Consider the following 57,671-nt stretch of genomic DNA (forward strand, 5'->3'; position numbering starts at 1 on the left):
CCTACGGGCAAAACACGGAATGAGAGGAAGAATCTCAAAAGAATCGCCAATGAAGCAATAGATCTTTATAAAAAAACATTTAATGCCGAGGCGGATATACATCAGCTTGTCGATATGCATAAAAGCGGTAAGGATCTCGGCAAGGAGCTTACAGACCTCGTTTTGGACTATGAAACATACTCGGCTCTGCACGGTCAGCACCTATGCGTAATAGCCAATGACGGTATAGACCTTGTTATATACGAAGGAGAAACCGTAGGCCTTGTAGGCGAATCAGGCTGCGGAAAATCAACCCTAGGACGAACAATCCTCAAGCTATATAAGCCTACTGCCGGCGAAATCTTTTTTGAGGGTGAAAACATTACAAATTACAGCGTAACTCAAATGATGCCCTTACGAAAAAAGATGCAGATTATCTTCCAAGACCCCTACTCCTCTCTTAACCCTAAGATGACTGTAGGTCAGATCATAGGTGAAGCCCTGCTTGAACATGGAATGTTCAAAAAGAAGGATCCCGAGTATGAAAAGTATGTAAAGAAGATAATGAATACCTGCGGTTTGGCAGACTACATGATTTACAGATATCCTCACGAATTTTCAGGCGGTCAAAGACAGCGTATCGGTATAGCCAGAGCCTTGGCCTTGAAACCTAAATTCATAGTATGCGATGAGGCTGTTTCGGCCTTGGACGTTTCGATCCAATCCCAGATCATCAACCTTCTCAATGACTTGCAAAAGGAATTCCACCTATCCTATTTGTTTATTTCGCATGACCTTTCGGTTGTAAAGCACATAAGCGACAGAATAGGTGTTATGTATTTGGGGAATATGGTCGAATTTACCGATAAGAAAGAATTATACGCTAATCCTCTTCATCCTTATACAAAGGTTCTTCTTTCGGCAATTCCCGAAACTGACTTGCAGAAGATGAGGACAAAGAGGCGAATTCTATTGGAAGGAGATATCCCGTCCAACATTATTACGCCCACAGGCTGTAAATTCCATACACGGTGCCCTATTGCAAAGGATATATGCAAACGCGAAATTCCTCAATTTAAGGAAGAAAAACCGGGCCATTTTGTAGCCTGTCACTTTAGCGGAGCCGAACTGTAATGTTTTTTAGAAATAATGAACATAGCTTAAAATCCGGCAAACGGCAAGCTATAGAAGAAATGGAAGAGCTAAATGAGCTTAGAGAAAATCATCCTCTCGAAAAAGGAGATTTTCTTGCAATAATAATTGCAGCTTTTACTACCTTAGTGCCTATTGTTGCAATTTGCCTTTTAGCCTACTACTTTATATCGATGTTTTTATTCGGTTAAAGACTAAAAAAAGGGATGCTTTCCGAGAGGAGCATCCCTTTTCTATTTATAACCGGCCTAGCCTGCTTCGCCGTTTTTTACCTTTTCAAGCTTCATTTCTTTTCCTGCAGCCAAAAGTTTTTTACCCTCAATTTTAGGAATATAATCTTCTATCAATATGGGAGCGGCAAAAAAGGTGTCGGCATCTATTGCAGCAGGCTTTTGTGCATAAAAGGCGTTTACTGCCTCAGGGTCTGAAGTGTCGGCATCACCTTCAAGGATTACGGGAGTGCCCGGAGCCGCCCAAGGGGCTTGGAGAAGTTCGACATGTTCTTTTTCTTCTTCATCATACCAGCTTGCCGCCAAAAGCATACCCTTCGATTCGATGCCGCGCATTTTTCGAGGCTTTAGGTTGTCGGCAATTATGACCGTCTTACCTAAGATTTCTTCCTCTTTTAAAAAGGGAACCAGACCTGAAAGGATGGTTCTCTCTTCACCTGAGCCGTCATCAAGCTTTTCGATGTAGAGCTTGTCGGCATCGGGGTGCCTTTCGACGGATACAACCTTGGCCGTTTTTAAGGCAATCTTTTTTGAAAAAAGCTCTGCAGGGGAGAGCATTTCTTTTTTTTCGGATGAGGAAACTGCATCAGATTTTGCAGAACCAGCTTTTTCGGTATTATTTTCCATTTCTTTTCTGTCCTTTTGACTTCCGGAATAACGCTCCCTATAGGCATCGATGGCCTTATTTTCAAGGGTTTTAAAAATTATTACGGGGTTTTCTATTGTTTTAAGTCCTTCCCTTTCGCCCAAATTTTTCCATGTAAGGAAAGCTCCGTCAGGCTTATTGAATTGCGGGGCTTTGCCGTCAAATATGTTGCCGGACCAAATCTTTTGACCGAAAAAGCCTGCGGCCTGATCGGCGTATTGGGGCATATATGGATGGATTAAGATTAAAATATCTTTTATGAGGTAGCAAAGTTCAGCCATAAGAGCTTCGGCATATTCGGGATCGGTTTCACGCCTCTTCCAAGGCTCTCCATCCTGAAAGGCCTTGTTTGCAACGGAAGAAAGAGCAAAGACCTCATGGAAGGAATCTCTAAGTTCCGCCCAGTCGGAAAGGCAGGTTATCTTTTTGAAGCTTGCAGAAGCAGCATCTCTTAAAGATTGCACCATATTTCTTATGTCGTCCCTAGCCGATTTTGTTCCGTCAACTTGAGGTATTTTACCCTCATAGTAACGGTGAACGAAGGTAGCTGTCCTGTTTACAAGATTGCAGAGGTTTCCGATAAGCTCGCTGTTTACGCTTTCTTGAAAATCCTTCCATGTAAACCGGGTGTCGTTCTTTTCGGGGCGGTTATAAAAGATGTAGAACCTCCACATATCGGCAGGGATGCCGGATTCTTTGGCATCGTTTCCGAAAACGCCCACGCCCTTAGATTTTGAGAACTTACCGTTCTCGTAATTGAGGTATTCGGTTCCCGACATATGAAAGAGTTTTGTCCAGTCTTTGCCTGAGCCCAGAAGAGAACAGGGGAAGATTACCGTGTGGAAGGGGATATTGTCCTTTCCGATAAACTGAAAAAGTTCAACGTCTTTTTGATCAAGCCACCACGCCTTCCAATCCTTGCCTGCAAGGTCGGCCCAGCACTTTGTAATGGAAATATAGCCTATGGGTGCGTCAAACCATACATAAAAGACCTTGTCTTCAAAGCCTTTTTTGGGTACGGGGATTCCCCATTTAAGATCCCTTGTGATAGCCCTTTCCTGAAGCCCGTCGCGCAGCCAGCTTTTTGACATTTGAAGGGCGTTGTTTGACCATTTGCCCTCCTCTGCCGTCTTAGGCATCCATTTTTCGTATTCGGGTACGATTTTAGGAAGGTTTATATAAAGATGGGTTGTAGAGCGCAGTTCAGGCGAAGCCCCGCAGGAAGAACAACGCGGCTCTTTTAAATCGGTAGGATCTAAGAGCTTTCCGCAATGCTCGCACTGATCGCCCCTTGCTCCGTCATAGGAACAGGAGGGGCAGGTACCCAGCACATAGCGGTCGGCCAAAAAACGCTTACATGAGGGGCAGTAAAGCTGCTCTATTGTGTGTTCGGTAATATAGCCGTTTTTATCGAGGTCATTAAAAATTCCCTGAGTTATTTCTGTTTGCTGGGGGGTTGAAGTTCTTCCAAAGTAGTCGAAAGCAATATTGAACCAGTTGTAGATATCCGCATGGATAGCGTGATAGAATGAACAGAGCTCTTCGGGGCTCTTATTTTCTTCTGCAGCCTTTGTTTCGGTTGCAGTTCCATATTCATCGGTGCCGCAAATATACAGGGTTTCATATTCTTTTAGGCGGCAAAAGCGTGCAAATACATCAGCGGATAATACTTGAATTAAATTTCCCAGATGGGGAAAATTGTTTACATAAGGCAAAGCCGAGGTTACTAATTTTCTTTTCATATAGAGGATTATGAATTATTATGGAAAAAAAATCAACTACCTTGATAAAAATTAGTTTTAGCCGGTAGAAAGGACGGAAGAGGCAGGAATCGAACCTGCCATTGCGAATTATGCAACCTACGGTTTTGAAGACCGCGGGAGCCACCAGACCCCATCTGCTTCCGCAATGAATATACACAAAATCAAAGCCTTTGTCAAGATTTGTCTTGATAATATTGGGCTTGGGCGTTCCATAATTTATTGTAAAGGCCTTGTTCAGCTAAGAGCTTTTCGTGGCTGCCTTCTTGGGCTATTCGGCCCTCATCAAAGACCAAGATATGGGAGCAAAACTTACACGAGGAAAGGCGGTGCGAAATATAAAGGGAGGTTTTGTTTTTTACAAGGCCGTCGAATTTGGAGTATATTTCGGCTTCGGCAATGGGGTCAAGGGCGGCTGTAGGTTCGTCCAAGATTATAAAAGGAGCGTCCTTATAAAGGGCACGGGCTATTGCAATTTTCTGTCCCTCTCCGCCCGAAATATTTACGCCCTCATCATCAAAGTTTTTATAAAGATAAGTTTCTTCCTCTTTTTTAAACTTAGAAAGATCAAGGTCGGCCTTCTTTAAAACATCTAAAACCTTATTTTTATCGTAAGCTTCTCCGCCGGAAAGATTTTGAGCAAGAGGGAGAGCAAGGAGTTTAAAGTCTTGAAAGACGACTGAAAAAAGGTTTAGGTATTCTTTATAGTCGTATTCTTTTATGTTCTTTCCGTTAAAAAGAATTTCACCTTCCGTAGGGTCATAGAGGCGGCATAGAAGTTTTACAAAGGTGGTCTTGCCGCTTCCGTTTTTACCGACTACGGCAAGCCTCTCATTCTTCTTTAAGGTGAGGTTCAAATTTTTTAAAACTCTTTTTTCCGAATCGGGATATGAAAAAGAAACGTTTTTAAACTCGATTGTGTTTTCGGCGTTGCCGGAATAATCGAGGGGAGTATTGTTCATGCACATTCCGTTTTTGATATCCAAGAAGTCGAATAAATCCTTTAAAAAAGCCCTATTGTTTTTTGCCTCGCCTGCGACCGTGAAGATTTCGGTGAGGGCGGAAGAAAGAGCCGTTATACTTGCAGCATATTGCATGAGGTTACCTGCCGGGAAGGCTCCTCCCAGAGCCTTTAGGCCCACAAAGCCGTAAATGACTATTAAAAGGGAAGTCGAAACAAAGGCAGATAAAAAGGCAAAAAAGCCCATTTCTTTTTTAGCGCATTTTGCAAGTCTCCCTCCGGGCAGAAAAATATTAGTGGAAAATCTTATTATGTTACCCTCTCCTTGCTGGCCGTACATACGCACATCCATTGCACGATTTTTTTCGTTAAAGAGTCTAAAGAAAAAACTAAACACCCTGTTTCCTTCTGTGGCTTCCTCCGAAACAAGGGCCCAGTAGGAGTCCGACATTGTTTGAAGTTTTGCAGGAATGATAATTAAAAGCACAATGCTAAAAAGAATTACAAAGATAAAAAGGGGATTGTTTAAAAAAAGCAATTCCGCAGTCTGAACCTTAAAGCTAAAAAGGCTTATACTCAAGGCTGCCGACGTGATTACGGAAGTAAGATGGGTGGAACACTTTGTATAAATCCAAAGAATTTTGTACAATCCCCAGCCTCCGTAATTTGAATTTTGCCATATCCTTGTATAAATCTCATTTGTTTTTGCGGATTCCGCATCTTGAAAATCCATACTTAAAAATTTTTGAACATAGATGTCTTCTACCTTGTAGTCTATACTCCGTCCTTCATAGTTTGCCCATCTTTTAAATAAGGAAGAAACAAGCATACAAAGAGCCGTTAAAATAAGGGAGAGCAGTACCAAGCTTTTGATTTTCGATAAATCGCCTTGTCCCAAATAAATTAAAACAAGCTCGTTTACAATCCTTGCCGAAAAGAAAATACCTATAAAGGGCAAGAGACTCGTAAAAACTTTTTCTCCAAGCACGGAAATAAAAAACAAAGGAGCCTTTTTAAATAGGAGAAAAAAAGCCCGCCGATTCAAGCCCTTGTTATGTCTTTTTTTATTATCTTTTTTTTCGGTTTTCATAAATTTCCTCCGTCTTCTTTTAAATCATCATGCAATTCTTTATCCTGTTCTTCTTTATAATACTTGCTTTGTACCTCAAAAAGATGAGCATACTCCCTGCCCTTTTTTAAAAGAGCATCATGGGTGCCTTCTTCGATTATTTTTCCGTCCTTTATAAAAATAATCCTGTCGCAAAAGCGGGTGGAAGCAAGCCTATGCGAAATAAAGATAGAGGTTTTATCCTTCGATAAATCGTTATACTTGGTGTAAAGCTCATGTTCAGCGATGGGGTCTAAGGCAGCGGTAGGTTCATCCAAGATTAAAAAGGGACTGTCCCGATAAAGAGCCCTTGCGAGTAAGAGCTTTTGAGTTTCGCCGCCTGAAAGTTCTACGGCATCAAAGAAGACATCCTTGCAAAGACGGGTTTCTTCTTTTTGCGGAAGACTTTGAACCTTATCGTAAAGCCCCGAAAGTTTTAAGACCTCTTCAATCCTCTCCTTGTTAATGCCTTCTCTTGTTTGCGTAATGTTCACCGCAATACTTGTAGGCAATATCGAAAACTCCTGAAAGACTGCACTAAAACACTTATAGTATTCGTCCCGGTTAAAGTCTTTTATGTTTCTTCCGTTAAACAAGACCTCTCCCTCGGTGGGGTCATAAAGGCCGGTAATCAGCTTTACGAGGCTTGTTTTTCCTGCTCCGTTTAAGCCGACAATGGCAAGTTTTTCTTTAGGCTTCAAGGTCAAATTAAACTTATCCAAAACGGGAGTTCCGCCTTCAGAATATAAGAGGCTCACGTTTTTTAGCTCGATGACGTTTTCATTTTTTAGAGGAATTGCTTCGCCTTTTTCAAAGCGATAATCTTCTTTAAATTCAAAAAATTCTCTGAGGCGGGAAATATCAAGACTTTGCTTATGCAGAACCGAAACCTTATTTAAGATACCGCTCACCCATTGGGTAAAGGTTCCCGCTGCGGCAAAGTAAAGGATAAATTGGGGAACGCTTATATTTTTTTGCAGGACAAGACTTATCAGCCAAAAGTAAATGAGTCCGTTTCGCAAAAAGGTTAAAAGAAGATCTGCAAGGTCGGCAAAAAAATAACGCTTTTCTCCTTCGAGGTGAAAATTGCTGTAAAGCCTTAAATGCTTTTCGTATAATTCTTTAAGCCAAGATTCCATTCCGAAAAGACGGATATCCTTTGCTAGGTTTTTATTTTTCCCGATTTGGGTTATATAACGCAAATGATTTACATGCTTATTTTCCTCATCACGCTTTTTATACATCCAAGAGCTTACACTGTTGGTAATAAAAAAACTCACACAAGCCGTCAAAAGGGTAATTAAAATGATATTAAGGTTTAAGGAAGCAAGGATGATAAGATAGATGATAAAGCAAAGAAGGTATTGAAGAAGTTCCTGCAAGGTAGTCCAAACCGCTTCGGTTGCTTCCGAATTACCGTCTGTAACATCCATCGCCTTATTTTTCTTTGCTTCAAAATCCTTATTATCAAGGTTATTATAGGAGGTGGTCATCGCCTTATCGCCTATCATAAAAATAAGCTCACTCCTTACGCCGATGCGCCCAAAAAGATGGTTTGTCTGCAAATAAGAAAGGAGACCGCGGAGGAGCATCAAAGAAAAAGCAAAGCCGAAAATAACCATTAAAAGATTTTTAATAGCCGCATTATTTTGAATGAGGGTTAAAACGGCAGGCGCAAAAAATATCGAAATTAAATTATCGCCCGCATATAAAAGGGCTTCCAGTAAAATCAAAACAGGCACAGACTTATAAGTTCTAAAAGATGTTTTAAGCATAAACAAAACATTGCTTAAAATCCCGTATTTTATAGGTTCTTCTTTTTTATTTTCCTCTTTTTCCATAGGCTAAAGATGATAACACAAAGAGGGGGAAGTGTCAAAGGCGGATTTACAAAAATCTTTTTCAGGTTTTACTATTTTTTTCAAATAATAAGTATAAATATAATGAGAGGGGAAATATGAAAAAATTAATTGGAGAAAGAAATAGTAAAAAGATTTGAAGATTTGACATTACAAGACGATTTTATGTTTTGTAAGGTTATGCAAAATCCGAAGCTATGTAAAAAACTTATCGAAATAATACTATCTGATACGATAGGTAAAATTGCGTATGTTTCGGTACAGCATAATATTAGCACCTATGAACAGGCAAAGTCTATCCGATTTGATGTCCTTGTTCAAACAGAAGACGGAAAATTTTACGATGTAGAAATGCAGGTCAGCAACGAAAGAAATATCCCCAAAAGAATGAGGTTTTATCAAGCTGCTATGGATATTTCTTTTTTGGATAAGGGCAATTCTTATAATGCTTTAAACGACAGCTTTATAATTTTTATCTGCACCTTTGATGCTATAGGGAAGAAAAGGCCGGTTTACACCTTTGAAAATCTCTGTATTGAAGATAAAAACGTATCTTTACAAGACGGCACAAAAAAGATTATAATAAATGCAACAGCTTTTGAAAATACTGAAGACAAAGAATTAAAGGACTTTTTAGAATATCTTAAAACAGGTAAAACAACAAATGAATTTACAAGGAGGATAGAAGAAATGATACAAACAATAAAAAACAATGAACAAGCAAGGCAAGAATATAGATTGATGTCTACTTTTGAGATGGATGCCAGAGATAAAGGGGCTCATGATAAAGCTATAGAAACAGCTAAACTTATGAAAAAAAGAGGGTATCCGATGTCTGAAATTTTGATAATGACAGGTCTTTCCGAAGCAGAAATAGAAAAACTGTAAATTAAGGATATAGTGAGTTATTTAACCGCAAGGGGTGCAAAAATCGCAAAAATTTCGAAGCCGCTAAAGCGGCTAAAATGCAGTTTATCTCCTTTTTCAAAGATTTTACTACACCAACCAAAACATTTTGCCTGTTCGGTTTCACCGCTTCGGGCGGCTTACGCTGCTTAACCGCCACGGATGGCGGTGGTTCCATACTTACGAGTTTTTTGCGAAGCAAAAACACTCGAAGCTCAAAAATGTACAAGGATGTACATTTTTGAGCAAGTCCCCGGCAAAATGTGTACCCCTTCTGGGGTACCCTAGGGCCGGCAAGCCAACCGCAATCCAATATAGTCGTTCCTTTCGTCAGGATAGCCGTTGTTCCGTGCGCCTACAGTGCAGTAGTCAGCGTTGTTGTCCCAACCGCCTCCGCGCACCACGCGGGTACTACCGTCAACAGCTCCTTGCGGATCCGTCACAAATCCATCTCCATCAGGTTCATCCCCTGCTTTAGGATCATTATTCCACCAATCAAAACACCACTCCCACACATTTCCTGACATATTGTATAGGCCCAAGTAATTAGCTCTTTTTTCTCCCACAGAATGCGTTTTTCCTCCGGAATTGTTATGATACCATGCAACTTTACCCGTTTCGTCCGTATCCCACTTGTCCTTTGCCCCGCTTGCGCTCCATAGCTTTGTCAAATATAAGTCTCCGTACTTTTCGGCATTTGTGCTGTCGCTTCCCTGCCAGCGGGCTGCATATTCCCATTCCACTTCGATCGGAAGTCTGTAGCCTTTTTTGTTCATATCGGCATAGGCATTATCACATGCAGATGTATCATTTGCACTTTTTAACACGGCAGTATCGACTTTGCTTTTTCGGTATACACATTCGGCATCTGAGCCTTTTACCATCTCAGTATAGGCATTGCACCATACTATACAGTCCCTCCAAGAAATATTGGTTACAGGATGATTTTTGTTTCCCGTAGGAGGCTTACCGATATTTGCATAATTAGGCCAAGAACCACCGCCTGTGCCGTCCCAGCCTTCAAGCCCTTTGTTGGCAAAGGTGTAGCCATTTCCTTCTGCCCATACTCTTACCTCATACCACTTCTCATAGGTTACCTCCGTCTTGCCCAGCATGTAGGGACTCAATTTTACCTTCCTATCTTTGATAAACACGCCCTTCCAATAATCTTCAGTTCCTGGCAGGGTGCTCTCATCGGGAGCTACTCCTATAATACCGTTGGCAGAAGGGGTTATTTTTACATAGTCGCCGGCGTCTTCAAAAGAGCCGAAATCAGATGGTGTAACCGATCCTCCACTCGGAGTACTTTCTCCTCCTAAACCGCCTGCAGTATTCGGGCAGGCAGTCAATAAGACAATAAAAACTCCCGCAGCCAACAACAATGAAGTAAAACTTACTGCCCGATTTAAGACCTTAGTCTTAAGTTTGAAATTAGTGTTTTCCATAACTAATTTTCTCCTTGTTAAATATTTAAATTTATACAAAAAAACCGCAAGACAGAATAAATCCGGTCCTGAGGTTTTTAGATTAAGGAAAAATTTTATTTATAACCTTTGCACAGCTCAAGCGGCTTTGCGTCCGTTGCGGTTTATTTTCAAAAAAGAAACAAAATATATGAGAAAAATATGTATTAAAAATTTTAATTGGAGATATTTTATTTAATAGATAAATTGGGGGGGGGGGGTAAGCCATAGCTAATATTTTTGTTTTATCACAAGCCCTTAAAAGGGAAAGAGAAAAAATTAATGTTAAGCAAAAAAGAGCGTTTACCATAAAGGTGAGTATACTCTACAAACTGCAAAATGTCAAGATAAAAAATTTGCGAGCCCTTTTCTAAACTTCCTCGGCAACCCATGTATCGGCGGTTTCTTCGTCGATGCCGTCGGCGAAGACCGCACCTATGAGGACTATCTTTTTCCCGCTCATCTTGTGGGGTTCGGCATAACCCTTGTCTTTTATCTGTTGGACAGCTTGGGCAGGTGTTCCCGAATTCATAAGCTTAAACTCAAAGATGTAAATAGTATCATCGGTGTGAACTACGCAGTCGGCCCTGCCCTTGGAGCTCACAACTTCAGTTTGGACAAACTGCCCCATGAGGCTAAAGAGTATATAAAAGGCTATCTGATAGTCTCTTTCCCTCATCTGCACATTTTCCTTTGAAGCCATACTGTAAGGAAGACCTGCACAGGCCGTGTACATCCTTTTCATAAAAGATTCGATATTGCCCTTTTCTATATCCCTGATAAAATTTCCTATAAATAAGCCGCTGGCATCCTTTGAAATTGAGGTATAGTCCGGCACAAGGTTATCTAAAAAGCCGTATTTTACCTCGTCATTGGGGAAGCCTAGCTTGTACAAGCCCAACCTTTCATCATAATCTTTTATAGTCAAATATCCCGACTGGAATAAAATGGGTACAGGGTTATTCATATCGGGACGATAGTCCTGTAGAGAGTTTTCACTCATTTCGGCATTTTCCAAAATATCGCGGATACAGATTTCTTTTTGTTCTTTTAGGGTTCTTACCAAGAAGGTCGGGGTTCCTGTTGAAAACCAATAAAAACCCGTTTCTTTTTTTGCAAAGGCATTAATCAAACTAAAGGGATTGTACAAACTCTCTCCTTCAGGATGAAAAAGGTAGCCGTCATAACGTTTTTTCAGCAGAGCAAGGGCATCTTCATAGCTTAGCTTTCGGTCTTCTGCCAGTGCTTCAATTTCGGGTTTAAAAGCATCCTTCATTTCGGTTTCGGTAATACCGCAGATACCTGCATATTTTTTTTCAAGGGAAATATCCCGCAAATTGTTTAAGTCGCTAAAGATGCTGACCTTACTGAATTTTGTAACTCCCGTTAAAAAGGCAAAGCGGATATACTCGTCGCAGGATTTAATAACCCCGTAAAAGCCCTTTAAGATACGCCTATACTCTTCATTTAAGGCTTCATTTATAATCATGGTTTCAAGGAGAGGCTTATCGTACTCGTCTACAAGGATTACAACCTGTTTACCGGTTTTTTCATAAGCTCGGCGGATAAGACCAAAAAAGCGCTCAGACAAGGATCTTTCAGACTCGTTACGGCAATATAAATCTTCCCATCTGCAAAGATAATTATGTAAAAGCCCTTCTAAATCTTCCCTTGTTTCATATTTTGCAGGATTAAAATCCAGATGAAAAACGGGATATTGCACCCATGCTTCGCGCCCTTCGATTTCAGCATATTTTTGCTCTGCATCTTCTATATAAAGCCCTTTAAAAAGTTCTTTTTTACCTAAAAAGTAGGCCTTTAATGTAGAAAGAAAAAGACTCTTCCCGAATCGGCGTGGACGGCTTAAAAAATGAACTCGGCTTTCAGCTGCAAGATTAAAAATATATTCCGTTTTATCTACATAAATAAAGCCATCCTTACGCAAAACTTCAAAACTTTGAACACCTATAGGCAGCTTTCTATTGGTCATTTTCTACCCCCTTGCGAATTAATTATAGCATATTTTTTAACTTTTTATAAGAGGAAGGTTTTATCCAATATTGACAAGCCTCAATTTTATCTCTATTATACAGACTACACATTGAGCAATAGTAAACCTCAAAACGGAAAAAAGCTATGAACAAAAAAAACTTGGATCTTACCGAAGGCGTAATTTGGAAAACGTTGATAATTTTTACACTCCCCATCCTGGCAGGAAACTTTTTTCAGCACTTATACACGGCGGCCGATGCCGTTATTGTCGGAAAGTTTACAGGTAAGGAGGGCCTTGCTGCTATCGACTCCGTTTTCAGTTTATTAAAATTACCCATAAACCTTTTCGGAGGACTATCGGCAGGTGCGGCAATTATTATCTCCCAATTATTCGGTGCAAAAAAAACTAATGAACTTTTTGATGCAATTCACACTTCGATAGGCTTAACTCTTATTCTCGGCATAAGTCTTTCAATAATAGGAGTTCTTATTTCGCCCCTGCTTCTTTTTATGATGGGAGTTCCTCAAGATATTTTCGATATGACATTAAGCTATGTCAGAATTTATTTTGCCGGAATGGGAGTTTCTCTTTTTTATAATATCGGTTCGGGAATTTTGCGTGCAATGGGAAATTCCAAAACTCCGTTTTATGCTTTGATAATTTCTTCGGCATTAAACGTAATTTTAGACTTGATTTTTATAGGAATTTTTAATTGGGGAATAGGAGGAGCTGCACTTGCAACTGTAGTTTCGCAGCTTATAAGTGCCGTAATAATTCTTTTTGCTCTCACCAAAAAAAACGGTCACTGTCCTCTAATCCTTAAAAAGATAAAAATTGACAGATTTTCTTCCATCAATATTGCAAGACTGGGACTTCCTATCGGCATACAGTCCGCCTTTTTCCCCATCGCCAATATGATAATTCAAGCAACGGTAAATGGAACGGGAACATCCAATATTGCGGCTTGGGCTCTTTGCGGCAAACTGGATTTTTTAGTTTGGATTTTACTTGAAGCTATGACATCATCGGTTGCAACCTTTGTTGCGCAAAATTACGGAGCCAAAAAATATGATCGCATCAAAGAGGTTGTACGATTGGGTCTTATTATGTCAAGTATTATAATAGGAAGCGTTTGTGTAATTCTTTATTTTTGGAATTTGCCATTGGGAAAACTTTTTATCAACTCAAAGGACTATGAAGTTCTTATAATCACCGAAAGGCTCATGCACATTCTCGCTCCTTTTTATACGGTATTTGTATTTGCAGAAATTCTTTCGGTTGCTATTCACGGAACAGGAGAAACTTTTAAGCCCATGGTCATAACCCTCCTTGGTGTTTGTGCTTCCCGCATTGCTTGGATATTTTTATTTGTCCCTATAAATCCTGTCGTCGAAATGATTGTCCTTGCATTTCCTATCTCATGGACTTTGACAAGCATTATATTTACGGTTTATTATTTTTTTTACAGAAAAAAGATTTGTTAAGAGAAGAAAGAATTTTAAATTGTTTGAAATATCTAACTTGACCAAAATAATAAAAACATATAAACTACTCACGGTAAATTAACTTTATAATCAAGGTTATACGGAGTTTTTATGTTTATAAACAAACAACTCATTTTTCTTTCAAAGGGAGGAAGAAAACTTTTACTTCTTTCTTCCGTTTTAAATTTTCTTCTACTTTCGTCAAAGGTGTTGATTACCTTATGCACGGCGTTGATGGTGCAGTTAATATTCGGAAAAGAAAAAATTTTATGTTTTACCTCCTTAAATCAAATATTTATTTGTCTGGGAATTTTAGCGGTTTTTTCCATCATATTACAGCGTACAACAAGCTTAAAAGGACAAGAATGCAGTATTAAAATTAAAGATATCTTGCGCGAAAAAGTTTTTAAAAAACTTTTTGCTCTAGGCCCAGCCTATACTATCAACAGACGTTCAGGAGAACTTGCCTCCATGGTTTTTGCAAAAACAGAATGGTTAAGTCCATACTTTTACCAATACCTTCCCTTTGTAAGCGGTACCATATTACTAGACATAGTATTAATTTCGATTTTATTTTACCTTGATTATGTAGTAGGTATAATCTGCCTTTTAGGAGCTGCAGGTATGTTGGGGTTTCCAATGTTCTTTTTTAAAATTATGCAAGAAAGAGGAAAGGAAGAACATGCAGCCCATTCAAAATACTATTCTGATTGTCTGGATGCATTACAAGGCCTTACTTCTTTAAAAGCCTTAAATGCCGATGAGTACCAAAAAGAGAAACTTAAAAAGCAGGGCGAAATCTTGCGTGTTACAATTATGAATCACTTAAAGGTTACTATGATCGACAGCGGAGTTTTACAGCTTTGTGCGGCAATCGGAGGAACCTTATCGGCGGCAGTTGCAGCATTAAGAGCTTACCTATATTCTTCGCCCGACAACCTTATCTACATTTTATTTTTAACCGCAGCTTGTTTCTCACCCATGTATATTCTCATAAATATTTGGCACTTGGGTTATCGAGGTGTTACGGCCTCTTATGAAATCTATAATTTTTTAAAAACACCGGTAAAACTTTCTCTTTCGGCAAATCTTTTAAACGTAAGCAAAAAAGATAATCTAAAGGAAGGAAGCGAACTTAAATCAAAACAGGCAACAGATAATTTTACCGGAGATATTTCTTTTACAAATGTAAACTTTGCCTATGAGGAAACTGACGTAATAAAAGATATCTCTTTTACAATTCCGAACGGTACTTCAACGGCCCTTGTCGGTTCTTCAGGCAGCGGAAAGTCCACAATAGCACATCTCCTTGCAGGTTTTTATCCTATTAAAAACGGAACAATAAGGGTGGGAGAAAAAATTCTATCCGAAAAAACAGTGGATGAAATTCAAAATTTGATTTCTGCCGTTTGGCAGGACAGTCATATTTTTTTCGGGACAGCCTACCAAAATATTTTAATAGGCAAGCCGGATGCAACAAAAGAAGAAGTAATAGAGGCTGCAAAAAAAGCACGCATTCACGATTTTATCTCAAGTCTCCCTGACGGGTATAACACAGTCCTAGGTGAACGAGGTGCAAAATTTTCAGGAGGAGAAAGACAGCGCATTGCCATAGCAAGGGCCTTTTTAAGAAACTCTCCTATTCTAATTTTTGATGAAGCCACCTCCTCTCTTGACAGGCAAAGCGAAATGGAAATCCAAAAAAGCTTTTCGGAACTATGTAAGGGTAAAACCGTTTTGATAATTGCCCACAGGCTTGCAACTATTCAAAAAGCGGAACAAATTTGCATAATCGATAACGGAAAAATAGAAGATGCAGGAACACATGAAGAGCTCTCCTCAAAGTCGGAATCTTACCGTAAGCTCATGGGAGAGCAAATCTTAAAACAAAAAATTAAAAAGGAAGCCTATGATTAAAGTAAACGACACTATCTTTGCCCTGACCAAATATATTAAAGGTTTTAAACTTTACTTATTTATTTCGATATTGTGCAATGCAATATTTAAACTCATTCCAATAGCACTTTCACTTTTAACCTCCTATACCATAAGCGCAATACTTTTAGGCCGGACTGAAAGAATAAAACTACTGTTCATTTTGATTTGTATTTTTATTGCCCTGCAAGCAGTCTTTGCCTATCTTGATATTTATGTTGGCCATGACATGGCTTATAGAATTTTGACAAAGCTAAGAATGTTAGCCTACGAAAAAATAGATGAGATAGCTCCTGCAGGACTTGAAAACGAAAGAAGCGGCAATTTAACTTCAATAGTTTTAAACGATGTAGAAATTCTGGAATGGTTTTATGCTCACACCATTGCTCAGATTTTTGTTGCAATTTTTATTCCCCTTGCAGTTTTAATATTTTTGGGAAGCCTTTCAATTTATCTTTCTCTGGTTCTCCTACCCACACTTATCTTACTCATGCTATTTCCTAAATTTAAAAAAAGAGAGGCAGACAAACACGGCTTCGATTACATGAAGGCTGCGGGCGGCCTAAATGCCGAATCTGTTGACTGCATTCAAGGCTTAAAGGATATTATTTCTTTTAGATACCAAGAACACTATCTAAAAAAAATGTTTAACTCCGTGACAGGTTTTAATAAAGCTGTGTTTACGGATGCCAAACGGAGAACAGACCAAAATTTAATCTTATCGATTCTAATGCTGACGGCTTCTTTTTCTGTAATGATTACCGCAGCCTTTTTAGTAAAAAACGGTTCCTTAGCCCCTCTTTGGTTTTTGCCCGTCTTGGTAATTTCTTCGGCATTTTTAAATCCCATAGCCGATGCCCTGCAAATGAGTACCCAATACGGTCTCATCGCTGCAGCCTCAAAAAGAGTATTTAATCTTCTTTTTATGGAGCCCGAAGTTTACGATATGGGAACAAAAACGGCTGAAGAAATAATCGCCAAAGGAGAACACAATGTAAAAGAAATTTGCGTAGAATTCGACAATGTAGAATTTACCTATCCTCAAAAAAATGAGGAGAAGCAGAATCCTAAAATATTAGACGGACTTTCGTTCAAATTTAAAACAGGCGAAACCCTTGCCCTTGTAGGACATTCCGGTTCCGGAAAAACTACCGCAGCCCGTCTTTTGCAAAGATTTAGAGAACCCGATGCAGGTTCAATAAAAATCAGCGGTACCGATATAAGAGAATTAAGGTTGAGGTCTTTAAGGGATCTTATTACCGTAGTTCCTCAAGATGTATACTTATTTAATATAAGTATAGAAGAAAATTTGCGGCTTGCAAAAAGAGAGGCAAGTACGGAAGAAATCCAAAATGCAATAAATGAAGCCGAAGCAGATAAGTTTATCGAAAAGCTTCCCTTAGGTAAAAATACCGTAATAGGAGAGCGAGCCTTAAAACTTTCAGGCGGAGAAAAACAGCGGCTTTCGATAGCCCAAGCCTTCTTAAAAAATTCTCCCGTTTTGGTATTAGATGAAGCGTCGGCAAATCTCGATTCAGAAAATGAAAGACTTATAAATTTAGCCTTAAAAAAATTGAAGGAAGGAAGAGCCTGCCTCGTTATTGCTCATAGAATTTCGACAATAAAAAGCGCCGATAAAATTGTGGTGTTAAAGGAGGGGAAGGCCCTTGCACAAGGCAGCTTTGATGAACTTTTAGAAAGTTGCCCCTACTTTGTAAATTTAATAGGAGCAAAAGAAGAATAAAATTATTGTCAACCTACACCTTAAACTTTGCAATCTCGGAAGCAACCCCTATAGCCGTTTCTTTATTTAGGCTTGCAATATCGGTTACATCTTGAACCGTTTTGTTGACCTGCCCTACACCAACCGACATTTCGGTCATACTTTGAGTTATATTTTCAGAAAGAGAAGAAAGGGTTTTAAGCTCTTGTGAAATTTTTTCTATTTTTGCAAGCATTTCATCTGAACCTCTTTTGACGGCTTTGCTTACCTCTTCCATTCCATGTATTTCATGTAGGACAGCCTCTGCATCTTTGAGCTGCTCATTCATGGTTCTGATCATTCCGTCTTCTTGGCGGTAGATAAAATCCATCATAGAGCTTATCTTTTCAAATTGTTCTGAAACGCGGGGCCCTGCGCCGTTTAGGTTTTCGATCTTGCTTTTTAACTCTTCCAAAACCTTTGTAATATTTTTACCCTGCTCTCCGGATTCTTCGGCAAGTTTTCTGATTTCATCGGCAACAACGGCAAAGCCCTTTCCGGATTCTCCTGCATGAGCGGCCTCGATTGCTGCATTCATTGCAAGGAGGTTTGTCTGACTTGCCGTATTTTGGATAACCGAAATTGCATCCAAAAGTCCTTCTGATTGTTCCGTTACGATTCCGGTAATATCCACCACCGATTTTACAGTTTCTTTTCCTTGATGGGTAGCCTGCTCGAGCTCCTTAATGGCCTTTAAATTGTCTTGAGCCTTACTTCTCACTCCTTCTATATTCGAAACTATTTCTCCGACGGACTTTGTAGAAGATGTAAAACTTTCGGCCTGATTGTCGATATGAACATCAAGGTCCGAAATATTTTTTGATATTTCATCTACCTTGCTGACAGCGTTTTCGACACTGGAGTTTTGAGTGAGCACCTGTCCCCTCACCCCTTCAATATTTGCAGTAATCTCATTTAAGGCAGCGGCAGATTCAACCATATTTGCGGATAAATTTTCACATATTCCCTGCATCCTATCAGTATGTTTACCTATACTTGCAAGGGCAGCACTTACTTTTTCGATTGCATTATTTAAAACTGAGGTTATGCTTCCCACCTCATCATTTGAAACATCAGCCCTTATACTAAAATCTCCTTCGGCTATCTTATTAAATACCGAATTCATTTTAGCAAAACGGCCGAAAAAGATCCGTAATAAGAATGAACTGATTACCAGCATAATCAGCAAAATAGCAAATGACCATATAAAAGGCAAACGTAAAATTAAAAAGATTGGCGGGATAAATTCTTCCATGGGAGCTGCAAGCATAATTGAATAAGGAAAATTTTTTAATTGTTTTTTTGCAATAAGCACCTTACCCAGATTCTTATCGGTATAATAATTAAGTCCGGAAAAGCCCTCAACAGGCAGCAGACTTCCCGTAATAAGATCTATATTTTTTCCGATTAATTCAGTCTTTGAGGAGATTAAAACTTGATCTCCTTTTCCAATAAAGCCCAGCCATGAATTAGTGCTGGGTATGGATTTTTTCATTTTTTCTATGGCGCTATCCAAATTCACTGACAAGCCTGCAAAGCCCAAGGTTTCCCCCCTATTATTAAAAACTTTACAGTCAAACCAAATATTTGTAGTTCCTAATGTTTTATTGTAATCAATGTCATAAAATATATTTTCTTTTTCTTTTAACAGAGCATAAAACCATGAGTCATCAGGATTATCTTTAGATAATTGATCCCGCACAATATTTTTATCTTTATCAACTACGTAATAAGAACCGGTCAAGCCGGAAGCTGCAAAACATGTACTGAATTTTTCCTCACCTGCCAGCTTTAGCATCATTGATTTGATATCTTCCCCGTCTTTTCCATCCTCTTCGTAAGACTCGAACCATCTTATTAAATTGTCCTGCCTCGCAAAATTTTTTGAAATGGTTAAACCGCTTTCAAGATCTCTTTGCAGTTCCGAAAAAGAAGAATCTAAGATATACTGAATATTTTTATAAAAAATACCCTCGATAAATGATCTTGTATAATAAAGGGTTGAAGTTAAAGCGCCGAATACAACAATAACCAAGGTAAGGGTTAAAAACAAATTTACTGATGTTCTAATTTTCATTATAGCCTCGATTCAAATATTTATTCATTATTTTAATACATTTTATCAAAAATATCTAGTAATAAAAGAAAAAAAGTCCCGTCCTCAGAGAATGTAAACTCTAAAAACGGGACAGTTTTCTAGGAAACCTTATTTTTTAACTTAATCAGATAGCAGCCTTTTCTTCCTTGGTTCTTAAAAGACCTAATTGAATAGTTATAACGGCAGCCGCTATCAATCCGAAGATATAATATGAGTGTGCAAGAACTGCCGTAGGAGCAACACCTGACAGACCTGTTACAATCAGCATACCTCCGTCATGCGGGCAAAGGGCCAAGAAGGCACAAGCAAAGATATCAAGTAAACTTGCTAAGCGTTTCGGTGAAATCTTGTATTGAAAGCCGATTTCCTTTGCAATAGGAGCAGATATAATGATGGCTATTGTATTGTTTACCAAGGAAATGGACAGAAGTCCCGATAACAAACCGATTCCGTATTCTGCACCTTTTCTGCTCTTGATTCTTGAAGTAATCTTATTGATAAGCCAATCAATACCGCCGTAGTATTTTATCAAACCGATTAGACCGGAGATTAAGATGGCAACTATAGTAATGCTCATCATATCTTCCATACCTTCTCCTAAGGATTGAACAAAGGTCATAAATGTCAAGGTGCCCTGCAAAATGCCTATCAAACCGGCCATAACAATTCCGACAAAGAGAACAGCAACAACATTCATTCCTGTCAGAGCTGTAATTAAAACTACAATATAAGGAATAATTCTTATCAAATGGAATTCCAAGTCTCCTGTAATTGTACCTTTACCGCCCATAATCGCATACAAGATAAAGGCAAAAACTGCAGCCGGTATGGCAATTAAAAGGTTCATTCTAAACTTATCCTTCATTTCACAGCCTACACCCTTCGTTGCAGAAATAGTCGTATCCGATATGATTGAAAGGTTGTCGCCGAAATAGGCTCCGCCGATTACTGCACTGCAAGCTACAGCCAAATTTAGATCAGACTTTGTTGCTACACCGATAGCAATAGGGGCCATAGCAGCAATCGTTCCCATGGAAGTTCCAATTGCCGTAGAAATAAAACAGCTCATTAAAAATACTCCGGGAATCAACAATGCACTCGGAATATAGGTTAAGCCTAAATTGACAATGCTGTCTACACCGCCCATCGCCTTTGCAGCACCTTGAAAACCTCCGGCCAAGAGATAGATAAGGCCTATGAGCATTACGCCTTCATTTCCGGCATTTTTAGAAAACACATCAACCTTTGTACCGAATTTTTCCTTGCGGTTCATAAGAACAGCAATGAAGATACCGATTAAAAGAGCAACATGCCTTGGAAATTGTTTAAAAGCCTTAGGAACTCCCTGAGCCGTAAAAAACAAACCGAATCCGATGTACAAGGCTAAAAAAACCAGTAACGGAACAAAGGCTATAAAGCCGTACCTTTTTGAACTTCTACTTTCATCCATAAATTTTCTCCTATATTTTTTTTATTGCAGCTTCCAACTGCATAAGAGCCCTTTCAATTACCCGGCGAGAAGTTGCTGCATTAAATCTCACAAAACCGCTTCCGCCTTCACCGAATTCTATTCCGCTTCCCAAAGCAAGTCCTGCTTTTTCTACAAGAAATTTTTTAAGCTCATCGTCATTCATTTTTAGATCTCTTGCATCTATCCAGCAAAGATAGGTTGCTTCAGGTTTGTTCGGTTTTAAAACCGGAATATTTTTTTTGCAATATTCATAGATGAATTCCATATTGCCGTGAATATAATCTATTGCCTGACTAAGCCACTCTTCTCCTTCTCGGTAGGCAGCAATAGTTGCTACAAGACTAAAACAATTATTGCGTGCTACATCCATCTCTTTTAAGTTTGCAATGTATTGATCTTTTTCTTCCATGTTGGGGAAAATAATTGTAGATGCTTGTAAGCCTGCAAGGTTAAAGGTTTTACTGGGAGCTATCATAGTATAGGTAATTGTTTCAACCTCTTTAGAAATAGAAGCCGTAGGTATGTGCTTAAAGCCTGAAAAAATTAAATCCGAATGAATTTCGTCCGAAATGATTTTGACCTTGTATTTTAAACAAAGGGAGGTTAAGCGTTCAAGTTCATCCCTTGTCCAAACACGGCCGACAGGATTATGAGGATTGCAAAATATAAAAAACTTAATTCCTTTTTTAAACTCCGCTTCAATACCTTCAAAATTCATTTTATATTTTTCCCCTTCTACTATAAGAGGAATGTTCACCAATGTTCTTTTTGTATTTAAAACTATATCGGTAAAGGGATGATAAACAGGGGTCGTTATCATCATACGGTCTTGCTCGGTACTGAACATCTGCAGCATCATACGCATTGCAGGCACAACCCCCGGAGCAAAGGCCATAAGATTTGTATCCGGTTTGTAATTGTTTCTTTTAATCTGCCAATCTGCAACAGCATCAAAATAAGAATCAGGCCTAAAGGTGTATCCGAAAATACCCTGCTCTGCTCTTTCTATTATTGCATCAATTATGGGTCTTGCAGTTTTAAAATCCATGTCGGCTATCCATAAGGGAATCACATCATTTGTACCGTAATGCAAATGAGCTTCTTCAAACTTTGCCGAATAATTTGAAGACCGGTCTATTATTTCATCAAAATCATATTTCATACAACTTTACTCCAATAAAAATACTTTATCTTATATTAAGCAAAAAGAATACCAAGTAAAAATAAATGAGAAGAATTTACGGTTTTATAGAAAAGGATGTTATTTTATAGAAGAATCTCACAATATTAAATGGGATAAATAACCCAAATATACCCATTTAAGTCCCATTAATACTTTAAAATCCCAAGGATTTAAGATAGCTTATGCCTCTATCGTTTATTTTTGTACCGCAGCGGCCTTCAGCTATCGTTATAAAATCTCTTTTTTCAAGATCGGAAAGAATTTTTCGTATGAGACTTTCAGAAATACCCACCTCATCCGTACGGCACCTATCTAAAATTTTTCTTCTTCCAAGGCCTAAAGGAAAAGCGCTTTCCAAGAGTCTTAAAATATAGACTTCTTTTTCCCGATATGATAAGGCAGCATGCGGTTCCTGAGGCTCAAAATCGATGATATATTTAGGCAGGTGCTCAATCCTTATCTCTTTTTCATCCAGATACTTTAAATATTCAAGAACATTGTAAAGCTCTCTTATATTTCCTTCCCATCGGTATTTTAAAAAAAATTCTTTTACCTGAGGAGATAACACAAAACCTGCCTTTATCTTATTCATAATATACTCGGATATAACCAAAACATCTGCTTCTCTTTCCCTCAAAGGAGGAACTTCAATAGGTATTGTATTTAAACGGTAGTACAGGTCTTTTCGGAATTTGTTCTGAAGGGTAAGCTCCCTTATGTTTTCATTTGAAGCTGCAATTATTCTGACATCAATTTTGATGATGCGGTTTCCGCCAACCCTTATTATTTCTTTTTCTTGAAGAACCCGCAAAAGTTTAATCTGAAGGTTTGCACTCATTCCTTCTATTTCATCAAGAAAAAGAGTACCACCGTGGGCATACTCAAAGAGCCCCAGCTTACCTCCCTTTCTTGCTCCCGTAAACGACCCTTCTACATAGCCGAAGAGCTCACTTTCCAAAAGGCTGTCTTGGAAGGCGGCGCAGTTTAAGGCAATAAAGGGCATAGAAGACCTTTTTGATGCCTTGTGAATGGAATGAGCAAATAATTCTTTTCCCGTTCCGCTTTCACCAGTCAAAAGAATGGAGGCATCAGACCTTGCAGCCTTTCCTGCTATTTCCTTTATTTTACAAATTGCCTGACAGTTGCCGATTATATCATCAAAGGTATATTTAGCAGTATGACCTTTTTTCATAAGCTGCATCCTAAGATGGTGTTGATTTTTTTCCGTGTCGCTAAAACGCTGGAGCAGAATATATCTGCCTGCATATTGATTTTCCCAACAAAACGGAAAAACATTTAAAACAAAATTTGTTTGGTTGATCCGGATAATTTTTGAAACCTTTTTTGTGAGGCCGGAATCTTCCAAATGGTTGTAAAATTTTTTTAATACCGTTTTAAAGTCCCTGTTGATAAGTTCAAACCTAGATATATTCATAATCTTGCAAAAGGCATTATTGCATACAAATATCTTACCCCTTACATCAATACCGATAACGGCAACATCCAGCGACTCCATCAGCATTTGATAAGCATTTTCAATGCTCATCGTCTTATTTGTAAGAAGATCTATGCTGTAATTTTGCTCGGCAAGGGTTGAAACATATTGCCTATAGCTTTCGCTTTGAAGGATATGAGAGTAATCAAGCCTTAAAGCCAGTTCAGCTATAGTATTCGCCGTTAAAAGCCTGTCTCCAATATCCAAAACTTCAGAAATATGGCCGGGAACAAAACGGCGCTCTCCGGGAGTTATAGCCATATCAAGATTAGGTATATTTTCTTGATTGGGATAGCAAGGATACAGGATAATATTTGTTACACCAAGCCTGTGTAAATCCGAGATGGTTTCTATAGCCATCTGCCTGCTCAAATTTACAAGAAGAGCTTCAGTTCCGTTTTTTATGGCCTTAAGCAGATCTATCTCTTTTTGCCTGAAAGTCAAACGTATAAATACAGCTTTTGATTTATCGATTTTAGCCATAATAGGCTCAAAATTTTCACTCGAAGTAGCACCTATCAAATAAACATCGGCACATTCGATAAAATCGAAATTATCGGCATCTACACTTTTAGTGCCGATAATGATATCTTCATCAAAAAAGTTTTTTAAAAAATTTTTATACCCTTCAGCAACCTTTGAGGAAATAGTAATAATAAGAACCTTTTGCATCCTTATCTCCTGAATCAGCCTATCAATATATGCTATCATAGCTTAAAAAAAATTGCAATTAAAATTCTTAATTAAGATTTCAAAAAGATATTGGCAACATTATTAAAATATATTATAATATAGAAGTGAGCTTTTACGTAAAAAATTTTGCAGTCAAACATCGTTCTCTATTCATTTTTACAGTCATAATGTGCTGTCTGCCTTTTTTTTCTTGTGTAAGCACAAAAAAAGCAGTTTCGGAGGATGCACCTATAGGTTCCATAGAACAAAATGGAACAGGTTTAAAACCGATAGGAGAAGGTACAATTCTTTCCCTCCCCGGAAAAGATGAACTCGTCGAAAAAAAGCTTGATTCAACCCTTGCCTTCCTTATAGAAAAAGGCTCCCCTGCAAGTTTAAAAGAGTCTGTCCTTTTTATTCAAAACGACAGCAAGGGACTCACAAACGAAAATAAACTTTACCTAAAAATAATTACAGATATAATGTATCTTGTATATCCCTTAGAAACAAACGGCGTCAAACCTCCTATCTATGCAGAAGATGAACCTTATTTACGTGCTCTGCGTGAGGTAAAAGCCGGATTATATCCTGCTTCAACAAAAAGAGACGGTTTTTTAAGCCTTATAATTCCGGCGTTAGTTTTAACCTATGATGATTTTTCTGAAGCAGTTCTCGAACCATATGCGGAAGATATAGAATCAAGGCTTGTAGCGGCTCAAAAGCTAAGACCTCAGTCAGTTCTGCCCTATTATCTTTTAGGCCTTTTAAAGGAAAAAAACAATAAATTGACGGAAGCCGTTGCCTTATACCAAAAGGCATGGCAGCTTGACTCCTCATGTTATCCTGCCGGTTTTAAATACGGGCAATTTGCTGCCGAATCAGGTAACGGAACCGAAGCCTTAAAAATAGCTGATGAGCTAAACAACCTCTATAGTGACAATACCGAAGTCAAACTCCTATATGCAAGAGCCCATATAGCAAAAAATGATTTTAACAAGGCTTCGGAGAACATTGTATCGGTTCTAAAAAAAGAGCCTGAAAATATTTCAGCCCTTCTTTTGCGTATAAGAATATTGATAGAACAAAAAGAATACTTAAAGGCGAACTCTCTTTTAGATGCTTATTCGACAAAGAATAAAACCGCAAAAAACTATCTTTTATACCGAGCCCGAGTAACAAGGGAGTGGAATAAAAACCTGATTCGAGCCTCCGAATTTTTAACCGAGGCTTATAAATACTACCCTGAAGATTTTAATGTTCTTTTATCTTGTGCAGAAATTTGCTTTGAAGCCTCAACAAAAATAGATAATAAGCCTGCCGATTTTTTTATCCGCAAGGTATTAGACGGCTACCCGGAAAATACGGCAGCCCTAGCCCTTTTGGTAAAAAACGATATTAATAACGGAAAATGGCAGCAGGCAGTAGAATTGGCTGAAGACCTGGCAGCTAAATATCCAAGCGATACAAACAAAGAACTCTTATTGACCTCATACCTTGGCGCAGGCCAAACATCAAAGGCTCTCAGCCTTGCAAAACAACTTTATGCAAATACAAAAAATCCTTCAAACGCCTTTATAAATCTTTATATGGAAGCTTTATATGCCGGAAAGGATTATCAAACCGTAAAGCAGGTAATAAATCAAAAAATGAAGGGAGCCGATTCTGAGCTCAAATCTATTTTGTATTACTATAATGCAAAATTGCAACAAGGGAATCCAAGTGAATATTTGAATTTTTTACAATCAAGTCTCTTGTCAAATCCGAGAAACAAAAATTCTCTTTTTGCCATGTATGAATGGTATCTAAAAAATAAAGACTATAAAAAGGCAAAATATTATCTGGGGCAGGTCTTAGCCCTCGATCCTTCAAATAAAAATATCATTAATTTATCGGAAAACTTAAATAAATTACTTGCCGATTAACAAAAAAAAGTGTATTATGAATGTATGTCGTACTCTATGCGATATACAAACATAAAGACAAGGAGTATAAGTATGGATAAATATGTATGCGATTTATGCGGATATGTGTATGATCCGGCCCTAGGCGATCCCGATGGAGGTATTGCCCCAGGAACAGCATTTGAAGATATACCTGATGATTGGGTATGCCCCCTTTGCGGAGTAGGAAAAGAAAGCTTTACAAAGGTGTGATGCTTTAAGGCATCAAAAACGGAGCCGGCTTTTAAAACAAGGCCGGCTTTATTTATAAAAAGTTACGTTTGGGAGAAGTTATGGAAATCAATGATTTTATAAATACAATAGGTTATGACGGGAATTCTGCCATAGTAGATAAGGCAAGACTTTCAAAAAATTCTAATAAAAATATTGACCAACTATTGGAAGCAGGAGCTTTCAGGGCTGCGGCAGCCTATGCCGTTTATACCGAATCCGAAGAAGACCTTCAAAGAGTGGCCGATGGATATAATAAACTATCCCGGTCAAATTATAAAAAAGAACAAATTAGGAGACTTTTCGGAGTCTCTAAGGTTGAAGTCAAAAAAAGACTTGTCTGGTAACTACTCTTTTTGAAGGTTTATTTTATAATCCGCCATAAAATAAAAAAAGCCGTGCGAGGTATAAACCTTACACGGCTTTTTGTCATAGATGAAATTCTAAAACTTATTTTTCGCTCAAAAGCATGGTTTTAGCATCAAAAGAAGATCCGGTATCGGAGGCTCCGTTTCCGTGTTCTTTTAAGGCCTTAATCCTTACAAAATCCCCATCATTTTCAAGGTATAAAAGTACATCAATCTCATCAACATACTTTTTTAAGCTCTCATCGATTTCAAAGGAAGAAACATCTGCAGCAGCCGTATACCAAACAGCTATATCCATTTCCTTGGCGAAGGCCTTCATCTCCTTCATTGCTTCAGGCAGGGCCTTTGCAAAGTTAAAGTCGTCAATCATAACTACTGACGGCTTTGAACCTCCTTCTGACAAGGCTCTGATTGTCTTTAAAATCTGAGTAGTTCTAACCGTGTCCTGATTAAAGTTTAAGACAATCCTCTTAGCAAAAGCTTGGGACTTTACCTCTTGAGCATTCCCAAGATTCTTTTTCTTCGAAAGTTCATTGAACATATCGTTATACCATGTTATGGCATAATCCACATGCTGGCTGAACGATATATGAACAACAGGCTTGTCCTGTAAGAGTTTATCTAAACCGAATTGAACTAAAATAGATGTTTTTCCTACACCCTTTTTAGATGTAACAACACCTACCTCACCTGCTGCCAAGCCGCCGCCGAGAGCTTTTTCGAGTTTTCTCATGGGGCTTTTTTCAATCAAATCTTCTTTAAGCATTACAGAGCCTCCTTATTTTTTTTCTGCAAGCCGTTTAGCTTCGTATTCTTTTATCAGTTCTTCCGAAATACTTGCAGGAGCCTTGCCGTACTTGGCAAATTCCATAGAGTATTCGGCCTTTCCCTGTGTGGAAGAACGCAGAATGGTAGAAAATCCGAACATTTCACTTAAAGGAACTTCGGCATCTACACGGGTAAAGCTGTCGTCTTCCGTTGATGAAACAATAATTCCTCGTCTTTGATTTATAAGACCGAAGATATTACCTTGGAATTCCTGAGGTCCTTCAATAGAAACCTTCATGATAGGCTCAAGTATGGCAGGTTTTGCGGCCTTGTATGCTTCACGGAAGGCGCCGATTGCAGCAGCCTGGAAGGCCATATCCGATGAGTCTACAGGGTGGGACTGTCCATCATTTATAGTAATCTTAGTTCCTACAATCGGGAATCCGATCAAGGTTCCTCTCTTGACGGCTTCCTTAAAGCCCTTATCGCAAGAAGGAATGAATTCCGAAGGAATTGCTCCTCCCTTTATCTGATTGTCAAACTCATAATCCTGTTCGGTGATGGGTTCAATAAAGCCTGCGACACGGCCGAACTGACCTGAACCTCCTGTCTGCTTTTTATGAGTATAGTTAAAGTCGGCTCTTTGAGTGATGGCTTCGCGGTAAGCAACCTGCGGCATACCTGTTTCAACATCGCACTTATATTCTCTTCTCATTCGTTCAATGTAAACTTCCAAGTGAAGCTCGCCCATACCCTGAATGATGGTCTGGTTTGATTCCTTGTCTACATAGCTTCTGAAAGTCGGGTCTTCCTTTGTAAAGCGGTTAAGAGCCTTGGACATTTGGTCGGCAGCCTGCTTATCTTTCGGTGTAAGAGAAAGAGAGATAACGGGATCCGGAACATACATGGAGCTCATGGCATAGTTTAGGTTTCCTCCGCAGAAGGTATCACCTGAAGCACAGTCAATACCGAAGAGGGCTACGATGTCGCCGGGGCCGCCTTCGTTGATATCTTCCATGGTTGCCGAGTTCATTCGAACCAAGCGGCCTACCTTAAATTTCTTTTTGGCACGGGTATTAAAGAGCTCTTCACCCTTCTTTAAAGTTCCCTGATAGACTCGAACATAGGTAAGCTGTCCGTATTTTCCGTCTTCAAGCTTAAAGCCTAAAGCTACTACGGGAGCATTTTCGTCCGTTCCCAATACGATGGGCTTTTCATCTTCATCAATATTTAAAGCCGTATTTTCAATTTCGGTCGGGTCGGGGAGATAGTAACCTACTGCATCCAAGAGGGGCTGGATTCCCTTATTTTTATAAGCTGAACCGAGGAAGACGGGAACAAACTGCTCAGCAAGGGTTCCCTTTCTAACGGCTGCTCTGATCATTTCTTCGGTTTCGGCACCTTCCAAAAAGGCTTCGGCCAATTCGTCGGAGAACATGGTAGCGGCATCAATCATTTCTTCCCTGTATTTTTGGGCATCGGCTAAAAGATGCTGAGGGATTTCGGCCATGCGGATCTGGGTACCGTTTTCGCCTTCAAAATACATAGCCTTCATTGTAACAAGGTCTACAACGCCTTCAAGCTTATCTTCCAAACCTATCGGAATCTGCATCATATAAGCATTAAGCCCTAGTTTTTCCCTAAGCTGCATTCGAACCTTAAATGGGTTAGCTCCCGTTCGGTCGCACTTATTTACAAAGGCGATTCGGGGAACATGGTAGCGTTTTAACTGCCTGTCAACAGTGATAGACTGGGACTGAACACCTCCGACAGAACAAAGAACCAAGATAGCTCCGTCCAAAACGCGCAAAGAACGTTCAACTTCGATAGTGAAGTCTACGTGCCCGGGAGTGTCAATTACGTTAACCGTATAATCCTTCCATTTAACCTGAGTTGAAGCCGACTGAATCGTGATACCTCGTTCCTTTTCAAGCTCCATATTATCCATCGTAGCACCCACACCGTCTTTTCCGCGGACCTCGTGTAAAGCATGAATCCTATCACAATAAAAAAGAATTCGTTCCGAAAGAGTAGTTTTACCGGAGTCAATGTGAGCACTAATACCGATATTTCTCATCTTAGAAATATCATTACCCATAATCAATACCTCATCTTTATAGATTTTTAGGAGAAAAAACACTTTCCCCTAAATGTTTTCATAAAACCGAAAAGTTAATAATACTTTTCAAGATACAAGACGTTACAGTATAATAAAAAAAAGAATAATATACAAGGGGGCGATAAAAAATTTAAATACAAAAAAAGGGAGTTCGTAGTCTGAACTCCCCTTTGTACTACCACCTGAAGTGCGCAAAAGCTTTGTTTGCTTCGGCCATTCTGTGAACTTCTTCCTTCTTTTTGAAGGCTGTTCCGGTGTTGTTGTATGCATCGATCAGCTCTGAAGCCAATCTCTCGGACATTTCGTGACCGCTTCTTTTTCGAGCGGCGCCGATAATCCAGCGCATGGCCAAGGCTTCTCGCCTTCCCTCCGGAATGTCCATAGGAACCTGATATGTGGCGCCTCCGACTCGGCGGGATTTTACTTCAACAACCGGTTTTACATTGTCCAAGGCCTTTGAAAAAACTGCCAAGGGTTCTTCGCCGGTTTTTTCTTTAATCTTATCAAAAGAATCGTACATGATCTTTGTAGTAATGCTTTTTTTACCTGAAAGCATCATTCTTCCGATAAAGCGGGTAACGACCACGCTATTGTACTTGCTATCGGGAGCAACAGGGCGTCTTGCAGTAATTTTTCCTCTACCCATTTTTTACTCCTTAAGCCTTGGGCCTCTTGGCTCCGTACTTGGAGCGGCCTCGTTTTCTGTCTTCTACACCGAGAGCGTCTTTAGTACCGCGTATAATGTGATAGCGTACACCCGGGAGGTCCTTAACACGCCCGCCTCTTACGAGAACAACAGAGTGCTCCTGCAAGTTGTGTCCGATACCGGGAATATAAGCGGTAATTTCGATACCGTTACTTAAACGGATACGGGCAACCTTTCTTAAAGCCGAGTTCGGTTTTTTAGGCGTAATCGTCTTAACGCTGGTGCAAACACCGCGCTTTTGGGGGCAAGACTGCAAGGCAGGACTCTTTGTCTTAACCGCAGCAGATTTGCGTCCCTTCTTTATCAATTGATTAATTGTAGGCATAAGCCTTATCTCCTTAATTTATCCGCCAGCACTACGGAATATCAGAAAATATATTATAACATAAATTTAAAAAAAATGTCAATGCCGTAAAAAAGCGTTTTTATCTTAATTAGATCTCATCGGAGGCTGCGGAGGGTGTTTTTTTGAATAAATTGTCTTAAAAAGATGATCCAAACTCAAAATAGGATGCTTAAATAAGAGCCGGGGGCCTGCATACCTCATTATCTTTTTTATTTTTTCACGCATATCTTTTTTATAGCAATGCACAGGACAAACATTACAAAAGGGCTTTTTTTCACCGTTTTTTCTATAAAGACAGCTTTCACTTCTTTTAAAGGCATAAAGTAAAAGCTCATCGAGCTCATCATCGTTTATTTCCCGGCCTTTAAAAGAACGGTACATTTCTACCATCTTTGTGATGAGTCTTTGCTCTTGTTCTTTTTTATCTGTTTTCAACACAGGCAGCATCTGCTTCTAAAGCCCTATCGGGAGGAAGTGTTTTGATTTTAAAGATAAAAACATAGTACTTTGCCGCTATAACGCAGGCTATTAAGATACGGGCATAGGGCTTAGCCGAAAAATAAAAGGCAGCTGCAAGCATTATTGAGGCAAATGAGAGAATGATAATTTTATTTTTTAGAGTCATACCTTTTTTTTCGTAAAAGCTTTGAATATATTTTTTGTGAAAAGATGTGCCCATAAACCATTTTTTTAGCCGCTCGGAGCCCTTAGCAAAACATACAAGAGTTACCATAAAAAACGGAGTTGTAGGTAAAATGGGCATGATAATACCCATAACTCCCAGCCCCAGACAAATAAAGCCCAGCACAATCCAAAAGATATTTATTATCTTCATATTCTTCACCTCTAGTAAGACATACTTTACATTATTTTTTAATTTTTATCAAGTAATTGGGCAGGGCAAATGCATCAGAGTTTTATCTTAGCAAAAAAATAGGCTGTTCAACCCGCCTTTTGCCGCTAAGTCCTAGATTTCCTTAATAAATAAACGCTTAAAATCGAAAAGATAAAAATAGGTGTCCAAGCTCCTGCAAGGGGGGAGATATATTCCCACTTGGCACTCAGCATGGTAACCATTTCGGTAACATAAAAAAGAGTCGCTATTCCTAAACTAAATAAGATACTCATCAGCAATATATTCTTTTTAAATTTACCGCCCAAAGAAATCGAAAAAAACAAGACTATAAAGATAGTAAACGGGAATGAAAAGCGCCTGTGATATTTTGAAAGAGCCTCATAATAAGGAAGGCCGTTTTTTTTGAGAGCAGCAATAAATTCTTTAGCTTCCGAAATTCTCATTTCATCTACCGAGCTTAAATTTTTTTGAAAATTGAAAGGAGGCTCCGACAAGATTATATCATCGGGAATCAAACTCGAGCAGATTACAATATTTTTTTCACTAAATCTGTAAACTTCAGCATCATCGGTTCTCCAACGGTCATTTTCCCATACCATGCGGGAACTTTTGATAATAAGCGACAAGTTTCCGTCCTCATCCCTAATTATTATATAAGCATTTGAAAGGGTTTGTGCTTCGGCATTAAAATAATCGGCCGTGTACACAATTTTTCCGAGCTCGGATAAAATTACCAAATCCTGAGTATCTAAGCTTTCTTCTTCTTGCAAAAGTTTTTTTGAGAGTTTTGTTTTTTCGTAAAAATATTTTATAACAATATTGTCTTCAAAAAAAATCATTCCTACCGAAAAGAAAAATCCCAAAACCAAAAGAGGCAAGGTAAAACGGCCTAGAGATATTCCCGCCGAAAATATCGAGGTAAGTTCATTTTGCGCATATAAGTTTCCCATTGTATATGAGCCGGCAAAAAGAATAGCCAGAGGCACGGAGTAAGCAATACATTTAGGAATGTAGAGCCACATAACTTTTACAATATCCTTAAACTTCGCTCCGTTTTGAAGGTAGGCAACTATGTTGGCAAATAAATCTCCAAGCTGCAAAAGCAAGATAAAAAAAAGCATCGCAACAATGAAGGTGGGAATAAAAAGTTTAAGCAAATACCTTTGAAGCAGCCTCATTTGAAAATCCTCTTTATTGCAATCACTGACGTACATATTACAAGCAAAACGTTTGGAAACCACATAACAAGGGCTCCGTTTATATGCAGCCCCGATTCAAGGCAGAGCATTTGTCCGCCTATCAAAAAAGCCCAATAAGCAACCGAAATTAAAAGCCCTACTATAAAGCCCGTACTTTGATCATAGGTCTTTCCTGCACGGCTTATCGCAAAAGCCAACAATACAAAAAAGAAGGCTCCAAAGGGAACGGAAAATTTACGGTGAAGTTCCATAGTATAAATATTTAAAAGGCGAGGGCTTGTATCCCCGGCTTCTTTTTTTTGCCTTATATCCTTTATCAGATCATATGAGGTCATCTTGTCCGGGCCTGAGCTTGAAATAAATTTAGGGGCTACATCCTTTGCAAGAACATTGTAGGTTATACTTTCTCCATAGACAACGTCAAATTTAGACCTATTGTTTAAATCGAGATTTATAAGCCGGGGATTGAGCATTTCAAGCTGCATAATAATCGATACATCGTTGGATTTTTTTACATCGGTTTTTGATGAGGATAAAAATCGTTTTGCTCCTCTCTGGCTTGAATCTATTATCAAAAGATCATGGATGGAATTATCCTTTATTAAGCCTGAAACAACTATCGAATTTTCGTTACGCTTAACCGAATAAGACTCAAGCTCAAGAGCAGGAGTCGAAGAAGCAATATTGTAAAGCACCTCATTAAATCTTATGGTTCCGCGGGGAATTAAAATATCGTTGGTTATAAATGAACCTACCGAAACTAAAACTCCCAGAGCAAAAACCGGTATCAAAATAAATGAGGTAGAAACCCCTAAGGCATTCATCGAAATAAATTCATGATCAGCCGAAAATCGGCCTAAGCACATGAGGGTTCCAATCAAGGCTGCATAGGGTGCTGTCGTCGCTATTATAAACGGAAGAGAATAAAATAAGAGCAATAAAACATCTTTTATTGGGGCTTTTTTCGATAGGATTTCCTCAGCCATTAAAAGAATCTGGTTTACAAAAAAAATAAAAAAGAAGAACAGGAAAGAAACTATAAAATATAAAAGAAGTTCTCTAAAAACATAGACGAAGATTGTTTTATGATTAAATGATAGACGTCCCATAAGCTTAAGCTCTTTTTTATCATGCGATTCCCGTAGAGCCGTAGCCTCCTGTTCCGCGCTCCGTATTTGATAGCTCATCCTTTTGAACAAAGTCGGACTGAATGGCTTGGGCAATAACGGCTTGGGCAATGCGGTCCCCGTTTTCGATTTTAAAGTCTTCAGAGCCGAGATTGATTAAAAGCACGGCTAACTCACCCCTGTAATCGGAGTCTACTGTGCCGGGGGTGTTTAAAACCGTAACACCGTGTTTTAGGGCAAGGCCCGATCGCGGGCGCACTTGAAGCTCAATTCCTTTAGGGAGTTCAACCGAAAGGCCTGTAGGAATTAAGCATCTTTGCATGGGTTTTAGGATAATGGGTTCTTCAATAAGGGCTCGCAAATCTGCTCCTGCAGATCCGCTTGTTTTGTATTCGGGCAAGACAGCCCCATCTTTTAATTTTGTAAAAACTTCCATTAAAATCTCCCCATGAAAAATCGAAAAGCATGGGCCGGAAAAACAGCTCCATGCTTTTTAGTTTTATTTGGAACGCTCCTCAAGGGCATCGATATACGAAAGGTTAAGCCTTCCTAGCTTATCGATTTCCAAAAGCTTGACAGGAATCTCTTGTCCTTCTTTAAGTACATCAGAAACCTTTTCTACACGGGCCTTGGAAAGCTTTGAAATATGGCAAAGCCCCTCTTTTCCGGGAAGGATTTCGACAAAGGCGCCGAAGTCCATAATCTTTTTTACAACTCCGTCATAGATTATGCCTACCTCTGGATCGCTTGTAATACCCTTAACGATGAGTTTTGCACCCTTAAGGTCTGAAGATCCGTCCTTGCCGTAAATAGTTACCGTTCCGTCATTTTCGGTATTGATTGTTACGTTATACTTATCGGAAATAGCTTTTACGTTCTTTCCGCCGGGGCCGATAAGGGCACCGATCTTGTCTTCGGGGATGGTCATAACTTCAACCCTGGGGGCATATTGGGAAAGCTCCTCATTAGGAGCTGAAATACACCGGTTCATTATTCCGAGGATGTGCATTCTTCCTTCTTTAGCTTGAGCAAGGGCATTTTTCATAATTTCAGGCGAAACACCTGCAATCTTTATATCCATCTGGAAACCGGTAATTCCGTCAGCCGTACCTGCAACCTTAAAGTCCATATCGCCTAAGTGGTCTTCTTCCCCAAGAATGTCGGAAAGAATGGCGTAGCGGTCGTTCCCTTCGGTGATAAGGCCCATGGCAATACCAGCAACAGGCTTTTTCATGGGAACGCCTGCGTGGAGCATGGAGAGGGTTCCCGAACATACGGTAGCCATCGAAGAAGATCCGTTAGATTCCAAAACTTCAGAAACTACACGTACAGTATAGGGGAATTTTTCTCTTTCGGGAACCATCGGATATAGGGAGCGGTGGGCAAGGTTGCCGTGACCGATTTCTCTTCTTCCTGTTCCGAGCCTTCCGACCTCTCCTACAGAGAAGGGCGGGAAGTTATAGTGAAGGATAAAGTTTTCTCTTCTGTCGCCTTCGATATCGTCGTATATTTGTTCATCAAAGACTGTTCCGATTGTTACTACACCCAAGGACTGGGTTTCGCCTCGAGTAAAGACTGCCGAACCGTGGGGGCGGGGAAGAACCCCGATCTCGCAGGTTATGGGACGGATGTCCTTAGTTCCTCTTCCGTCAACGCGCAAGCCCTTGTCCAAGATGTTTGTTCTTAAAATATTATATTCCATATCTTCAAAGAGGGCATTAAAAAGCTTAAGCTGAATTTCGTCTTCAAGCTGTTCGGCATATTTTTCGGCCAATTCTTTTTTTACCTTGTCCGATTCTTCGCGGCGCTCCATCTTTGTGGAAAGATAGAGGGTTTTGCTTAAACGGGGGAAGGCTTCGTCATAAATTGCCTGCTTGTTTTCAAGCTCGGCTTCGAGGGGAACGAGTGGAAGTTTTTCTTTTCCTGCAAGTTCGCGCAAGTCTTCCTGCATTTTGCACAGGGCCTTGATCATTTCATGGGCCTTTTCCAAGGCTGTGAGCATAACCTCTTCTGAAACCTCGTTGGCGCCGCCTTCGACCATGGTAATGCCTTCCTTTGTTCCGGCAACTACAATTTCCATATCGGCAGTTTCAATTTGGCTAAAGGTCGGGTTTATAATGTATTCGCCGTTTTTATAGGCAACACGTGCAGCTGCAACAGGGCCGTCAAAGGGGATGTCCGAAATATGAACAGCCGCAGAGCTTGCAATAACGGCAAGGATATCAGGCGGATTTATCATATCCGTCGAAATACAGGTCGGAACCAGCTGAATATCTCTTCCGAATTCTTTTTTAAACAAGGGACGCATGGGTCTGTCTATGAGGCGGGATACAAGGATTTCTTTGTCCTTGGGTCTACCCTCCCTCTTTATAAAGCCGCCGGGGATTTTTCCGGCTGCATAATATTTTTCGTTATAGTCAACCGTTAGGGGGACATAGTCTAAACCTTCCTGAGCCTGTCCCGAGGCGCAGATTGTAGCTAAAATTGCGGAACCGGCATATTCCGCATAAATAGAACCGTTGGCCTGTTTTGCCAAATAACCGGTTTCTAAAATTAAATCATGTTCGCCGATTTTATAAGTTACTCTTTTTTTCATCTTCTTCTCTTTCAAAATTTCTTCTTTAAAATTACGTCAATTTTAAAACTCAATAAATAAAGATAAAGGTACAAGGAAAAGTCATCAGACAAACTGCCCTTGTACCTTATCAAACTACTTTCTAAGGTTAAGCTCTTTAAGAATCGCTCTATAACCTTCAATGTCTGTTCGGCGATAGTATTTAAGCAAGCTGCGCCTGTGACCTACCATGCTGATCAAACCTCGTCGGCTGCCGGCATCTTTCGGATGCTCTTTGCAGTGGTTTGTCAACTGGTTGATTTTTTCGGTCAATAGGGCAATTTGCACCTTTATATCACCTGTGTCTTTTTCGCTTGCACCGAATTTCTTTACAATCGATGCCTTTTGTTCTTTAGTAACTGCCATTACCTACTCCTTACAAATAAACTCTATGGTGTCAAAATTATTTAGGTCTTTTAGATCAAAGGCCCTTGAAGCCTCTTCGGTAAAGCTTAAAAGAATACCGTCTGCATTTACAAACAAATGAGCCTCTTGTTCTTGTCCGTCTACCTTTCTAACCAAGACCCTATACTTCCCGCTTTGCGGAAGAATCTGCGATATATATGCCTTGGGAGCAAAAATACTATTCTTGTCCTTTACCTCCCACGGCAAGCTTATGAAATCAAATAAAAAAGGATAACCTAAAAGGTTTTTTGCAAGGGAAAAATCCCCCAAACTTACAGCCTCCCTGATAGCGCTGGAGCTTACCTTAGCGAAGCCGTGATTCACGGGATCAATGGAATCAAAGCAAAAGCCTTTCTGAGGGGCTATTTTCTTTAAATCGGCCGCCCCCAATCCTCGGCGATATCCGCACAAAAAGTCGCTGCCTACAGCCAAATACCTCATACGGATAGTCTTTATAAGAATATCAAAGAACGCAGTTCCTTCTATTTTAGCAAATCCTGCAGAAAAGTCAATAAGTACAATGAAATGAAAACCTAATTCATGAAACTTTTTTAATCTCAGCCTTAATGACGAAACATCTCCCGAATAAGCCTTATTTTTAACTGCTGCAGGAGAGCGGAAAAAAGTAACAAGCCCCGGAATAAGGGCGTTTTGAGAAGCATAATCCAAGACCCGTCTTAGAAGTTCGTCATGGCCTTTGTGGGGGCCGTCAAAGCCTCCGACACTAATTGCTGTTTCTTTTCCTTCGGGGAAAACGCACGAGCCCGATTCAGCAAGCTCCTCCCACGAAATTATCTTAAAATCATCCATTACTACGAAGCGGATTATATCTTTTTTTCTCTTTTGTTTCAAGTAGCCGGTTTAGAATATCGAGGTCTTGAAAAACTACAAAAAGTCTTATACTATAAGCAAATGAAAAAGACAATATTAATTACCGGAGCTTCAGGCTCCATGGGCTCTGAAGCCTTAAAACAAATTGCCGAAACGGAAAAATATAATATAAGGCTTATCTTACGCGAAAAAAAAGCAAACCGCCGCTTGGCAGCATCTTTGCAAAAAAAATACCGTGAAAACTTAAAAATTATCTTTGGAGACCTATCTATTTTTGCCGACTGCGAAAAAGCTGTCGAAAGTGCCGATTATATAATCCACTGTGCTGCAATGATTCCGCCAGTAATAGACCACAATCCGGATGCAGGCTATAAATCCAACTTTTTGGGCACCTTAAATTTGATAAATGCCGTAAAAAAACTGCCCCAAAACGGCAGGGTAAAATTCATTCATATAGGAACGGTCGCCCAATACGGAAACCGCACCTTTAAACACCCATGGATAAGAACAGGAGACCCGCTTTTGATTTCAGCCTTCGATTTTTACGGGGCTACAAAGATTATGGCCGAAAGGGAGGTAATAGAATCGGGTCTAAAACACTGGGTTTCCTTGAGGCAGTCGGGAGTTTTGTACGACGACATAATGCTTAAAAACATGGATGACGGCCTCATGTTCCATACAGGCTGGAACACTCCCATAGAATGGGCAACAGCCCGAACCTCAGGCCTCATGCTTAAAAACCTCATCGAAAAAGATTTAGACGGCACCCTGCCTGAAGATTTTTGGAGAAGGATTTACAATATAGGAAACGGAAAAGAAGCCCGCGTTACAGGCTACGAAACCCTCGACAGGGGCTTTAAGCTCATGGGCCGATCGGCAAAGGATGTTTTTAAGCCGCATTGGAACGCAGCCCGAAACTTTCACTGCGGCTGGTTCTACGATTCCCGCGTTTTAAACGATTATCTTGACTTTCAATATGAAGGATTTGAAGATTTTTTTAAAAAGCTCGATAAAAAGTTTTGGTATTTTAAGCTGGGAAAACCCTTTCCACGACTTATCAGAAAATTTGCCATAGAACCTCTTTTAAAAACAAGCAACGCCCCTCTTTATTGGGTGAAAAACAATTTTGAAGGAAGAATAAGGGCTTTTTTCGGCTCAAAAGAGAGTTTTGAGAAAATTCCTCACAACTGGGAAGACTACAAGCTCTTATGCGAAAACAACAATCCCGAAACAGGCGAAAAGCTAAACTATGACGAATTAAAAGAAGAAAGCAAGGCTTCATCCTTTTTGCTTGACCACGGCTATGATGAATCTAAAAAAGAAAGCGAGCTTGGTATAATCGATGCAAGGGATGCAGCCCGATTTAGGGGAGGCGAATGTTTAAGCGCCGAGATGAAAGAAGGCGACCTCTACACTCCGCTTGAGTGGAAGTGTGCCTGCGGGCACAAGTTTAAGGCAAGTCCCTTTCTTGTTTTAAAAACCGGCCACTGGTGCCCCGAATGTGCATGTCCTCCGTGGAATTTTGACGAGCAGGCAAGAAAGGTTCCATTTTACGCTCAACTTTGGTATGATGACCACAGCCCCGATGAAGCCAACTTTTATGATAAGGACTGCTTTAGGGATATTTTAAATTGAAGAGTAAACTAAGCCTTTAATTAAGTATTTTTATATCAGTTTTTTCTTTTTAAACCAGGCCAATCCTAAAACAACAATTGCAACACTCAAGATTATTACGGAAAGATAGCCGTACTTCCATGAAAGTTCGGGCATATGGGTAAAGTTCATACCGTACCAGCCTACTACAAGAGTAAGGGGAAGAAAGATTGTAGTTACAACCGTAAAGATTTTCATAATCTTATTTAGGTGCAGGTCGAGCTGGGCTTGATAGGACTCCCGCAGCTGATTTGAATACTCCCTCAAAATACGGATATTTGCTCCGTAACGCTCTACCCTTTTTGAAAGCAGGTTTATAATTGTCAGCTCTTCTTCGGTAAAAATCTCGTTTTCGTTTTCGGCCAGCTCTTGGCAAAAATCTTCCAGCTGATCGTAATAACTGAAGAGGGTTAAAAGCTCGTTGTTTATATTCGAAAGCTCCGTTTCAAAGTGACTGTCCTCTTCAATCTTTTCCCAAACACGCATTTCAAGTTCTGCTATTTTCTTTCTAAAACGGTGATAGACACCTGCATGGGACTTGATGAGCTCTTTAAAAAAGCGGTTAAGAATACGCGGAATGTTTCTTTCACGGGCTATAGTTTGCTGTAAGGCTGCTTCAAAGGCTTTTTGAGTGGAATAGTCCTTGTCTATAATTTCTATAGCCAAAAAAAGATTTTTTGATATATAAAGGCCTATAGTGTCGCGGTCTTTAAAGATGTTTTCCATTTCGACTATGTTTATAACGCCGAAACTGTAGTCTTCCCAAACGCCGAGGGTGTTTTGCTGTGAAAAATCGCTGCACTGCTCAATGAAGAGAGGATCGAGATCTAAAAGGCTTTGCAGCTCGATAAGTTCTTTAAATTTTATGTAGCCTGCAACAGGGCCCGTTATTTTTTCTGTCCGAGGATCAATCGGGGTTAATTCCGCATCTAATTTTACAAACATAGCTTAGCCTATCATATTTTTTATATTATATCAATAATTTAGCTCAAATTTGCGTTTATTGCTTTCGCAATTTTTAAAAGCTTCTCCGGAGTATTTTGTGAAGGGTCTTCGAGTACAGCTTCAAAGAGCTTTTGTAAGATTATGCCGAGCTTAGGCCCTGCTTCTATCCCAATTTCCATTAAATCCCGGCCGCCTACAGCCAAGTCCTTTAAGCTGAGGGCAGAGTCTTCGGCTATAACCTTTTCAAGCCTTTTTTTAAAAGAAACCAAATTGCTCAAATCGGGAGCCCTTCCAGTCATTCCGAAACCGTCGGACCGTCTCAAATCGAAGAGGTTGGGTATATTTTCTACTCCTGCCCTTACGATAAAGCGGCGGACGGCAGCATCGCTCCAATCTTCGGTATAATGGAACATGTGAAGCCCCACAAGATGACAGACTTCTTCAATTTCTTTATTCGAAAATTTTAAACGCTGCATGATTTTTTTTGTAAGCCTTTCCGATTCTATCTCGTGCTTATAAAAGGTGTAGTCGCCGTACTCATTTTTTTCCCTCGTGCTCACCTTCCCTATATCGTGGAAGAGGGCAGCCAAACGCACAATAAGATTATCTTGCGGAGCGGCATCGCAGCTTAAAAAACTGTGGTCAAGTACATCGAAGGAGTGCATTCCCTTTTGCTCTACCCCGCGGCAGGCCGAAAGCTCTGGCAAAAAGGCCTTTAAAAGCCTCGTATCTTCCAGGAGCCTTAAAGAAATTATAGGATGCCCGCTTAAAAGCATTTTTACGAATTCGTCGCGAAACCTTTCTATCGAAACTTTTTTGCAAACTTCAATACTTAGAGGAATCGCCTTTAAGGTTTCTTCTTCTATTTTAAAGCCCAGCTGTGAAGCAAAACGGATTGCCCTGATAGGCCTTAGACCGTCTTCGCCAAAGCGGTCAAGGGGAGCCCCTACGGTTTTAATAATCTTTGATTTGATGGATTTGACTCCCTCAAAGGGATCGACAATGGAGCTGTCCTTTAAAGAAACGGCTATCGCATTCATAGTAAAATCCCTGCGGCTTAAATCCTCTTCGATAGAACGCACATAGCTGATACTGTCCGGCCTCCGGCCGTCAGAATAATCTGCCTCGCAGCGGAAGGTGGTACATTCTATTTTTTCTCCCTTATACAGAATCGTGATTGTGCCGTGAGCTATCCCCGTCGGAATTGTCTTTCTGAAAAGGGCTTGCACCTCCTTGGGTTCGGCATCGGTCGCTATATCGTAATCCTTGCACGGCTTCCCTAAAATCCAATCCCTCACGGCTCCGCCCACGAGGTAGGCCGAAAAACCGGCATTGGATAGAATAGAAGCAATTTCTTTCATATTTTGTGAAATAGGATAACGCATAGGGATTCGAGTTTACACAAAAAATTAGGGTCTGTCTATAGATACTTTCATCTATAAAGCTTCTATTTCTTCCCCACGTAAACCTGCAGCTTGGGCTATTGTCTGCAAGGGAACACCTAAATCCTTTAGTACTTTTGACATTTCAAGCCTTGTCTTGCTCACTCCATCTGCAAAACCTTCTTGCCGGCCTTGTTCAACTCCCTTTTCTAATCCCTGCTCAATACCTTCTTTAAAGCCTTCGGCCAAAGCTTCTCTTCTTGCATCATTTCTTTCACATTCGACATACATCTGATACTTTTCTTCAGACAGTTCTCTTGCTATCTGTCTTTCTTCTTCCGTTACCCTAAGGAGTGTTTCTTCCGCCATTTTTATACCCTCCGCTAATTTGCATAGTTTTTCCAACATCCCGCTTTTTTTATCTTCTTCATAGCGGGATAAAAATCTTATCCAAAAATCCTGCAAACTGTACTCTTCCAAGTTCTTTTTCATAGTATAACCTATTAACTCGTTCAATTCAATATATAGATACTGGATTACAGAGCTTTTAGGCATCCTTACAAGCTCGGCATTTTTGGGAACATCGCAGCCGAAAACAGAAATACTTATAGCATAGAAAGGATTATCCTCCTTAGACTCCATCTTTAAAAATCGGGAGGCAAGGCGTAAAAGATACATTTGACTCCTGCGCGGATAGTTTGTTTTCCAAAACTGCTGCATCTCAAGGTCAACAATAAGACCTGTATCTGTTTGGATTAAAAAATCAAGGTGATAGGTCTCTCCTGAAGGCTTATCACGGATCAATTCGGTGTTTAGGATATCGGCCTTAGTTATTTTTCCGCACGAGTCTTGCAAAAAGGCATTAAGAAAACTTATAAGGGCCTTGTTTCCTTCTTCGCCTTTTGAAAACATCAGTTTAAAAACCCAATCTATTTTGGGATTTAAAATAGTTTTTTCATCGTTCATGTTACATTTCTCCTTAGCACAGCAAATTATTTTTGCTGACTTCATTATTATTGTAGAAATTTTTTGTAACATATAGTCTATTTTAAAAAAATATTTATTTTATAGAAAATCACTCATACATTGAAGGGACTAAAAGGTTAAATTCCAAGATTGTCTTGGCGCCGGAGACTACGATCTTATATATGCCCCGTCTCAATCTTTTGGTAAAATTCACTTTGGAAAGATCTATGTTTTTTATGCAAAAGACATCGTCTACATAGATTTTCTTTCCGCCGTATTCGGGAAGAATTTGAATAAACTTTTTTTGAAAAACATCTTTATCGATTTTTTTGATCTGAAAAACAGGAATCGACAGGATGAGATTTTCTTTTTGAAACAGCAAGATGTTTACATCCAAGTTTGCGGCAGAGTACCTCCGTATCTCGGAGGCCTCATTTAAAAGACTCCTAGACCTTTGTTTTAGGCTTTTTTCCAAGAGACCGCCTTTTTTGTTCTCCAAGAGGACAGCCCTGTGTTCAATAAAAAGAGATATTAAAAGATGGTTTGATTCGGAATTTACTCCTGCCGGTGAGAAAAAGGGAATGGGCTTTTTTGCAAGAGTTTCTTGAGATGCCGATTCCAAGTAACCTTCGGCCTGAGACTTATAAAATTCTTCGATAACCGCATTCGGAAGTATGTTTTTTACGGCTTCAGAAAAAATTTGAGGAGGCAGAATCGATGAACATAGAACAAAAAGATATGAGAGGCTCCCGTCGGTTTGAATATAAGCATCGATTACCACAGCTCTGGCTTCTACACAGGCTAACGAAATTCTCATACGCAATACAGCCCCTTGCCCGCTCATAAAATTCTCTTGAACGGCAAAAAATTTTAAACCGTAAAGGAATTCCCTGCGCAAAAGCGAATTGTGTAATACCGAGAAGTTAGAATTTTCATATTGTCTATATACGGAAACCATCGATACAATTATCGGTATTTTTTCAAAAAAGCATTACAAACTTAATTGCAAACTCGGACATAAAAAAACTGCGCCCCGCCGTAAGGCAAACTCCTACGGCCGGACGCAGTCTGCTAGTTAACAGAGGTAAAACTAAATCCTATGCAGATTTAATTTCGATTTGTTTAGGCTGAGTATCCGGTTTTCTCGGAATATCTACAACCAAGACCCCGTTTTCAAATTTTGCAGAAACTTCATCGGAGTTTATATCCTCAGGCAAGGTAAAACGCCTCATAAAATGCCTTGAGCTTCGCTCTCGTATGATGTACTCTGCACCCTTATCTTCCTTTTGTTCATTTTTGGAAGAAGAGATTGTCATAAGTCTATCCTTTAAGCTGATCTCAACATCTTTTTCGGTATAGCCCGGAAGATCCACTTCCATGATATAGGCTTTCTCGGTTTCGCGGATATCCACACTCGGAAGACCGCAGTTTGCATTCTTGATCGGAGCAAATACTCCAAAATTGGGAGCCAAACTCCTATCAATTGCATCAAATACGCTGTCTGTAAAGGACGGACTAAAAAGACTTAAACTATTCATAAAGCACCTCCTGCTTATAATTTGTTTTATCAAGCTCGTCAAGCGGTTTTTTCACGCCTGTCTTTTAAGCTTCACTTATATACAAGCAATTTTAATGCCAAGAAATGAGAAAAAAGTGTATATTTTGGCACAATTTTATAAGTCTATATCTAATATAGAAATATAAAATCAAAAAGAATAAAATAAGCCGATTTTTGATTTTTAAGAATAGAAAAATATAAATTAAAGCGTGACAAAAAATACTATTGTGTCAAAATTTCATCTTGAATAGAGTTATTTTGACACAATAGAATCTGAAGATAGGTCTTCATAGGCTACTTTTGCTACAGACTGCTCCGCTTCTTTTTTTGTCTTACCTGAAAGGGGACCATAAACCTTACCGCCTATTGAAACCGAGAACCAAAAGGTTCGGTCATGGTCGGGGCCGCTAGCCTTTTTAAGCTCGTATTTAGGAACGGTTTTAAATTTCTTTTGAACCAACTCTTGAAGAAGGGACTTATAATCGTTTATAAACTTTTTTTCTAAAACGGAATTGATTGTTGATTCCAAAATTCTTAGGACAAATTTTTGAACGTACTTAAACCCGGAATCAAGGTAGTAGGCACCGATAACCGCTTCAAGGGCATCGGCCAGGATGGCCTTTTTTTCTCTTCCGCCGGACATTTCCTCTCCCCGGCCCAAAACCAAGAAATTACTTATATTTAATTTAGAAGCAGCCTTAGAAAGGGCCTCTTCGGAAACCGCGGAAGCCTTTATCTTTGCAAGCTCTCCTTCAGGCTTATCTTCAAAAGACTTATAAAGATAGGAAGCCGCAACAAGACCTAGGACAGAATCTCCTAAAAACTCTAAGCGTTCATTATTGGCGTGAAAATTATTATGTTCGTTGGAAAAAGACCTGTGGTGGAAAGCAAGATCAAGCAAGCGTAAATCTTTAAACTTCAATCCCGCTTGCTTTTGGAACTCAAGGAGCTCCTGCTTCCTCTTGGGTTCAAGACCGCATCTTATCGGAAACAAAGAGCTGCTCCTTAAAACAAAACTTATTTTTGCTGAGATTTGATAAATTCATAGGCGTCGCGGACAGTTTCAAACTCATTTGCCTTTTCGTCCGGGATCTTAATACCCATATCTTCTTCGAGAGCATAAACAAGTTCATAGGTGTCAAGACTGTCGGCACCTAAATCTTGCCGGAATGAAGAATCCAATGTAACCTTATCTTCCTCAATTTCCAACTTTGCTGCAATTAATTGCTGAATTTTTTTGAATAAATCATCCATAAACTATCTCCTTTTAGTCTAATTTATCGGGGTTAATAACCTGCTTGCCTTTATAAAACCCGCATTTGGGGCATACATGATGAGGCATAATCAAGTTACCGCATCCGGAACACTCAACAAGATTCGGCGCTTGTAAACGCATATTAACACCTCGTCGGCGTCTTGTTCTAGCTTTTGATGTATTCGCTCTTGGTACAGCCATACTCAATCCTCCACTACAAAATATCTAAAATTAAAAAAGCGTATTTGCCGCACCACTGCGGCCTTGTTATACATTTAAGGGACCATATTACACTAAAACTCACAAAAAGTCAATACAAAATGCCCCTATACTAAGTGTTTTTTCATTATCCTTATGGCCATATCCGGATCTTCGGTAGCCAAAAGCCCCATAGCCGATAGAATATACTCCTTATCAAGCAAAAACTGAGGATTTTTAGGTTTTAAGCTAAAAGGATCATCCTCACGGAACCTGCAGGCCTCCATAATTTCCTTATAATTGGGATTATAAACCAAAATTCCGCCCGTTCCTATTATATATCTAAGATCAGTTAGATCCTTTCCTTCTTGCTGAAAACTGGCACCGCAGCCCGTATAGACAGGGGTTAAAACTCCAACATGCCGGCTCATAGAAACATCGGCACAAACCTTGGCAACGGCACAATCAAAAGCGAGGTCTTTTTCATTTTCAGAAATAAAATCGGTGTGCTCGTTTCGTTTTTTTACCTCTTCTTCGATATTGTACTTATATTCTTTTGAAAGATAGTGCCGAAGCCCATGAGGCCCTTGCACCTCAGCAACAGTCGGAAGGGAGTAGCGCATACCGAGGTCGCCTTCTACTGTCCGCTTTAAAAAGGCTTCGGGAAGACCGTATAAAAAGACCGAATTTTGAGTCGGCTCTCCATCGGCAGCCGAGTGGACGTCGGTTGTAGCCCCTCCGATATCTAAAACTATTATATCTCCCAAGCCGTCTTCATCTTCGGTACCCTCTGAAAGAGTCTGAGCTGCCTTTAGGACAGCAGCGGGGGTGGGCATCAAAATGTTATCGATATTGCTTTCGACATGGGTCATACCCTTTGCGTGCACAATATTGTTCATAAAGATATTACGTATTGTTTCACGGGCACTTTCCACATTAAGCTTGTTTATCTTGGGCATTACGTTTTCGGCTACATAAAAATCGACTCTTCCTTTAAAAATCTCGACGATTTCGTCTTCGGCGCTCTTGTTGCCTGCAACAACTACAGGAACGCGTACTCCGTAATCCGCAAGCATCTGTGCATTGTGGATAATACAACGCGAATCGCCTCCATTTGTGCCGCCTGCCAAAAGGATGATATCGGCATTTGAATTTACTATAGCCTCTGCCTCGCTCTTATTGAGGTTATGGCTATAAGTGTGAATTACCTTGGCTCCCGCACCGAGGGCAGCCCTCTTTGCGGCCTCGCTTGTAAGCTCGGGAACAAGGCCTATGGCTATAATTTTTAAGCCTCCGGCCGCAGAAGAGCAGGCAAGACTTTTTACTACCTTATAATCTTTTCCGACCTTTTGATGTAAAAGCTCCAGGGCATTATTGTAGCCTGTCATAACATCGGTTTCGACAGTGGTATAGGCCTTTGCTGTACCTACTATATCTTCTTTTTCGATATCCACAAGGGTTATCTTTGTATTCGTACTTCCAAAATCAACAAATAAATAACAGTTCATTTTTTTCAGTAATTCTCAATTTCTGTTTAATTCTATGCGTGGTCGGGGAAATCGGCATGTAAATCTTTAATAGTCGTTTCGACAGGTGTTCCAGGCGGATAAACGTGATCAAAACCCATTTCGGTAAAGCGCTTGCGTACCTCATCGAAGTCCTGTTTACCTACAACTATGTTTCCGCCGACAAATAGCTTAATTCCTTTTAAGCCCGCTTCATCGCACTTTTCGCGTAAGCCCTTGCAGTCCAGCTCTCCCTGACCATAAAGAGATGATACTAAAATGGCATCCGCATTTGTCTCAAGAGCTGCATTTATAAAGTCCTCCTGGGGACTTAAAACGCCTATGTTTGTTACCTCAAAACCGGCCTCGGTTAAAGAGTAATCCAAAATTTTATTGCCGACAGCATGACAATCAGAGCCTATTACGCCCAATACAAGTTTTATTTTTCTTGCCATATTCCGCCTCCTAAAAAATCTATCGTGTTGGAGATAGTCTATTACTAAAAGAGTACTATGTCAAGTGCATATAAAAAATCGAATTATACAGCCTTATTTTAGATTATTTAATTATCAAATAAATGATACATAATAGAAATTTTACTTGACAATACAATATTACTATGAGATAATCTTACATGAGGGAATAAGTATGCTTAGAAAGGTAGTTTTATTAAATAAAATATCTCTACAAACAGATTCACTCCCCATTGGTTATATGACTCACCAAAAAAATTTTCATAGATTAATTGTGCCATTTTACACCCCCCCCCACTGAGTCAAAATGACTCAACATTCCTACGTATAAATTGCTTTAGCTGCATTATCTATTTTCATACATATCGCTACAAAAAAATAATATACGTTCTTACGCTTAATATTCTTTACGTTATATTACAAGGTTTCTTTTTTAAGTGGATAAAATCACATTTATTAAGGAAAATCTTTCATTTAAACTTTGATGGAGGTGTTATCGGGTAAATAGATTTAGTAAAGCTTAATATAAACAGCATGTGTGGAGTTGTTTATCAAACAACTGTAGTTGTGTTTTGATATCCTAACTGTAATTATTCCGCATAATTAGGATATTTATTTAAAGGAGAGGTCTTATGTTAAAAAAGTGGAAAAACTTAGGAATTGCCAATCAAGTTTTAATATGTGTTATTGTTGGAGGCGTTATCGGTGCTATCGTCGGTCCTTCACTGATTGTGTTTGAACCTATAGGAAAAATGTTTATCAGAGCGGTACAAATGATGGTAATAATCATTGTTGGACCCGCTATGATAAGCGGTTTTTGTTCTGTTGAAAGTCCAAAACAAATAGGAAAAACCGGTACAAAAATTATATTGTTATTTGTACTTCAATACATTATTGCTTGTACAATAGCCTTATTACTGGTAAACATATTTAAACCCGGAGTAGGCACTGCAGCTCAAATTCCTCCCGGATTTACATATACACCTAACAGGCAAAGTTTCATAGACATGATAACGAATGTAATACCCAAGAATCCTGTTGCAGCCTTTGCTGAAGGAAATTTATTGCAGATAGTTTTTGTAGTTGTTGTATTTGCAAGCATAATGTCTGCCCAATCAAAAAAATATCCTACATTACTTACCTTTTTTACAGAGTTTACTGATGTTGCTATGAATATGTTAAATGCAATAATGAAATTTGCTCCATACGCAGCAGGAATAATAATGGCTTACTCTATAGGAGTTAATGGTCCCAAGATTCTAGGTTCTTTAGCTTTATTTGTTGTTCTTATATATATAGGAGAGTTAGTAATTGCGGGAACAAATGTTTTGTTAATAGGCGCATCCGGCCTTAATATGAAAAAATATCTAGGAATTATCAAAAAACCGGCCATATTGGCTTTTACAACATCCTCCTCATTGGCTGCACTCCCTGCAAATATTCAAGCTGTTGAAGAAGCCGGTGTTCCTAAAGGTATTGGTATATTCGGCACAACTCTTGGAAATGTAGTAGGAATGAGCGGTACTGTTCTTTATCAAGTTATAAGTGTTGTATTTATCTCTCAAGCTTATGGTTTGAACATAACATTAAGCTCACAAATAATTATTGCTATAACGGCAGCAACCGTTTGTGTTTCATTAGTTGGTGTTCCAGGGGCCGGAACTGCAACTATAGGAATTCTTTTACTTTCAGCAGGTTTGCCGGTCGAAGGCTTAGGCCTTGTTATGGCGGTGGATAGAATTGCCGATATGCCTAGAACAATGAATAATGTATTTGGTGATACAACAGCTACGATAATGGCCGCAAAAATAGACAAACTATTAAAACCGGATTCACCATTATTAAAACAAAATAAATAAGCATAATGTTAGGACTTTGGGCTCTTTGCTTTATAAGCTAAAAATAGAGCCCAATTATTCTGTTTATCTGATTAGAATTTCATGGAGGATAATTTTATGGAAAAAATAATTGGAATTATAGGCGGAATGGGGCCTGAGTCTACTGTAGATTTATTCGAAAAGCTAGTACATTTAGACATATCTAATACAGATCAAGAACATGTTCGTGTTATAATTGATTGTAATACAAAAATTCCGGATAGAAATGAGGCATATTTTGGAATAGGGCCATCTCCTCTTCCCGGTCTTAAAGAATCAGCTAAGATTTTGCAAGATGCAGGATGCGGCCTTATAATAATTGCATGTAATTCTGCTCATTTATGGTATAACGAAATAATACATGCTGTAGATATACCTGTATTGAATATAATGAAGGCTTCTTTATGGCTTTTAAAAAATACTATAACTGATGTAAAAGTCGTAGGCTTGATGGGAAGTGAGGCTATGTATGTATCAAATATTTATCATAAAGTGTATGAAACAGCAAATATAAAAATATTATCTCCTTCTCCAGAAGAAATTAAAGAACTTATGAGCTTTATAAGATGTGTAAAAAGCGGGGACAAAAGTGAAGATATTTCTAAAAAATGTAACATAATTGCAAATAACTTAGCTGAAAGAGGCGCAGAAACAATAATTGCCGGATGTACTGAGGTCCCGATATTACTAAATGGCTGTACGCTTCCGGTTCCAATAATTGATGCGAGTTATGCGCTTGCAAAACAGGCTGTATATTTTGCAAAAAACAAATATAAGGATGTTTTATGATTGATTTAAGAAGCGATACTATAACAATTCCTCGAAAAGAAATGTTAATGACTATTAATACTGCTCAACTTGGTGATGATGGAAGAATATCTGAAATAACAGGCAAGGGAGAGGATGAAACTACGAACCGATTAGAAGAACTTTGTGCTCATATAACCGGAAAAGAGGATTCTTGTTTTGTTCCATCAGGTACATTTGCAAACACGGTATCGATCATGGCTTTAAGTTCACCAGAAAATAAGATCCTTGTAGATGATACAATGCATCTCTATAGATCGGAAAAAGCTTTATTCTCAAAAAAAATTGCCAATCTTAAGCCTCTTTTTTATAAGTTAAAAGATAATGGAAAACCTGATATATCAAGTATAAAAACTATATTAGGTTCTTATGAAGTAAAAGTTATGTGTATTGAAAATACTCATAACTTTAGAGGCGGAGTTGTTTTATCTCCAAATGAAATTAGAGAAATATATGAGTGTGCAAAAAAAAGGAACGTACATGTCTATATGGACGGAGCCCGATTATTTAATGCCGTAGCAGCCCTTAATGTAAAAACAAAAGAAATATGTCAATATGCCGATTCATTGATGTTTTGTTTTTCAAAAGGATTAGGAGCTCCTATTGGGTCTGTTGTTTGTGGAGAAAAAGAATTTATAAAAGAAGTACGAGAAATGAGAAAAATTTTAGGCGGCGGGCTGCGTCAATCAGGAGTTATAACAGCTCCGGCAATTTATGCCATTGAAAACAATATTGAAAAACTTGCTGAAGACAATAAAAAGGCATTTAAATTTGCTTCAGGTATTGAAAACTTGGAAAAAATTTATGTAGATATTGAGAAAGTTCAAAGCAATATTGTCATGATTGATGTTTCAAAAACAAATAAAACAGCTAATGAGGTTGTTGAAATTTTAACAAATAACGGCTTGTGTTTGGGTGTTGTAGAAAAGAATCTCATTAGAGCTGTTTTTCACCAGGATGTGACACAAGAAGATGTTGTGAATGCAATTGGTATTTGTAAATCGGTCTTTGAATAATGACATTTTATATACTTAATTTATGGGAGGCTTAAAATATGAAAATAATTGATGCTTACTGTTCACGCGGACAGGGAGGTTTTTTTTATGATGATCAAATGGCTATAAGACTAGGAGCAAAATCAGACGGGTTTATTTACAAAGGAGAAATAAAAACAAAAGGGTTCCGGTCAATCAGGCAGCGAAGTGAATCTATATCAATTATATTGGAATTGGATGATGGACAAATAGCTATAGGAGATTGTGTATCTGTTCAATACTCCGGAGCAGGAGGCAGAGATCCCTTGTTTATAGCAGATACATATTATAATTTTATTGATGACGAAGTACTTCCAAAAATAATCGGCAGAAACTTTACTTCATTTAGAGAAGCTGCTGAAGAATGTGATAATATGAATGATAAATCGAGCGGGAGGAAAATTCATGCAGCTATTAGATATGGATTAACAGGTGCATTACTGGATGCTTTTGCAAAATATAAGCATATAACAATGGCAGAGGTTGTTGCAAAAGAATATGGAACAAAAATATCAAAGGATATAATTCCTATTTACGTACAATCCGGTGATTCAAGATATGAAAATGTCGACAAAATGATATTAAAGGATGTTGATGTTTTGCCGCATGGGCTAATTAACAATGTTGAAGAAAAACTCGGAAACGAAGGTGAAAAACTTCTTGAATATATTCAATGGATATTAAGTAGAATTAAAGAACTTCGGCCGGGTGAAAAATATTCCCCAATTCTTCATTTTGATACATACGGTACGATTGGGCTAGCCTTTGGGTCGGATAACTACAAGGATATTTGTGAATATTTTAAAAAAGTGCAAAATGTTGCCGGAAATCATAAAGTCCGGATAGAATTTCCAATAGATGGAGGCAGTAAAGAAAAAACAATAAAGTATGTTTCTGAACTTACTCAATTTATGAAAAAAGAAGATATAAAGATAGATATTGTAAATGATGAATGGTGTAACACAATAGAAGATATGCGCGATTTTATAAATGCCGGAGCAGGAAATATAATACACATTAAAACTCCTGATCTAGGAGGTATTAACAATGCAATTGAGGCTGTTTTACTTTGTAATAAATATGGGTTTGGAGCTTTTTTAGGAGGCAGCTGTACCGAAACAGATATTTCAGCAAGGATAAGTGCCAATATCGCATTAGCAACCTGCCCAATCCAAGCTATAGCTAAACCGGGAATGGGCGTCGATGAAGGTTTAATGATTTTATATAATGAAATGTCGAGAGTATTAACGATTTTAAACAGAAGAACTTCACATTAACAATTGCTATCTTAAATCGGAATCGTGCTTCTTGTAAAAAGTATCAAAATTGGGTATATTGTTTCTATGTCAGAAAATGTATCGGAAATTACAGACTGGGAAACAAAAAAATTTAACGAGCTCTTTGATGACGAAATTAGAGTTTTAACCAGAAGACGCGAAAATTCCAAGGATTGTACTCTTGACGATCTTCAAGGTACCTTAGATGCCCTTTATATTCTTGAAGGGAACAATATCGACGGGCGCAGTAAGGTACATGAAATAGCTCTTTCAGCCTCAATTGCAGCCTACGAAAAATTTATAGAGGACTGGAAAAATGAAAAATAAAATTATCTTTACTCTCATCATTATTATAAGCCTGATTTTTTCTTCTTGCTCGATAAAAAAGATGGCTTACAATTCTGCTGCCAATGCAATGGCTCCTTTACCTGAAAAAAAGGTAAAACCGGTTCCCGATGCACCTGATCCGATTACTGCCCTAACGGGAGAAGACGATGTAGAACTGGTCGGCGAGGTTTTTCCCATCATTTTAAAACTATATGAGGGCATGCACATTGCAAATCCTGCTCATAGGGGGCTTGCCATAATGACGGGCGAGCTTTACATAATGTATGCAAATGTCTATGTGGAAGGTCCTGCCAACTATCTTTCGGATGACGAATACGATAAAAAGGATAAGGCCTTTTTAAGAGCAAAAAAATTTTATAAAAGGGGTTATAACAAAATCCTTTCAGCCCTGGATACGGCCTATCCGGGATTTACCGAAGCAATAAACTCCGATAATCCGGAAAAAATAGAAGCAATGCTAAAAAAATGCAAGTCCTACGACACGGAAGCCCTGCATTGGGCCGGGGCCGGTATTTTAGCGGCCTTTTCCCTTGACCCATTAGATATTCAAAGCTTACAGTCCGTGCAGGGAGCCGTCTTAATGCTCGAAAAAGTTTGCCGCCTTGATCCGGGCTATTCCGGCGGGGCAACATGGGAAATTTTAGCAAAATTTTATGCCTCGGCTCCTGACAGCCTAGGCGGCGGTATTGAAAAGGCCGAAAAAGCCTATAAAAAGGCCATTGAGCTTTCTCAAGGAAAAAGTCCTTCAATATATGTAACCTACGCCCTTTCTTTTTGTGTACCTAAACAGGATAGCAAGGGATTTGATGAGGCAATAGAAAAAGCCCTAGCAATCAATCCCGAGTCGGATCCGAATAATAAACTGGTCATCAGCATTTCACAAAGATATGCAGGATGGCTAAAGCAAAACAAAGATATGTTCATATTGGGAGAATAAGAATGAAGAAAAAATTATTATTTGTTTTTTTTGCACTTATAATGGTTTCAGGAATCTTTGCTCAACAGAAAATTGTTTTAAAGATTGCAAGTAGTGCCCCGGCAAGAACTCCTTGGGATATCGAATTAAAAAAGTTAGCCCAAGAGTGGAATAAGATAACCAAGGGCCTTGTAAGCGTCAGATTTATGGATATGACCGTTCTTGGAGGAGAAAAAGCAGGGGTTGTAAAAATGAAGCCTTCACGCCCGGGGCAAAGGCCTCAAATAGACGGAGCCATTTTAACTCCCGTAGGCCTAAATGAGCTTGCACCGAATGCAAAAATTTTTACCCTTTCCCTGCCTTTTTTAATACAAAGTCAAGAAGAACTTGATTTGATTTTAAGCAAATACGGATATGCCTTTGAAAGTGAAATTCAAAAAAACGGATGTAAGCTTATAACATGGTCCAATGTAGGCTGGCTTTCTTTCTACACAAAGGATTCATATTCCGGTCTTGATGAGCTAAAAAAGATTAAAATGCTATGCTCAAACGATACAAAGGACTTTACTGATGTGCTGAAAATTTCAGGTTTTAATGTATTACCCGTAGATCCCGCCAAATTTAATCAGGAGTTAAAGGCTTCGGCAGGAGCAAGGAGTTTTGCATCTGTTTCTATCCTTACTTACACACTCAGGCTATATAAGGATGTATCCTACATGCTTGATGCCCGTCTATGTCCCATTATGGCAGGCTTTGTTATGTCGGACGAATCTTGGGCACTCATACCTGACCAATACAAACCGGCAATGTTAGAAGCGATGAATAAAACGACTAAGAATTTGAATGCAGCCCTTGAGGACATGGAAAAACAATATGTAAAAGAAATGAAGCAGGCAGGTATAAAAATAATAAGCCTTAACCATCAGCAAAAAAAGGACTGGACAAAGGAATTCCATGAAGATATGAAAAAGGTTCAAAAGATTATGCCGAACCTTATAAATACAGAAATCTACGAAAAAATAACAAAAGAGCTTGAAGCATACCGCAAATAAGTATATTATGTTAGAATGAAAAAAATAGTTACCGGTTTTATTTTAGCTCTTACGGCAGTACTTATTGTACTGCCTTTTATAGTCCACATAGCCGTAGGTTTTGGCAAAAATAGTTTAGAGTATGAACGCCTGATTGTTCAGCTGGTCTTTGTTTTTGCATGTTTTGCAGGTATCATAACAACAATAGAAAAAAAACAACTCAATATAGAAGTTTTTACTTCCAAATTCGATAAAAAAATTCAGCTAATCATCAACCGGCTTTTATCCTGTGCAAATATCGCAATCCTTACAGCCGTATTTTTCTCGGTATTCCCGAACTACAATATACTTTCTTCGGAAGATCATGTTTTGTATATTCCTATAAAAATTTTCTTTTCAGCCCTGCCTCCAATGTATTTTATAATGCTTGCATTGGAAATAAAAAGAAACACTTGCATAGTTTCAAGTATTTTAGGGCTATTAGCAGGATTTTTAATAAGTACCGGCTCTATTCTGGGGCTTTTAAATCTGATATTCGGTTCATTGTACCCCGAAATAAACGATTCGGGCTTTGCTTTAGTTTTAAGCGACATTTTTATGTTTATGCAAGCTTTTTCGGCAAAGGGAATTTGGGCTATAGTTTTTCTATTCGCCGTATTCAGTCTTTTCGGTATGCCGCTTTACATTGTACTTTCAGGTCTGGCATATTTTGCCTTTATGACCACAGGAGGCTATGTAGAAAGCATCCCCATGGAAACTTATAATATTTTGACCGATACATCAATCGCTGCAATACCCCTATTTACGGTTGCGGGCTACCTTTTAGCAGGAGGAAGTGCCGGAAAAAGGCTTTTGGACTTTGTAAAAAGCTCTGTCGGCTGTATAAGGGGCGGAGTTGTGATTGCAGCAGTCTTGGTTGCAACCTTTTTTACAACCTTTACAGGGGCCTCGGGAGTAACTATCTTAGCCCTTGGAGGAATTTTAAGCGTAATTTTAACGGGCTCAGGCTATTCCGAAGATGACTCGGAAGCTCTTATAACGGCATCCGGGTCCATAGGACTTTTATTACCTCCAAGTCTGGCCGTTATAGTCTATGGGGCAACTAATTTTATGACCGTAAACATATTTGACCTCTTTAGGGGGGCCGTTCTTCCGGGAGTGCTTTTGGCCTTATCGATGATGGCCATAGGAATTATAAAGGATAAAAACTCAAAAAGAATCAGGTTTTCAAGGGAGGCTCTTTTTCAAAGCTTTAAAGCGGCATTTTTTGAGCTTCTTCTCCCCATTCTAATAGTAGTTGTATATTTCGGAGGCTATTTCAGCCTTTTTGAAACCGCAGCTTTTACGGTTTTATATTCGTTTGTATTGGAAGTGTTTATTAGAAAAGACTTTAGCATAAAAAAAGCCCTTGAAGTTGTTTTACAAAGTATACCGGTTGCCGGAGGAGTCCTTGTAATAATAGGAGCCGCAAAGGGATTGGCCCTATTTTTAGTATATGCAGGAATCCCCGAAATGCTTTCGGAGCTTGCAATTACCTTTGTCGGATCAAAAATTTTATTTTTGCTGTTATTAAACATAGTGCTTTTGATAGTAGGCTGTATTATGGACCTATACTCGGCTATTTTGGTAGTATCGCCTCTTATAATTCCTGTTGCCGAAAGCTTCGGTATACACCCGGTACATACCGGAGTAATATTTTTAACTAACCTGGCTCTCGGCTTTTTAACACCGCCTATAGGAATAAATCTTTTTATAGCAAGTTATACATTTAAAAAGCCTGTCGTAAAAATAGTAAAGAGCATACTGCCCTATCTGGCTATTCAATTTGTTATTTTGCTTTTAATTACATATATTCCATGGTTCAGCACAGCTTTTATCAAATAACAAGCGACAGCCGGCGAATGACATGGGCCAATCGCCATTTGCCAATCGGAATTTCTTAACCCCTGCTTTTGTCTTTTACGGCGATTATTGCACCTAAAATCATCAAATGTCTTGAAAGTTGGGATAGATAATTTAATACCGACATAGTGCTTCTAAAAATATTGCCGTTTATGGGCCCGATAATATCGATTAAAACGATATTTACAATCCATAAAATCATAAAAACAACCAATATCACGTTGGTTAAGCGAATTTCGCCGGAAAAAAACTCTACAATCAAAAATACGCCTGCAATCAATTCGGCTACAGCCAAGGTTATTATAATAACAGTAGTTATTGTTTGACTTTTAAAGACGGCATCCAAAAGAGCAACAGCCTGACCCAATTCTCCTGCACTGGAGCGGATAAGCCCCAAAATTCCTGCCACAATCAAAAAAAAGGCTAAGGCAAGTTGTAATACTACAAGACCTACAGTTCTTTTCATAAGAACCTCCATAAATTAAAAATAGGCTCTGTAAAAGAGTCCTTTTTATTGTATCGGAATAAGAAAAGCTTTGCTGTAGAAAAATAAATCGGATGTTTATTTTATAGAGGCTTTAACCCCTCGCTTTTTTTACCTCAGCTTCAATTGTTCCTTTTGAAGGTTGGATTAAAACCAGCTCTCCTTCTTTAACTTGCGAAAAGGAGCGGATGGTTTTGCCTGTTTCGGCATTGCGCACAATGGAGTAGCCCCTGTCCAAGATAGCTTGAGGGTTCGCCCCTTCCAAAATCTTGTTTAAAATTAAAAGCTTTTGCTTAAATTCCCGGCACCTATCCTGCATACCGGCAAGGATTTCTTCCTTTGCATTGTCGAATCGTACAAGAAGGGGCTGCTGAATGTTTCTAAAGCGCAGTT

At 39.1% G+C, this 57,671-nt stretch carries 52 protein-coding genes and 1 tRNA gene (2 of these 53 only partly in view); 18 read left to right on the plus strand and 35 right to left on the minus strand.

Annotation, left to right across the window (positions count from 1 at the left end; all coding sequences use genetic code 11):
• Positions 1 to 1,113, plus strand: partial view of an ABC transporter ATP-binding protein gene (locus tag E4O07_RS08135; protein ID WP_253684960.1) — the 3' portion only. 45 nt of this gene lie to the left of the window's left edge; 1,113 of the gene's 1,158 nt are visible here — the last part of the coding sequence; its start codon lies off the left edge, out of view; the stop codon is at positions 1,111 to 1,113.
• On the plus strand, positions 1,113 to 1,322 hold the full coding sequence (locus E4O07_RS08140; RefSeq protein WP_253684961.1) for a hypothetical protein: 210 nt from the start codon (positions 1,113 to 1,115) through the stop codon (positions 1,320 to 1,322). The genes E4O07_RS08135 and E4O07_RS08140 overlap by 1 nt, the downstream gene beginning before the upstream one ends.
• A 57-nt stretch (positions 1,323 to 1,379) precedes the next feature.
• On the opposite strand, the gene metG is transcribed toward E4O07_RS08140, so the two are convergent.
• The 4 genes from metG to E4O07_RS08160 form a co-directional block, all read right to left on the minus strand.
• Entirely contained in the window at positions 1,380 to 3,749 is a 2,370-nt protein-coding gene (metG, locus tag E4O07_RS08145) for a methionine--tRNA ligase (protein WP_253684962.1), read from the minus strand.
• A 74-nt stretch (positions 3,750 to 3,823) separates the two neighbouring features.
• Positions 3,824 to 3,912 (minus strand) — tRNA-Sec (locus E4O07_RS08150).
• Between the two features lie 31 nt (positions 3,913 to 3,943).
• The gene (locus E4O07_RS08155) at positions 3,944 to 5,818 is read right to left on the minus strand and encodes an ABC transporter ATP-binding protein (RefSeq protein ID WP_253684963.1); all 1,875 of its coding nucleotides are present in this window, start codon (positions 5,816 to 5,818) and stop codon (positions 3,944 to 3,946) included.
• Positions 5,815 to 7,677 carry an ABC transporter ATP-binding protein gene (locus E4O07_RS08160; protein WP_253684964.1) on the minus strand — a complete coding sequence of 621 codons (1,863 nt, stop codon included), beginning with the start codon at positions 7,675 to 7,677 and terminating at the stop codon, positions 5,815 to 5,817. Before E4O07_RS08160 ends, E4O07_RS08155 begins: the two co-directional genes overlap by 4 nt.
• Before the next feature lie 141 nt (positions 7,678 to 7,818).
• Here E4O07_RS08160 and E4O07_RS08165 point away from each other — a divergent pair, with 141 nt between their 5' ends.
• Positions 7,819 to 8,583, plus strand: a complete 765-nt coding sequence (locus tag E4O07_RS08165; RefSeq protein ID WP_253688129.1) for an Rpn family recombination-promoting nuclease/putative transposase — start codon at positions 7,819 to 7,821, stop codon at positions 8,581 to 8,583.
• 302 nt (positions 8,584 to 8,885) lie between these two features.
• On the opposite strand, the gene E4O07_RS08170 is transcribed toward E4O07_RS08165, so the two are convergent.
• From E4O07_RS08170 to E4O07_RS08180, 3 genes are all read right to left on the minus strand, one after another.
• Positions 8,886 to 10,046: a formylglycine-generating enzyme family protein gene (locus E4O07_RS08170; RefSeq protein WP_253684965.1), complete on the minus strand. Its 1,161-nt coding sequence runs from the start codon at positions 10,044 to 10,046 to the stop codon at positions 8,886 to 8,888.
• Positions 10,047 to 10,128: 82 nt separating this feature from the next.
• Entirely contained in the window at positions 10,129 to 10,374 is a 246-nt protein-coding gene (locus tag E4O07_RS08175) for a hypothetical protein (RefSeq protein ID WP_253684966.1), read from the minus strand.
• 60 nt (positions 10,375 to 10,434) lie between these two features.
• Entirely contained in the window at positions 10,435 to 12,054 is a 1,620-nt protein-coding gene (locus E4O07_RS08180) for an ATP-binding protein (protein ID WP_253684967.1), read from the minus strand.
• Between the two features lie 146 nt (positions 12,055 to 12,200).
• On the opposite strand from E4O07_RS08180, the gene E4O07_RS08185 reads away from it, so the two are divergent.
• The 3 genes from E4O07_RS08185 (at position 12,201) to E4O07_RS08195 (ending at position 17,220) form a co-directional block, all read left to right on the plus strand.
• On the plus strand, positions 12,201 to 13,541 hold the full coding sequence (locus E4O07_RS08185; protein WP_253684968.1) for an MATE family efflux transporter: 1,341 nt from the start codon (positions 12,201 to 12,203) through the stop codon (positions 13,539 to 13,541).
• A 111-nt stretch (positions 13,542 to 13,652) separates the two neighbouring features.
• On the plus strand, positions 13,653 to 15,458 hold the full coding sequence (locus E4O07_RS08190; RefSeq protein ID WP_253684969.1) for an ABC transporter ATP-binding protein/permease: 1,806 nt from the start codon (positions 13,653 to 13,655) through the stop codon (positions 15,456 to 15,458).
• Complete coding sequence (locus E4O07_RS08195; RefSeq protein WP_253684970.1) at positions 15,451 to 17,220, plus strand: ABC transporter ATP-binding protein; 1,770 nt, start codon at positions 15,451 to 15,453, stop codon at positions 17,218 to 17,220. The genes E4O07_RS08190 and E4O07_RS08195 overlap by 8 nt, the downstream gene beginning before the upstream one ends.
• Before the next feature lie 13 nt (positions 17,221 to 17,233).
• Here E4O07_RS08195 and E4O07_RS08200 read toward each other — a convergent pair whose 3' ends face one another.
• From E4O07_RS08200 to E4O07_RS08215, 4 genes are all read right to left on the minus strand, one after another.
• Positions 17,234 to 19,315 (minus strand): HAMP domain-containing methyl-accepting chemotaxis protein, encoded by a 2,082-nt coding sequence (locus tag E4O07_RS08200; RefSeq protein ID WP_253684971.1) that lies wholly within the window; start codon positions 19,313 to 19,315, stop codon positions 17,234 to 17,236.
• A 145-nt stretch (positions 19,316 to 19,460) separates the two neighbouring features.
• On the minus strand, positions 19,461 to 20,786 hold the full coding sequence (locus E4O07_RS08205; protein ID WP_253684972.1) for a Na+/H+ antiporter NhaC family protein: 1,326 nt from the start codon (positions 20,784 to 20,786) through the stop codon (positions 19,461 to 19,463).
• A gap of 10 nt (positions 20,787 to 20,796) precedes the next feature.
• Positions 20,797 to 21,969, minus strand: a complete 1,173-nt coding sequence (locus E4O07_RS08210) for a MalY/PatB family protein (protein ID WP_253684973.1) — start codon at positions 21,967 to 21,969, stop codon at positions 20,797 to 20,799.
• 175 nt (positions 21,970 to 22,144) lie between these two features.
• Positions 22,145 to 24,157, minus strand: a complete 2,013-nt coding sequence (locus E4O07_RS08215) for a sigma-54 interaction domain-containing protein (RefSeq protein WP_253684974.1) — start codon at positions 24,155 to 24,157, stop codon at positions 22,145 to 22,147.
• A 125-nt stretch (positions 24,158 to 24,282) separates the two neighbouring features.
• Between E4O07_RS08215 and E4O07_RS08220 the strand changes: the two genes are divergently transcribed.
• The 3 genes from E4O07_RS08220 to E4O07_RS08230 all read left to right on the plus strand — a co-directional run bounded on the left by E4O07_RS08220 (position 24,283) and on the right by E4O07_RS08230 (position 26,675).
• A complete protein-coding gene (locus tag E4O07_RS08220) occupies positions 24,283 to 26,079 on the plus strand; it encodes a tetratricopeptide repeat protein (RefSeq protein WP_253684975.1) in 1,797 nt (598 codons plus the stop codon).
• Positions 26,080 to 26,151: 72 nt separating this feature from the next.
• Positions 26,152 to 26,310 carry a rubredoxin gene (rd, locus tag E4O07_RS08225; RefSeq protein ID WP_002670545.1) on the plus strand — a complete coding sequence of 53 codons (159 nt, stop codon included), beginning with the start codon at positions 26,152 to 26,154 and terminating at the stop codon, positions 26,308 to 26,310.
• Between the two features lie 80 nt (positions 26,311 to 26,390).
• Entirely contained in the window at positions 26,391 to 26,675 is a 285-nt protein-coding gene (locus tag E4O07_RS08230) for a hypothetical protein (RefSeq protein ID WP_253684976.1), read from the plus strand.
• A 103-nt stretch (positions 26,676 to 26,778) separates the two neighbouring features.
• Here E4O07_RS08230 and E4O07_RS08235 read toward each other — a convergent pair whose 3' ends face one another.
• From E4O07_RS08235 to E4O07_RS08290, 12 genes are all read right to left on the minus strand, one after another.
• Positions 26,779 to 27,462, minus strand: a complete 684-nt coding sequence (locus E4O07_RS08235; RefSeq protein WP_253684977.1) for a P-loop NTPase family protein — start codon at positions 27,460 to 27,462, stop codon at positions 26,779 to 26,781.
• 12 nt (positions 27,463 to 27,474) lie between these two features.
• Positions 27,475 to 29,562 (minus strand): elongation factor G, encoded by a 2,088-nt coding sequence (fusA, locus tag E4O07_RS08240; protein ID WP_253684978.1) that lies wholly within the window; start codon positions 29,560 to 29,562, stop codon positions 27,475 to 27,477.
• A 196-nt stretch (positions 29,563 to 29,758) separates the two neighbouring features.
• The gene (rpsG, locus tag E4O07_RS08245) at positions 29,759 to 30,229 is read right to left on the minus strand and encodes a 30S ribosomal protein S7 (RefSeq protein ID WP_002670537.1); all 471 of its coding nucleotides are present in this window, start codon (positions 30,227 to 30,229) and stop codon (positions 29,759 to 29,761) included.
• A gap of 10 nt (positions 30,230 to 30,239) precedes the next feature.
• Positions 30,240 to 30,614: a 30S ribosomal protein S12 gene (gene rpsL, locus E4O07_RS08250; protein WP_253676978.1), complete on the minus strand. Its 375-nt coding sequence runs from the start codon at positions 30,612 to 30,614 to the stop codon at positions 30,240 to 30,242.
• Positions 30,615 to 30,719: 105 nt separating this feature from the next.
• The gene (locus E4O07_RS08255; RefSeq protein WP_253676979.1) at positions 30,720 to 31,082 is read right to left on the minus strand and encodes a nitrous oxide-stimulated promoter family protein; all 363 of its coding nucleotides are present in this window, start codon (positions 31,080 to 31,082) and stop codon (positions 30,720 to 30,722) included.
• Complete coding sequence (locus E4O07_RS08260) at positions 31,057 to 31,470, minus strand: YbaN family protein (protein WP_253684979.1); 414 nt, start codon at positions 31,468 to 31,470, stop codon at positions 31,057 to 31,059. The genes E4O07_RS08255 and E4O07_RS08260 overlap by 26 nt, the downstream gene beginning before the upstream one ends.
• 125 nt (positions 31,471 to 31,595) lie before the next feature.
• A complete protein-coding gene (locus E4O07_RS08265; RefSeq protein ID WP_253684980.1) occupies positions 31,596 to 32,669 on the minus strand; it encodes an LptF/LptG family permease in 1,074 nt (357 codons plus the stop codon).
• Positions 32,666 to 33,799 (minus strand): LptF/LptG family permease, encoded by a 1,134-nt coding sequence (locus E4O07_RS08270; RefSeq protein ID WP_253684981.1) that lies wholly within the window; start codon positions 33,797 to 33,799, stop codon positions 32,666 to 32,668. Before E4O07_RS08270 ends, E4O07_RS08265 begins: the two co-directional genes overlap by 4 nt.
• Before the next feature lie 19 nt (positions 33,800 to 33,818).
• On the minus strand, positions 33,819 to 34,253 hold the full coding sequence (dut, locus tag E4O07_RS08275) for a dUTP diphosphatase (protein WP_253684982.1): 435 nt from the start codon (positions 34,251 to 34,253) through the stop codon (positions 33,819 to 33,821).
• A 63-nt stretch (positions 34,254 to 34,316) separates the two neighbouring features.
• Positions 34,317 to 36,413 (minus strand): polyribonucleotide nucleotidyltransferase, encoded by a 2,097-nt coding sequence (gene pnp, locus E4O07_RS08280; RefSeq protein ID WP_253684983.1) that lies wholly within the window; start codon positions 36,411 to 36,413, stop codon positions 34,317 to 34,319.
• A gap of 114 nt (positions 36,414 to 36,527) precedes the next feature.
• The gene (rpsO, locus tag E4O07_RS08285; protein ID WP_253684984.1) at positions 36,528 to 36,797 is read right to left on the minus strand and encodes a 30S ribosomal protein S15; all 270 of its coding nucleotides are present in this window, start codon (positions 36,795 to 36,797) and stop codon (positions 36,528 to 36,530) included.
• A gap of 3 nt (positions 36,798 to 36,800) precedes the next feature.
• On the minus strand, positions 36,801 to 37,646 hold the full coding sequence (locus tag E4O07_RS08290) for an FAD synthetase family protein (RefSeq protein WP_371921972.1): 846 nt from the start codon (positions 37,644 to 37,646) through the stop codon (positions 36,801 to 36,803).
• 102 nt (positions 37,647 to 37,748) lie between these two features.
• On the opposite strand from E4O07_RS08290, the gene E4O07_RS08295 reads away from it, so the two are divergent.
• Positions 37,749 to 39,302 (plus strand): NAD-dependent epimerase/dehydratase family protein, encoded by a 1,554-nt coding sequence (locus E4O07_RS08295; protein ID WP_253684986.1) that lies wholly within the window; start codon positions 37,749 to 37,751, stop codon positions 39,300 to 39,302.
• 30 nt (positions 39,303 to 39,332) lie between these two features.
• Here E4O07_RS08295 and E4O07_RS08300 read toward each other — a convergent pair whose 3' ends face one another.
• The 10 genes from E4O07_RS08300 to glmS all read right to left on the minus strand — a co-directional run bounded on the left by E4O07_RS08300 (position 39,333) and on the right by glmS (position 47,584).
• Positions 39,333 to 40,265, minus strand: a complete 933-nt coding sequence (locus E4O07_RS08300; protein ID WP_253684987.1) for a magnesium transporter CorA family protein — start codon at positions 40,263 to 40,265, stop codon at positions 39,333 to 39,335.
• 38 nt (positions 40,266 to 40,303) lie between these two features.
• Complete coding sequence (locus tag E4O07_RS08305) at positions 40,304 to 41,650, minus strand: CCA tRNA nucleotidyltransferase (RefSeq protein ID WP_253684988.1); 1,347 nt, start codon at positions 41,648 to 41,650, stop codon at positions 40,304 to 40,306.
• Positions 41,651 to 41,701: 51 nt separating this feature from the next.
• Complete coding sequence (locus E4O07_RS08310; protein ID WP_253684989.1) at positions 41,702 to 42,613, minus strand: Rpn family recombination-promoting nuclease/putative transposase; 912 nt, start codon at positions 42,611 to 42,613, stop codon at positions 41,702 to 41,704.
• A 109-nt stretch (positions 42,614 to 42,722) separates the two neighbouring features.
• Positions 42,723 to 43,571, minus strand: coding sequence for a hypothetical protein (locus E4O07_RS08315; protein WP_253684990.1), 849 nt, complete (start codon positions 43,569 to 43,571; stop codon positions 42,723 to 42,725).
• 139 nt (positions 43,572 to 43,710) lie between these two features.
• A complete protein-coding gene (locus E4O07_RS08320) occupies positions 43,711 to 44,151 on the minus strand; it encodes an Hsp20/alpha crystallin family protein (RefSeq protein ID WP_253684991.1) in 441 nt (146 codons plus the stop codon).
• A gap of 273 nt (positions 44,152 to 44,424) precedes the next feature.
• Positions 44,425 to 45,165 (minus strand): ribonuclease III, encoded by a 741-nt coding sequence (gene rnc / locus E4O07_RS08325; protein ID WP_253684992.1) that lies wholly within the window; start codon positions 45,163 to 45,165, stop codon positions 44,425 to 44,427.
• Between the two features lie 23 nt (positions 45,166 to 45,188).
• The gene (acpP, locus tag E4O07_RS08330) at positions 45,189 to 45,425 is read right to left on the minus strand and encodes an acyl carrier protein (RefSeq protein ID WP_253676991.1); all 237 of its coding nucleotides are present in this window, start codon (positions 45,423 to 45,425) and stop codon (positions 45,189 to 45,191) included.
• Positions 45,426 to 45,438: 13 nt separating this feature from the next.
• On the minus strand, positions 45,439 to 45,627 hold the full coding sequence (gene rpmF / locus E4O07_RS08335; protein WP_002670496.1) for a 50S ribosomal protein L32: 189 nt from the start codon (positions 45,625 to 45,627) through the stop codon (positions 45,439 to 45,441).
• Between the two features lie 125 nt (positions 45,628 to 45,752).
• Positions 45,753 to 47,132, minus strand: coding sequence for a methylaspartate mutase accessory protein GlmL (glmL, locus tag E4O07_RS08340; RefSeq protein WP_253684993.1), 1,380 nt, complete (start codon positions 47,130 to 47,132; stop codon positions 45,753 to 45,755).
• Positions 47,133 to 47,164: 32 nt separating this feature from the next.
• On the minus strand, positions 47,165 to 47,584 hold the full coding sequence (gene glmS, locus E4O07_RS08345; protein ID WP_253684994.1) for a methylaspartate mutase subunit S: 420 nt from the start codon (positions 47,582 to 47,584) through the stop codon (positions 47,165 to 47,167).
• 650 nt (positions 47,585 to 48,234) lie between these two features.
• On the opposite strand from glmS, the gene E4O07_RS08350 reads away from it, so the two are divergent.
• The 8 genes from E4O07_RS08350 to E4O07_RS08385 all read left to right on the plus strand — a co-directional run bounded on the left by E4O07_RS08350 (position 48,235) and on the right by E4O07_RS08385 (position 56,776).
• Entirely contained in the window at positions 48,235 to 49,461 is a 1,227-nt protein-coding gene (locus tag E4O07_RS08350) for a dicarboxylate/amino acid:cation symporter (protein WP_253684995.1), read from the plus strand.
• A gap of 96 nt (positions 49,462 to 49,557) precedes the next feature.
• A complete protein-coding gene (locus E4O07_RS08355) occupies positions 49,558 to 50,268 on the plus strand; it encodes a cysteate racemase (RefSeq protein ID WP_253684996.1) in 711 nt (236 codons plus the stop codon).
• On the plus strand, positions 50,265 to 51,302 hold the full coding sequence (locus E4O07_RS08360; protein ID WP_253684997.1) for a threonine aldolase family protein: 1,038 nt from the start codon (positions 50,265 to 50,267) through the stop codon (positions 51,300 to 51,302). Before E4O07_RS08355 ends, E4O07_RS08360 begins: the two co-directional genes overlap by 4 nt.
• A gap of 38 nt (positions 51,303 to 51,340) precedes the next feature.
• Positions 51,341 to 52,597, plus strand: a complete 1,257-nt coding sequence (locus E4O07_RS08365; protein WP_253684998.1) for a methylaspartate ammonia-lyase — start codon at positions 51,341 to 51,343, stop codon at positions 52,595 to 52,597.
• Between the two features lie 66 nt (positions 52,598 to 52,663).
• Positions 52,664 to 52,924, plus strand: coding sequence for a hypothetical protein (locus E4O07_RS08370; RefSeq protein ID WP_253684999.1), 261 nt, complete (start codon positions 52,664 to 52,666; stop codon positions 52,922 to 52,924).
• Complete coding sequence (locus tag E4O07_RS08375; RefSeq protein ID WP_253685000.1) at positions 52,914 to 53,882, plus strand: TRAP transporter TatT component family protein; 969 nt, start codon at positions 52,914 to 52,916, stop codon at positions 53,880 to 53,882. Before E4O07_RS08370 ends, E4O07_RS08375 begins: the two co-directional genes overlap by 11 nt.
• A 2-nt stretch (positions 53,883 to 53,884) precedes the next feature.
• Positions 53,885 to 54,913, plus strand: a complete 1,029-nt coding sequence (gene dctP / locus E4O07_RS08380) for a TRAP transporter substrate-binding protein DctP (RefSeq protein WP_253685001.1) — start codon at positions 53,885 to 53,887, stop codon at positions 54,911 to 54,913.
• 15 nt (positions 54,914 to 54,928) lie between these two features.
• The gene (locus tag E4O07_RS08385; protein WP_253685002.1) at positions 54,929 to 56,776 is read left to right on the plus strand and encodes a TRAP transporter large permease subunit; all 1,848 of its coding nucleotides are present in this window, start codon (positions 54,929 to 54,931) and stop codon (positions 56,774 to 56,776) included.
• Positions 56,777 to 56,831: 55 nt separating this feature from the next.
• Here the strand turns inward: E4O07_RS08385 and E4O07_RS08390 are convergent, their stop codons facing one another.
• Entirely contained in the window at positions 56,832 to 57,260 is a 429-nt protein-coding gene (locus tag E4O07_RS08390; protein WP_253685003.1) for a hypothetical protein, read from the minus strand.
• A gap of 112 nt (positions 57,261 to 57,372) precedes the next feature.
• Positions 57,373 to 57,671: the 3' end of an exodeoxyribonuclease VII large subunit gene (xseA, locus tag E4O07_RS08395; protein WP_253685004.1), read on the minus strand. 898 nt of this gene lie beyond the right edge of the window; only the last 299 of its 1,197 coding nucleotides appear in the window; the start codon falls outside the window, past its right edge — the gene reads right to left on this strand; its stop codon occupies positions 57,373 to 57,375.

Origin of the sequence: Treponema sp. OMZ 798, assembly GCF_024181385.1 — a bacterium.
In the GTDB taxonomy this organism is placed as follows: domain Bacteria; phylum Spirochaetota; class Spirochaetia; order Treponematales; family Treponemataceae; genus Treponema_B.

Coding starts and splice junctions, on each gene's coding strand:
- E4O07_RS08140 (WP_253684961.1), top strand. CDS start 1,113: ATGTTTTTTAGAAATAATGAACATAGCTTAAAATCCGGCAAACGGCAA.
- metG (WP_253684962.1), bottom strand. CDS start 3,749: ATGAAAAGAAAATTAGTAACCTCGGCTTTGCCTTATGTAAACAATTTT.
- E4O07_RS08155 (WP_253684963.1), bottom strand. CDS start 5,818: ATGAAAACCGAAAAAAAAGATAATAAAAAAAGACATAACAAGGGCTTG.
- E4O07_RS08160 (WP_253684964.1), bottom strand. CDS start 7,677: ATGGAAAAAGAGGAAAATAAAAAAGAAGAACCTATAAAATACGGGATT.
- E4O07_RS08170 (WP_253684965.1), bottom strand. CDS start 10,046: ATGGAAAACACTAATTTCAAACTTAAGACTAAGGTCTTAAATCGGGCA.
- E4O07_RS08175 (WP_253684966.1), bottom strand. CDS start 10,374: ATGGTAAACGCTCTTTTTTGCTTAACATTAATTTTTTCTCTTTCCCTT.
- E4O07_RS08180 (WP_253684967.1), bottom strand. CDS start 12,054: ATGACCAATAGAAAGCTGCCTATAGGTGTTCAAAGTTTTGAAGTTTTG.
- E4O07_RS08185 (WP_253684968.1), top strand. CDS start 12,201: ATGAACAAAAAAAACTTGGATCTTACCGAAGGCGTAATTTGGAAAACG.
- E4O07_RS08190 (WP_253684969.1), top strand. CDS start 13,653: ATGTTTATAAACAAACAACTCATTTTTCTTTCAAAGGGAGGAAGAAAA.
- E4O07_RS08195 (WP_253684970.1), top strand. CDS start 15,451: ATGATTAAAGTAAACGACACTATCTTTGCCCTGACCAAATATATTAAA.
- E4O07_RS08200 (WP_253684971.1), bottom strand. CDS start 19,315: ATGAAAATTAGAACATCAGTAAATTTGTTTTTAACCCTTACCTTGGTT.
- E4O07_RS08205 (WP_253684972.1), bottom strand. CDS start 20,786: ATGGATGAAAGTAGAAGTTCAAAAAGGTACGGCTTTATAGCCTTTGTT.
- E4O07_RS08210 (WP_253684973.1), bottom strand. CDS start 21,969: ATGAAATATGATTTTGATGAAATAATAGACCGGTCTTCAAATTATTCG.
- E4O07_RS08215 (WP_253684974.1), bottom strand. CDS start 24,157: ATGCAAAAGGTTCTTATTATTACTATTTCCTCAAAGGTTGCTGAAGGG.
- rd (WP_002670545.1), top strand. CDS start 26,152: ATGGATAAATATGTATGCGATTTATGCGGATATGTGTATGATCCGGCC.
- E4O07_RS08230 (WP_253684976.1), top strand. CDS start 26,391: ATGGAAATCAATGATTTTATAAATACAATAGGTTATGACGGGAATTCT.
- E4O07_RS08235 (WP_253684977.1), bottom strand. CDS start 27,462: ATGCTTAAAGAAGATTTGATTGAAAAAAGCCCCATGAGAAAACTCGAA.
- fusA (WP_253684978.1), bottom strand. CDS start 29,562: ATGGGTAATGATATTTCTAAGATGAGAAATATCGGTATTAGTGCTCAC.
- rpsG (WP_002670537.1), bottom strand. CDS start 30,229: ATGGGTAGAGGAAAAATTACTGCAAGACGCCCTGTTGCTCCCGATAGC.
- rpsL (WP_253676978.1), bottom strand. CDS start 30,614: ATGCCTACAATTAATCAATTGATAAAGAAGGGACGCAAATCTGCTGCG.
- E4O07_RS08255 (WP_253676979.1), bottom strand. CDS start 31,082: ATGCTGCCTGTGTTGAAAACAGATAAAAAAGAACAAGAGCAAAGACTC.
- E4O07_RS08260 (WP_253684979.1), bottom strand. CDS start 31,470: ATGAAGATAATAAATATCTTTTGGATTGTGCTGGGCTTTATTTGTCTG.
- E4O07_RS08265 (WP_253684980.1), bottom strand. CDS start 32,669: ATGAGGCTGCTTCAAAGGTATTTGCTTAAACTTTTTATTCCCACCTTC.
- E4O07_RS08270 (WP_253684981.1), bottom strand. CDS start 33,799: ATGGGACGTCTATCATTTAATCATAAAACAATCTTCGTCTATGTTTTT.
- dut (WP_253684982.1), bottom strand. CDS start 34,253: ATGGAAGTTTTTACAAAATTAAAAGATGGGGCTGTCTTGCCCGAATAC.
- pnp (WP_253684983.1), bottom strand. CDS start 36,413: ATGAAAAAAAGAGTAACTTATAAAATCGGCGAACATGATTTAATTTTA.
- rpsO (WP_253684984.1), bottom strand. CDS start 36,797: ATGGCAGTTACTAAAGAACAAAAGGCATCGATTGTAAAGAAATTCGGT.
- E4O07_RS08290 (WP_371921972.1), bottom strand. CDS start 37,646: ATGGATGATTTTAAGATAATTTCGTGGGAGGAGCTTGCTGAATCGGGC.
- E4O07_RS08295 (WP_253684986.1), top strand. CDS start 37,749: ATGAAAAAGACAATATTAATTACCGGAGCTTCAGGCTCCATGGGCTCT.
- E4O07_RS08300 (WP_253684987.1), bottom strand. CDS start 40,265: ATGTTTGTAAAATTAGATGCGGAATTAACCCCGATTGATCCTCGGACA.
- E4O07_RS08305 (WP_253684988.1), bottom strand. CDS start 41,650: ATGCGTTATCCTATTTCACAAAATATGAAAGAAATTGCTTCTATTCTA.
- E4O07_RS08310 (WP_253684989.1), bottom strand. CDS start 42,613: ATGAACGATGAAAAAACTATTTTAAATCCCAAAATAGATTGGGTTTTT.
- E4O07_RS08315 (WP_253684990.1), bottom strand. CDS start 43,571: ATGGTTTCCGTATATAGACAATATGAAAATTCTAACTTCTCGGTATTA.
- E4O07_RS08320 (WP_253684991.1), bottom strand. CDS start 44,151: ATGAATAGTTTAAGTCTTTTTAGTCCGTCCTTTACAGACAGCGTATTT.
- acpP (WP_253676991.1), bottom strand. CDS start 45,425: ATGGATGATTTATTCAAAAAAATTCAGCAATTAATTGCAGCAAAGTTG.
- rpmF (WP_002670496.1), bottom strand. CDS start 45,627: ATGGCTGTACCAAGAGCGAATACATCAAAAGCTAGAACAAGACGCCGA.
- glmL (WP_253684993.1), bottom strand. CDS start 47,132: ATGAACTGTTATTTATTTGTTGATTTTGGAAGTACGAATACAAAGATA.
- glmS (WP_253684994.1), bottom strand. CDS start 47,584: ATGGCAAGAAAAATAAAACTTGTATTGGGCGTAATAGGCTCTGATTGT.
- E4O07_RS08350 (WP_253684995.1), top strand. CDS start 48,235: ATGTTAAAAAAGTGGAAAAACTTAGGAATTGCCAATCAAGTTTTAATA.
- E4O07_RS08355 (WP_253684996.1), top strand. CDS start 49,558: ATGGAAAAAATAATTGGAATTATAGGCGGAATGGGGCCTGAGTCTACT.
- E4O07_RS08360 (WP_253684997.1), top strand. CDS start 50,265: ATGATTGATTTAAGAAGCGATACTATAACAATTCCTCGAAAAGAAATG.
- E4O07_RS08365 (WP_253684998.1), top strand. CDS start 51,341: ATGAAAATAATTGATGCTTACTGTTCACGCGGACAGGGAGGTTTTTTT.
- E4O07_RS08370 (WP_253684999.1), top strand. CDS start 52,664: ATGTCAGAAAATGTATCGGAAATTACAGACTGGGAAACAAAAAAATTT.
- E4O07_RS08375 (WP_253685000.1), top strand. CDS start 52,914: ATGAAAAATAAAATTATCTTTACTCTCATCATTATTATAAGCCTGATT.
- dctP (WP_253685001.1), top strand. CDS start 53,885: ATGAAGAAAAAATTATTATTTGTTTTTTTTGCACTTATAATGGTTTCA.
- E4O07_RS08385 (WP_253685002.1), top strand. CDS start 54,929: ATGAAAAAAATAGTTACCGGTTTTATTTTAGCTCTTACGGCAGTACTT.
- E4O07_RS08390 (WP_253685003.1), bottom strand. CDS start 57,260: ATGAAAAGAACTGTAGGTCTTGTAGTATTACAACTTGCCTTAGCCTTT.